General features: G+C 59.9%; 55 protein-coding genes and 1 pseudogene (2 of these 56 cut by a window edge). 24 read left to right on the top strand and 32 right to left on the bottom strand.

Translation table 11 applies throughout. From position 1 onward, the window contains the following. Window positions 1-253, top strand: a pseudogene (locus tag B3729_RS05270) (GNAT family N-acetyltransferase) (its annotated part extends 41 nt beyond the left edge of the window); the annotation flags it as partial. A 51-nt stretch (window positions 254-304) separates the two neighbouring features. Further along, window positions 305-928 carry a glutathione S-transferase family protein gene (locus B3729_RS05265; RefSeq protein ID WP_286787304.1) on the top strand — a complete coding sequence of 208 codons (624 nt, stop codon included), beginning with the start codon at window positions 305-307 and terminating at the stop codon, window positions 926-928. An 8-nt stretch (window positions 929-936) separates the two neighbouring features. Here the strand turns inward: B3729_RS05265 and B3729_RS05260 are convergent, their stop codons facing one another. From B3729_RS05260 to B3729_RS05250, 3 genes are all read right to left on the bottom strand, one after another. Next, on the bottom strand, window positions 937-1,740 hold the full coding sequence (locus B3729_RS05260) for a GGDEF domain-containing protein (protein WP_286787303.1): 804 nt from the start codon (window positions 1,738-1,740) through the stop codon (window positions 937-939). Further along, complete coding sequence (locus B3729_RS05255) at window positions 1,728-2,594, bottom strand: cache domain-containing protein (RefSeq protein ID WP_286787302.1); 867 nt, start codon at window positions 2,592-2,594, stop codon at window positions 1,728-1,730. Before B3729_RS05255 ends, B3729_RS05260 begins: the two co-directional genes overlap by 13 nt. A gap of 241 nt (window positions 2,595-2,835) precedes the next feature. Then, entirely contained in the window at window positions 2,836-3,318 is a 483-nt protein-coding gene (locus tag B3729_RS05250; RefSeq protein ID WP_286787301.1) for a GNAT family N-acetyltransferase, read from the bottom strand. Between the two features lie 218 nt (window positions 3,319-3,536). Here B3729_RS05250 and B3729_RS05245 point away from each other — a divergent pair, with 218 nt between their 5' ends. Genes B3729_RS05245 through B3729_RS05235 form a run of 3 tightly spaced genes read left to right on the top strand, consistent with a single transcriptional unit; the run spans window position 3,537 to window position 6,895 of the window. Next, window positions 3,537-4,907 carry an aspartate aminotransferase family protein gene (locus B3729_RS05245; RefSeq protein ID WP_010796407.1) on the top strand — a complete coding sequence of 457 codons (1,371 nt, stop codon included), beginning with the start codon at window positions 3,537-3,539 and terminating at the stop codon, window positions 4,905-4,907. Window positions 4,908-4,911: 4 nt separating this feature from the next. Continuing rightward, window positions 4,912-6,024 carry a GNAT family N-acetyltransferase gene (locus B3729_RS05240; protein WP_286787300.1) on the top strand — a complete coding sequence of 371 codons (1,113 nt, stop codon included), beginning with the start codon at window positions 4,912-4,914 and terminating at the stop codon, window positions 6,022-6,024. Further along, window positions 5,996-6,895 carry an arginase family protein gene (locus B3729_RS05235; RefSeq protein WP_286787299.1) on the top strand — a complete coding sequence of 300 codons (900 nt, stop codon included), beginning with the start codon at window positions 5,996-5,998 and terminating at the stop codon, window positions 6,893-6,895. The genes B3729_RS05240 and B3729_RS05235 overlap by 29 nt, the downstream gene beginning before the upstream one ends. On the opposite strand, the gene B3729_RS05230 is transcribed toward B3729_RS05235, so the two are convergent. From B3729_RS05230 to B3729_RS05190, 9 genes are read right to left on the bottom strand one after another with little or no spacing between them, the layout of a single operon-like run. Next, window positions 6,868-8,118, bottom strand: a complete 1,251-nt coding sequence (locus B3729_RS05230) for a DegT/DnrJ/EryC1/StrS family aminotransferase (protein ID WP_286787298.1) — start codon at window positions 8,116-8,118, stop codon at window positions 6,868-6,870. The two genes, B3729_RS05235 and B3729_RS05230, sit on opposite strands and share 28 nt — an antisense overlap. Then, a complete protein-coding gene (locus B3729_RS05225; RefSeq protein WP_010796411.1) occupies window positions 8,099-8,482 on the bottom strand; it encodes a DMT family transporter in 384 nt (127 codons plus the stop codon). Before B3729_RS05225 ends, B3729_RS05230 begins: the two co-directional genes overlap by 20 nt. Next, the gene (locus B3729_RS05220) at window positions 8,479-8,853 is read right to left on the bottom strand and encodes an EamA family transporter (protein ID WP_286787297.1); all 375 of its coding nucleotides are present in this window, start codon (window positions 8,851-8,853) and stop codon (window positions 8,479-8,481) included. Before B3729_RS05220 ends, B3729_RS05225 begins: the two co-directional genes overlap by 4 nt. Next, on the bottom strand, window positions 8,850-9,698 hold the full coding sequence (locus B3729_RS05215; RefSeq protein ID WP_122041165.1) for an alpha/beta hydrolase: 849 nt from the start codon (window positions 9,696-9,698) through the stop codon (window positions 8,850-8,852). The genes B3729_RS05220 and B3729_RS05215 overlap by 4 nt, the downstream gene beginning before the upstream one ends. Next, a complete protein-coding gene (locus B3729_RS05210; RefSeq protein ID WP_286787296.1) occupies window positions 9,695-10,444 on the bottom strand; it encodes an MtnX-like HAD-IB family phosphatase in 750 nt (249 codons plus the stop codon). The genes B3729_RS05215 and B3729_RS05210 overlap by 4 nt, the downstream gene beginning before the upstream one ends. After that, complete coding sequence (locus tag B3729_RS05205; protein ID WP_286787295.1) at window positions 10,437-11,342, bottom strand: efflux RND transporter periplasmic adaptor subunit; 906 nt, start codon at window positions 11,340-11,342, stop codon at window positions 10,437-10,439. The genes B3729_RS05210 and B3729_RS05205 overlap by 8 nt, the downstream gene beginning before the upstream one ends. Continuing rightward, complete coding sequence (locus B3729_RS05200) at window positions 11,342-12,082, bottom strand: ABC transporter ATP-binding protein (protein WP_010796416.1); 741 nt, start codon at window positions 12,080-12,082, stop codon at window positions 11,342-11,344. The genes B3729_RS05205 and B3729_RS05200 overlap by 1 nt, the downstream gene beginning before the upstream one ends. Before the next feature lie 4 nt (window positions 12,083-12,086). Continuing rightward, window positions 12,087-13,223: an ABC transporter permease gene (locus B3729_RS05195; RefSeq protein ID WP_286787294.1), complete on the bottom strand. Its 1,137-nt coding sequence runs from the start codon at window positions 13,221-13,223 to the stop codon at window positions 12,087-12,089. Then, window positions 13,220-14,620, bottom strand: coding sequence for an efflux transporter outer membrane subunit (locus tag B3729_RS05190; protein WP_286787293.1), 1,401 nt, complete (start codon window positions 14,618-14,620; stop codon window positions 13,220-13,222). The genes B3729_RS05195 and B3729_RS05190 overlap by 4 nt, the downstream gene beginning before the upstream one ends. Before the next feature lie 281 nt (window positions 14,621-14,901). Here B3729_RS05190 and B3729_RS05185 point away from each other — a divergent pair, with 281 nt between their 5' ends. The 7 genes from B3729_RS05185 (at window position 14,902) to B3729_RS05155 (ending at window position 23,418) form a co-directional block, all read left to right on the top strand. Continuing rightward, on the top strand, window positions 14,902-15,627 hold the full coding sequence (locus B3729_RS05185) for a response regulator (RefSeq protein ID WP_219651362.1): 726 nt from the start codon (window positions 14,902-14,904) through the stop codon (window positions 15,625-15,627). Beyond that, window positions 15,612-16,769: a sensor histidine kinase gene (locus tag B3729_RS05180; RefSeq protein ID WP_239383238.1), complete on the top strand. Its 1,158-nt coding sequence runs from the start codon at window positions 15,612-15,614 to the stop codon at window positions 16,767-16,769. Before B3729_RS05185 ends, B3729_RS05180 begins: the two co-directional genes overlap by 16 nt. Before the next feature lie 149 nt (window positions 16,770-16,918). Continuing rightward, on the top strand, window positions 16,919-18,412 hold the full coding sequence (locus B3729_RS05175; protein ID WP_286787292.1) for a YdgA family protein: 1,494 nt from the start codon (window positions 16,919-16,921) through the stop codon (window positions 18,410-18,412). 119 nt (window positions 18,413-18,531) lie between these two features. Beyond that, window positions 18,532-20,184 (top strand): isovaleryl-CoA dehydrogenase, encoded by a 1,653-nt coding sequence (locus B3729_RS05170; protein ID WP_286787291.1) that lies wholly within the window; start codon window positions 18,532-18,534, stop codon window positions 20,182-20,184. Window positions 20,185-20,274: 90 nt separating this feature from the next. Then, on the top strand, window positions 20,275-20,586 hold the full coding sequence (locus B3729_RS05165) for a hypothetical protein (RefSeq protein WP_286787290.1): 312 nt from the start codon (window positions 20,275-20,277) through the stop codon (window positions 20,584-20,586). A gap of 38 nt (window positions 20,587-20,624) precedes the next feature. Further along, complete coding sequence (locus tag B3729_RS05160) at window positions 20,625-20,954, top strand: four-helix bundle copper-binding protein (RefSeq protein WP_286787289.1); 330 nt, start codon at window positions 20,625-20,627, stop codon at window positions 20,952-20,954. A 103-nt stretch (window positions 20,955-21,057) separates the two neighbouring features. Continuing rightward, complete coding sequence (locus tag B3729_RS05155) at window positions 21,058-23,418, top strand: FdhF/YdeP family oxidoreductase (protein ID WP_286787288.1); 2,361 nt, start codon at window positions 21,058-21,060, stop codon at window positions 23,416-23,418. Window positions 23,419-23,448: 30 nt separating this feature from the next. Here B3729_RS05155 and B3729_RS05150 read toward each other — a convergent pair whose 3' ends face one another. Then, window positions 23,449-23,649 (bottom strand): DUF2905 domain-containing protein, encoded by a 201-nt coding sequence (locus tag B3729_RS05150; protein ID WP_219651370.1) that lies wholly within the window; start codon window positions 23,647-23,649, stop codon window positions 23,449-23,451. Between the two features lie 22 nt (window positions 23,650-23,671). On the opposite strand from B3729_RS05150, the gene B3729_RS05145 reads away from it, so the two are divergent. Then, the gene (locus B3729_RS05145) at window positions 23,672-26,335 is read left to right on the top strand and encodes a mechanosensitive ion channel family protein (protein WP_286787287.1); all 2,664 of its coding nucleotides are present in this window, start codon (window positions 23,672-23,674) and stop codon (window positions 26,333-26,335) included. Window positions 26,336-26,419: 84 nt separating this feature from the next. Here the strand turns inward: B3729_RS05145 and B3729_RS05140 are convergent, their stop codons facing one another. Further along, a complete protein-coding gene (locus tag B3729_RS05140) occupies window positions 26,420-26,971 on the bottom strand; it encodes a gamma carbonic anhydrase family protein (RefSeq protein ID WP_010796428.1) in 552 nt (183 codons plus the stop codon). A 181-nt stretch (window positions 26,972-27,152) separates the two neighbouring features. Here B3729_RS05140 and prlC point away from each other — a divergent pair, with 181 nt between their 5' ends. The 4 genes from prlC to B3729_RS05120 all read left to right on the top strand — a co-directional run bounded on the left by prlC (window position 27,153) and on the right by B3729_RS05120 (window position 31,902). Further along, on the top strand, window positions 27,153-29,204 hold the full coding sequence (gene prlC, locus B3729_RS05135; RefSeq protein ID WP_286787286.1) for an oligopeptidase A: 2,052 nt from the start codon (window positions 27,153-27,155) through the stop codon (window positions 29,202-29,204). Next, on the top strand, window positions 29,201-29,473 hold the full coding sequence (locus B3729_RS05130) for a YheV family putative zinc ribbon protein (RefSeq protein ID WP_125888077.1): 273 nt from the start codon (window positions 29,201-29,203) through the stop codon (window positions 29,471-29,473). Before prlC ends, B3729_RS05130 begins: the two co-directional genes overlap by 4 nt. Continuing rightward, window positions 29,473-30,246: a DUF1835 domain-containing protein gene (locus B3729_RS05125; RefSeq protein WP_286787285.1), complete on the top strand. Its 774-nt coding sequence runs from the start codon at window positions 29,473-29,475 to the stop codon at window positions 30,244-30,246. Before B3729_RS05130 ends, B3729_RS05125 begins: the two co-directional genes overlap by 1 nt. 105 nt (window positions 30,247-30,351) lie before the next feature. Then, complete coding sequence (locus B3729_RS05120; RefSeq protein ID WP_239383231.1) at window positions 30,352-31,902, top strand: phospholipase D-like domain-containing protein; 1,551 nt, start codon at window positions 30,352-30,354, stop codon at window positions 31,900-31,902. On the opposite strand, the gene B3729_RS05115 is transcribed toward B3729_RS05120, so the two are convergent. Continuing rightward, entirely contained in the window at window positions 31,903-32,766 is an 864-nt protein-coding gene (locus tag B3729_RS05115; protein ID WP_286787284.1) for a LysR family transcriptional regulator, read from the bottom strand. Window positions 32,767-32,870: 104 nt separating this feature from the next. Here B3729_RS05115 and B3729_RS05110 point away from each other — a divergent pair, with 104 nt between their 5' ends. Then, window positions 32,871-33,296, top strand: a complete 426-nt coding sequence (locus tag B3729_RS05110) for a VOC family protein (RefSeq protein ID WP_150348329.1) — start codon at window positions 32,871-32,873, stop codon at window positions 33,294-33,296. A gap of 5 nt (window positions 33,297-33,301) precedes the next feature. Here B3729_RS05110 and B3729_RS05105 read toward each other — a convergent pair whose 3' ends face one another. From B3729_RS05105 to B3729_RS05080, 6 genes are all read right to left on the bottom strand, one after another. Next, on the bottom strand, window positions 33,302-33,700 hold the full coding sequence (locus tag B3729_RS05105; protein ID WP_312124224.1) for a VOC family protein: 399 nt from the start codon (window positions 33,698-33,700) through the stop codon (window positions 33,302-33,304). Next, entirely contained in the window at window positions 33,700-34,338 is a 639-nt protein-coding gene (locus tag B3729_RS05100) for an SCO family protein (protein WP_239383229.1), read from the bottom strand. The genes B3729_RS05105 and B3729_RS05100 overlap by 1 nt, the downstream gene beginning before the upstream one ends. A gap of 122 nt (window positions 34,339-34,460) precedes the next feature. Next, window positions 34,461-35,567: a Gfo/Idh/MocA family protein gene (locus tag B3729_RS05095; protein ID WP_286787283.1), complete on the bottom strand. Its 1,107-nt coding sequence runs from the start codon at window positions 35,565-35,567 to the stop codon at window positions 34,461-34,463. A gap of 127 nt (window positions 35,568-35,694) precedes the next feature. Continuing rightward, window positions 35,695-37,098: an aminoacyl-tRNA deacylase and HDOD domain-containing protein gene (locus B3729_RS05090; protein WP_286787282.1), complete on the bottom strand. Its 1,404-nt coding sequence runs from the start codon at window positions 37,096-37,098 to the stop codon at window positions 35,695-35,697. A gap of 85 nt (window positions 37,099-37,183) precedes the next feature. Next, window positions 37,184-39,259: an ATP-dependent DNA helicase RecG gene (recG, locus tag B3729_RS05085; RefSeq protein ID WP_074821118.1), complete on the bottom strand. Its 2,076-nt coding sequence runs from the start codon at window positions 39,257-39,259 to the stop codon at window positions 37,184-37,186. After that, the gene (locus tag B3729_RS05080) at window positions 39,256-40,191 is read right to left on the bottom strand and encodes a hydrogen peroxide-inducible genes activator (protein ID WP_074821121.1); all 936 of its coding nucleotides are present in this window, start codon (window positions 40,189-40,191) and stop codon (window positions 39,256-39,258) included. The genes recG and B3729_RS05080 overlap by 4 nt, the downstream gene beginning before the upstream one ends. A gap of 275 nt (window positions 40,192-40,466) precedes the next feature. On the opposite strand from B3729_RS05080, the gene B3729_RS05075 reads away from it, so the two are divergent. Further along, window positions 40,467-41,321 carry an NAD-dependent epimerase/dehydratase family protein gene (locus tag B3729_RS05075; protein ID WP_286787281.1) on the top strand — a complete coding sequence of 285 codons (855 nt, stop codon included), beginning with the start codon at window positions 40,467-40,469 and terminating at the stop codon, window positions 41,319-41,321. Window positions 41,322-41,360: 39 nt separating this feature from the next. On the opposite strand, the gene B3729_RS05070 is transcribed toward B3729_RS05075, so the two are convergent. The 5 genes from B3729_RS05070 to B3729_RS05050 all read right to left on the bottom strand — a co-directional run bounded on the left by B3729_RS05070 (window position 41,361) and on the right by B3729_RS05050 (window position 45,854). After that, window positions 41,361-41,741 carry a RidA family protein gene (locus B3729_RS05070; RefSeq protein ID WP_010796442.1) on the bottom strand — a complete coding sequence of 127 codons (381 nt, stop codon included), beginning with the start codon at window positions 41,739-41,741 and terminating at the stop codon, window positions 41,361-41,363. Window positions 41,742-41,826: 85 nt separating this feature from the next. After that, entirely contained in the window at window positions 41,827-43,941 is a 2,115-nt protein-coding gene (gene spoT / locus B3729_RS05065; protein WP_074821129.1) for a bifunctional GTP diphosphokinase/guanosine-3',5'-bis pyrophosphate 3'-pyrophosphohydrolase, read from the bottom strand. A 50-nt stretch (window positions 43,942-43,991) separates the two neighbouring features. Next, complete coding sequence (gene rpoZ / locus B3729_RS05060; protein WP_010796444.1) at window positions 43,992-44,264, bottom strand: DNA-directed RNA polymerase subunit omega; 273 nt, start codon at window positions 44,262-44,264, stop codon at window positions 43,992-43,994. An 86-nt stretch (window positions 44,265-44,350) separates the two neighbouring features. After that, window positions 44,351-44,980: a guanylate kinase gene (gmk, locus tag B3729_RS05055; RefSeq protein ID WP_010796445.1), complete on the bottom strand. Its 630-nt coding sequence runs from the start codon at window positions 44,978-44,980 to the stop codon at window positions 44,351-44,353. A 10-nt stretch (window positions 44,981-44,990) separates the two neighbouring features. Continuing rightward, entirely contained in the window at window positions 44,991-45,854 is an 864-nt protein-coding gene (locus B3729_RS05050; RefSeq protein ID WP_010796446.1) for a YicC/YloC family endoribonuclease, read from the bottom strand. Window positions 45,855-46,043: 189 nt separating this feature from the next. Here B3729_RS05050 and rph point away from each other — a divergent pair, with 189 nt between their 5' ends. After that, a complete protein-coding gene (rph, locus tag B3729_RS05045; protein WP_010796447.1) occupies window positions 46,044-46,763 on the top strand; it encodes a ribonuclease PH in 720 nt (239 codons plus the stop codon). Window positions 46,764-46,777: 14 nt separating this feature from the next. After that, complete coding sequence (locus tag B3729_RS05040) at window positions 46,778-47,140, top strand: DUF4870 domain-containing protein (protein WP_010796448.1); 363 nt, start codon at window positions 46,778-46,780, stop codon at window positions 47,138-47,140. A gap of 57 nt (window positions 47,141-47,197) precedes the next feature. Here the strand turns inward: B3729_RS05040 and B3729_RS05035 are convergent, their stop codons facing one another. After that, window positions 47,198-47,977, bottom strand: coding sequence for an exodeoxyribonuclease III (locus tag B3729_RS05035; RefSeq protein ID WP_037029885.1), 780 nt, complete (start codon window positions 47,975-47,977; stop codon window positions 47,198-47,200). Between the two features lie 82 nt (window positions 47,978-48,059). On the opposite strand from B3729_RS05035, the gene pyrE reads away from it, so the two are divergent. Both pyrE and B3729_RS05025 read left to right on the top strand, forming a co-directional pair. Continuing rightward, entirely contained in the window at window positions 48,060-48,701 is a 642-nt protein-coding gene (pyrE, locus tag B3729_RS05030) for an orotate phosphoribosyltransferase (RefSeq protein ID WP_122041140.1), read from the top strand. A gap of 24 nt (window positions 48,702-48,725) precedes the next feature. After that, window positions 48,726-49,325, top strand: coding sequence for a DUF4124 domain-containing protein (locus B3729_RS05025; RefSeq protein ID WP_376738965.1), 600 nt, complete (start codon window positions 48,726-48,728; stop codon window positions 49,323-49,325). A gap of 41 nt (window positions 49,326-49,366) precedes the next feature. On the opposite strand, the gene argB is transcribed toward B3729_RS05025, so the two are convergent. The 4 genes from argB to coaBC form a co-directional block, all read right to left on the bottom strand. Further along, window positions 49,367-50,269, bottom strand: a complete 903-nt coding sequence (gene argB / locus B3729_RS05020; RefSeq protein ID WP_010796452.1) for an acetylglutamate kinase — start codon at window positions 50,267-50,269, stop codon at window positions 49,367-49,369. A 65-nt stretch (window positions 50,270-50,334) separates the two neighbouring features. Beyond that, window positions 50,335-51,729 (bottom strand): phosphomannomutase/phosphoglucomutase, encoded by a 1,395-nt coding sequence (algC, locus tag B3729_RS24730; RefSeq protein WP_196122108.1) that lies wholly within the window; start codon window positions 51,727-51,729, stop codon window positions 50,335-50,337. Window positions 51,730-52,922: 1,193 nt separating this feature from the next. Continuing rightward, the gene (dut, locus tag B3729_RS05010; protein ID WP_010796454.1) at window positions 52,923-53,378 is read right to left on the bottom strand and encodes a dUTP diphosphatase; all 456 of its coding nucleotides are present in this window, start codon (window positions 53,376-53,378) and stop codon (window positions 52,923-52,925) included. Further along, a complete protein-coding gene (gene coaBC / locus B3729_RS05005; RefSeq protein WP_010796455.1) occupies window positions 53,371-54,591 on the bottom strand; it encodes a bifunctional phosphopantothenoylcysteine decarboxylase/phosphopantothenate--cysteine ligase CoaBC in 1,221 nt (406 codons plus the stop codon). The genes dut and coaBC overlap by 8 nt, the downstream gene beginning before the upstream one ends. A gap of 176 nt (window positions 54,592-54,767) precedes the next feature. Here coaBC and radC point away from each other — a divergent pair, with 176 nt between their 5' ends. Further along, a complete protein-coding gene (gene radC / locus B3729_RS05000; protein WP_074821159.1) occupies window positions 54,768-55,442 on the top strand; it encodes a RadC family protein in 675 nt (224 codons plus the stop codon). A gap of 50 nt (window positions 55,443-55,492) precedes the next feature. Here the strand turns inward: radC and B3729_RS04995 are convergent, their stop codons facing one another. Further along, window positions 55,493-56,446, bottom strand: the 3' portion of a protein-coding gene (locus tag B3729_RS04995; protein ID WP_286787280.1) for an ABC transporter substrate-binding protein. Its footprint extends 624 nt past the window's final position; 954 of the gene's 1,578 nt are visible here — the last part of the coding sequence; its start codon lies beyond the right edge, outside the window — the gene reads right to left on this strand; its stop codon occupies window positions 55,493-55,495.

Below are 56,446 nucleotides of genomic sequence, written 5' to 3'. Positions count from 1 at the left end.
GACCCATGGTGAGCTGAAGTCCATGCGGACGGCTTCGGCACATTTGAGAAAAGGCGTCGCACGAGCCTTGCTAACCCATGCTATTGACGAGGCCAGGCAGCGTGGCTATACACGCCTGAGCCTGGAGACCGGTTCGCTAGAGGTGTTTGTGCCCGCCCGACAGTTATACGCGTCGATGGGCTTTATTGAGTGCGGGCCATTTGCTGACTACATCAAAGACCCTTACAGCGTGTTTATGACCCGAACCCTGTAAGATTACGACCTTTGCTGCCGTGCGGCCTGACTCCTGTATGAGGTTACAGCCTTGATTCTTTATGACCTGGAACGATCCGGTAACTGCTACAAGATTCGCCTGCTGCTTTCAGTGCTTGAGCTGAATTACCAGAGGGTCAATGTAGACCTTAACGCGGGCGAAAATCGGCAACCGGAGTTCCTGGCGATCAACCCGCGCGGGCAGGTTCCGGTACTGGTTGATGACGAGGTAACGCTGTGGGATTCCACATCGATTCTGGTGTACCTGGCGCGCCAGTATGGCCGAGGCTTATGGCTGCCTACCGATCCGGTCACCATGGCCAAGGTGATGCAATGGCTGGCCTTCGAACAGAACGAAGGTCGCTATGGACTGGGCCGTGCCCGTTCAATCAGCCTTAACAACACCTCGGTCTTTGCGCGTACCGGCAATCTGGCGGATTGTCAGGCCTTGGGTTTAGCTGGGCTAGAGGTACTGGAGAAGCAACTAACTGGCGAAGAATGGCTGGTGCCGGAAGCCGGCGGCCCGACGATTGCTGATATCGCCTGCTACCCGTACACCGCCATGGCGCCGGAAGGTGGCATTGATCTGACGCCGTTTGTAGCGGTTCAAAAATGGTTACGCCGCATGCAGGCATTGAAGGGTTATGTAGAGCTGCCGAAGGCTACCCCTGCCTGAGCTTGACCTTAAGAAAGGTCCTGCTCAGTCGGGGCCTTAAGGGCCGACGCTTTTATGAGCGCTGTGTCCTGGGTGATTTGGGTGGCAGCTGCCTCATGGAAGTGAGCCCGGCCTTTACCGGCGCGCTTGGCGCTATACAGCGCTTGGTCAGCCAAGGTTATAGCCTCTTCGATGTCCATCGCATCCTGTGGCCACAGGGCTACGCCTATGCTGCACCCTACCTTGATTTTTTCGTTGGCCAAGAAGAAGGGGTTATCAAGGGAACGGATGATGCGCAGGGCGATGGCATCGATAACCTCTTTCGTATCGGTGATAGCGAACGGTACAAGCATCAGAAATTCGTCACCGCCTAGCCGTACAACGAGATCATTTTCTCGAAAACATGTGAGCAATCGTTGTGCAACGCCTTGCAGAAGCAGGTCTCCCGTACCATGGCCGAAACGGTCATTGACGGGCTTGAACCCATCAAGGTCCAGGCATAGCAAAGCAAGGCTACCGCCCTGCTGTTGGATATGTTGTTGAACCTGCGGTAGATAGCGTTCAAGCGCAGCTCTATTGGCTAAACCAGTCAATGTGTCCTGGTAGGCAATGCTTTCCATCGCATCCAGTTGGTCTCCCTGATGGCTCAGGCTCTGAACGAGTTGACGGATGGCCTGGCTCAAGCTGTGTACTTCGACAGTTCCCTTCAATTCAGGAATCTCAACGTTTTCACCGGCTGATAAACGCCTGGCGGCCGTTACGATTTGATTGAGCGGTTTGGTAATGAACCCCGCCAGCAGCCAGCCGATGACGGCAAATATCACAGCCAGCACAATGCCCCTGTGAGTATTTCTGTCTGTAGGTCATGAGCAGAGGCATATGCAGCGTCCAGTGGTTGGCGTGCTACAACAGTCCAGCCCAGGCCGGGATAGTCACCGTGCCCATCACTCATTGCGAAGCCGGTAAGGTAAACCTGTCCATCCGGCCAACGTTGAAGCGACCAAGACTGTTGTTCAATAGCGTCCCATTTGAAGTTCAGCTGTTGGCCAATCATCTCCTTCGGGCCTAAGAGGATGGTGTAGTCTTTGCTGACCACCATGAACTCAAGCCCTGGCAAGCGTTGCTGAATGGGCTTGAGCAAAGACTGCCTCACCTCATCAGCCCAGCCCCAGGAGAGATGCGACGCCAATACCCCAATCAATTTTCCATTGTCGTCCTTGATGGGCAGGCTTATATCCACAAATTTCATTGCCTCACCAGTAGGGTTAGGCAAAAGTTTGGCCAGCAGTACAGCTTCGTGCACGTCTCCTATAAAAGGCTCTTGCAGCGCGTTCAAGTAAACCGGACGCTTGGCGATGCTGGCGCCTTCCAGAATACCGTCATTGGATGCCATGACGTTTCCTTGGGCATCTGTGAGCCCAATCCAGGCAATGCTGGGGAACTGCTCCTGCAGGTGATTAAGTAGCCGCTTCGCCTCTTTGTTGTGACTAGGATCGCGCAGTGCCTGGAGCTGGCTCAATACAGTCAGCTCTCGGGCGCGGCCATCCATGTCCCGGTCGAGATGATCGACCATGTCGAGCGCCGATTCGGCCAGTTCGCGTCCGATCTGATCCCTCAAGCGGTTGACCGAGGCGGTTCCGATGAGCGCGCCAAAGATCCAGCTTAGAGAAATAATGAGAAGCGCCACAATTAACGCGAATCAAGTACGTAAACTGGAGAAAATGAGCATTTGTTCAGGACTGCATGTGCAAGAGCAACAAGAAGCGCTGCGGCTTGTTAAGGGGAGGAAGTGTGAGACTTATCGGCCATTGGTGGCAAAGCTGTAGGCCATCAAAAAAGTGCTGGAGGCCTACAATTATCTGGTATGAAGCGAAACGGCCAATAGACGTTAACCGTTTCGTGGGCGGTTCGCTTAGGCAGACTAACTGTTACAACGCGCGGAACATCACGTAGCAGTCCACCAGCCCTTGGGTGCGGTGACGGTAGGCCTTGGGCAGCGTGCCGACGATCTCGAAACCATGCTTTTTCCACAGGGCGACCGCCACCTGATTGGTGGAGACCACCGAATTGAACTGCATGGCCAGAAAGCCTAGCTCGCGGCCCGTTTCCAGTGAGTGGGTACACAAGGCACTGGCAACGCCCTGCCCACGTGCGGCTTCGGCAGTCATGTAGCCGCAGTTGCACACATGGCTGCCTGGCCCGGCGGCATTAGGCTTGATGTAATAAGTACCCAGAATCTGCCCGTCTCGCTCCGCGACAAAGGTGGCCTTGGGTAGCTCGACCCAGAGCTTCCAGGCGGCGTCACGGTCCATGGCCGGATCAAGCGCATAGGTTTCCTGGCTTTGGACGACTGCCTGGATGATCGGCCAAACCTGATCAAAATCGGCGGCGGTAATGGGGCGAATATTCATAAGAGCACTCCTGCGTTCGTTCTGGCTTTGATGATGCCAGCTCACGCCTGAAAACGTTACGTTTGTCGTCTCGCGAAACGTTCTGTTTCATCTCCACACTTTGCACACAATCCCTCGACAGGCCCGCAAGGTTGCCTTTGCACAATGCATGGCAGTTGTCATCGCGCGTCTGCTGTAGACCACGGTGATCCTCACCCAATCGCAGTCTGGAGCAATCCATGAACAACGAAGCCTTGCTGGCTGATGAAGCCAAATACTGTTCTTTTGGCGACACCGTCCACTACGTTAATCCGCCCAAGATTTTTACTGGCTGCGAAGGCAGCTACATGTATGACGCCGAGGGCACACCCTACCTCGACCTGCAGATGTGGTACTCGGCCGTCAACTTCGGCTACAAGAACCCGCGTCTCGACGCCGTGATGCGCAAGCAGCTGGATGTCCTGCCCCAGGTTGCCAGCCAGTATCTACACCCCACCAAGATCGAGTTGGCCAAGACCATCGCTCAGGACGCCGAGCGCAAGTTTGGTTTGCCGGGCCGCGTGCATTTCAACGTTGGCGGCTCTCAGTCCGTTGAAGACTCCCTGAAGATCGTCCGTAACGCTACTGGCGGCAAGAGCCTGATGTTTGCCTTCGAAGGCGGCTACCATGGCCGTACGCTGGGCGCATCGAGCATTACCTCCAGCTACCGCTACCGTCGCCGTTACGGCCACTTTGGCGAGCGCGCCAACTTCGTGCCGTTCCCTTATCCCTTCCGCCGCCCGAAAGGCATGACGGCCGAAGAGTACGGCGAGCACCTGGTGAAGGACTTTGCCCGTAAGTTCGAGAACGAATACCACGCAGTGTGGGATCCCAAGGCGAAGGAGTCGGAATATGCGGCCTTCTACGTCGAGGCCATCCAGGGCACCGGCGGCTATATCGTTCCACCGAAAAACTACTATACCGGCCTGAAAAAGGTCTTGGACGACCACGGCATTCTGATGGTGGTCGACGAGATCCAGATGGGCTTCTACCGTACCGGCAAGCTGTGGTCGATCGAGCATTTTGGCGTGAAGCCGGACATCATCGTCTTCGGCAAGGCGCTCACTAACGGCATGAACCCGCTAGGTGGTGTGTGGGCCCGTGAAGAGCTGATCAACCCCGATGTATTCCCGCCGGGTTCCACTCACTCCACCTTCGCGTCTAACCCGCTGGGTACGGCGCTGGGCCTCGAAACCCTGCGCATGACCTCGGAAGTGGACTACGAAAAGCACGTGATGGATCGCGGTGCGTACTTCCTGGAAGGTCTGAAGGACCTACAGAAGCGTCACAAGGAAATCGGTGATGTCGACGGTCTGGGTCTGGCCCTGCGCGCCGAGATCTGCACCGAGGACGGCTTTACCCCGAACCGCGAGCTGCTGGACAAGATGGTTGATATCGGCCTGGCTGGCGATCTCGAATACCAGGGCAAGAAGACCGGTCTGGTGCTGGACGTGGGCGGCTACTACAAGAACGTCATCACGTTTGCACCGTCGCTGGAAATCTCCTTCGCCGAGATCGATCAGGCGATGGTACTGCTTGACCAGCTGATCACTCGCGCCAAGCAGGCCTGACGCGGTGGGGCTCGAACAAAGGCCCGGCTCTGCCGGGCCGCTGTACGGCAATCAGCTCGAGCCTGGGGCGCTGATCGATCAGTTCAGCGCTCATCCGCCCGACGGGTTTCAGGTGCTGCGCCTGCCCCAGGCCACACCGGGCTTCGAGGCGGAGTTCGATCTGCTGACTACAGTAGACGGATCGCTCAAGCGCAGGATTGAATCACTTCCCCTTTATCGCCATTGGTCCAAATGGCTGCGTATCCGTACGGCCTTCATCGGCACGACGGTTTCCGAATATGCCCTCTTCCCGGCAGCCTGGTCGGCCCGCTCGCTGGTCAAGCGTCTGCGTAAGGCGCTGGGGTGGTGCTATCCGATGATGATCATCAAGGATATTCCCCAACATTCCCCCCTGCTGGATGACTCGGCCAACCTGTATGCGGAGCGGCTGCTTGAGGCCTGCAAGGCAGAGGGTTTCGTTCTGGTGGAAGGTCAGGCGCTGGCCTATGTACCCATCGATTTCGCCTCCGTGGAGGAATACCTGGGCCGTCTTTCGTCGAGCCGCCGCAAGGATATTCGCCGTAAATGGCGCAAGCGCGAGGCGTTGACGATTCGTGAGGTGCCGACAGGCGATGCGCAGTTCCTGTGTGACGAGCTGATCGACGAGTATTATCGGCTATACCTGAATGTGTACGACCAGAGCGAGATTCACTTCGATCGTCTGTCTCGAGGGTTTTTCGAGCAGATGCTGCGAGATGCAGGCAACGGTGGAATGGTATTCGAGTATCGCCATGAAGATCGTCTGATCGGCTATAACGTGTGCTTCGTGCATGACGGCAAGCTGATCGACAAGTACATCGGGCTGCAATATCCCGAAGCCCGGTCGTTCAACCTGTACTTCATCAGTTGGCTCATCAATCTGGACTATGCCCTCAGCCGTGGTCTGACCCATTACGTGGCCGGCTGGACAGACCCGGAAATCAAATCCTACCTGGGTGCTTCCTTTACTTTCACCTGTCACGCCGTCTATGTGCGCAACACCCCGTTGCGTGGCCTGGCGCGACGCTTTTCCCGGTACTTTGAAAGTGACCGCCAATGGAGTGACAGCCGTGAACCAGCCTATCGTTCTGGATCTTGATGGCTCTATCGGTGCAGTAGACAACGCCCTGCGCCTGGACCTGCGTGACTGGCAGGCACGGGTGCGGTTTGGCTGCCGCGTCTCGACTCTCGATGCCTTCGGCCGTGATGTGGTGGCCCGCCTACCCGTTAACCACGGCCCTGTACTGATGGGTAGTGGTGATTTTCATCATTTGAGCTGGCCGCTCATTGCCCGGCAGACATCCCGTACACGGGGCGTTCGGGTCGTAGTGTTCGATAATCACCCGGACAACATGCGTTATCTGTTTGGTATCCATTGCGGTTCCTGGGTGCGTCGTGTCGCCCTGTTGCCGCAGGTCAGCCACGTTCATGTGGTGGGTATCACCTCGCCAGACATCGGCCGTGGACATGCCTGGGAGAATTACCTGACGCCACTGCGCAGCGGTAAGCTGAGCTACTGGAGCCTGGGCGTAGACACGGGGTGGGCGCGTTGGCTGGGTGTGCAGTCGGCCTTTCGCAACTTTGCCGATGCCGACACCCTGGCTGATACCCTGAGTGAGCTCCTGATTCGTGAGCAGCAACCCACGTACTTATCCATCGACAAGGATGTTTTCAGTCCTTCGGTCGTCCGCACCAACTGGGATCAGGGTGTCATGCTTGAGCATCATGTCATGCAGGCGATTGAGGCCTTGAAGGGGCAGCTCTTGGGCAGTGATATCACCGGTGATGTCTCGGTCTATCGGCACCCCAGCGCCTGGAAGCGCTGGCTAAGCGCCGGCGATGGCCAGACGCTGGAAATACCTGATTTGACCTTACAATCCTGGCAGGTGGAGCAGCATGTGCTCAATCAGCGTTTGGTTAGCCGGCTGAACACGGCGCAGGGCTATGAGCGCGTCATGCGCTCGGCGTGACAAGCCTCTTCAATCACCCCATAGACCACATCAAAATCAGCCTCGCTTAACCAGGGGCTATTACTGATAGCCAGGATTCGACCCGCCAGCCGGCGGGCTTCCTGGCATTCAACGGGCGACTTGTAGGTAAGCGTCGTGTTCAGATAGTGGTAATCCGGCAAGGCATGCACGAAGGGAATGCTCAAGCCGTAGCCACTGCCCCAGGCAGCCTCTAGCACCGTATCGCGGGACGTACGGCTGGGCATGAGCACTAATAAAACGGGCCAGCTCCCCTCGCCCTCATGACCTACAAGGGGAACCAGCCCAGAAAGGGTGCGCAGGCGCTTGAGCCTGCGTTCGGCCTGCATGCGCTGTTGTGCGAGGAAATCGGGCAGGCGCTTCAGGGCGCGAACGCCAACGGCCTGCCGCCAGGACCCGACCTGATGCAACGTAATGGGCAGAGAAAAATATTCATCGGCAGCGGCCACCCAATCCCCTTTCTTCAGCGCACGCCGCAGTGGCAGGCCGTAAGCGAGCCGCAGACCCGCAGGCCGATAGAGGGCGGCATAGCCCAACAACTCGACACTGCGCTTGAATTCCAGCCAGGGTTTTGGCTGCGCCAGCGCCTGACTGGCATGACGCAAGGCCTGACGAATCGTCTCCTCGCGGGCGATAAGGGCGCCGCCTTCAAAAATCGTAAGCCCCTTGCCCACTGCCAGGCTGAAAAAGGCAATATCGCTGCGTGTGCCGATGCTATGACCACCGACACGGCTGCCCAAGCCCTGGGCGGCATCCTCGATCACCCAGGCGCCTACCGCCCGGGCGCATTCAAGCGCTGGGTCGATATCGCTGACCCGGCCGCACAGGTGGGTTGGAACGACGGCCAGGGTCTGCTCGTTGCACAAAGTCTCGAGCATTAATGGATCAAGGTCGAGGCTGTCCGGCTTGAGGTCGCAGAGTTGCAACTCAAGCCCGCATTGGACAACCGCCAGCGCCACCAGCGGGCAGGTATAGGCCGGAACGATAACGGTCGTACGCACAGGTGACAGGCTTTTCAGCGCTGTAAGCGCAATGACCATTGCCGCGGTGCCAGAGCTTTCCAACTGAACATGCTCTACGCCCAGAAAACGCGCCAGGGCGGTGCTCAGGTTACGCTCGCCGCCGGGCAGCAGGTCGCGCAACCGCAAGGGCAGGCCCGCTGTGGGCGGTGCGTCGAAGTAGGCTTTACGAGGAAGCGGCTTCACGGTGTTCACTCAGGGCCAGGCAAACGATGCCCAGGATGATCAAACCGGCAGCCAGCAGTTGTGGCCAGCCCAGATGCTCGTTGAACAGCCACACGGACAGCAGCATCACGGAGACGATCTCCAGGTGCGAGGCCGCAAAGGCCGGGCCGACCGGCACGTGCTTGAGCAGGGTCATCCAGCAGAAAAAGGCGCCGATGTAGCCTACGAACGCACCGTAGATCCATGGATGGCCGAATACCCGCCACAGCCACTCGGTGGTCATCGACAGGGGTTCGGCCTGCATGGCGGCGTATTTGAAGCTCAGCTGCGCCAGCGTATCGAACGCCATGAGTAGCAGAAAACCAATCAGGTAGAAACGCTTCATGCCTGTATCCCCACTACGGCAACGCCAATGGAAATGAGGCTGATGCCCAGCACCCGCAATGGCGTGAGCTTTTCAGCGAAGAAAAAGCGCCCCGCCAGCATGATGGCCACAATATTGATCGAGCCCAGCAGTACACCCTGGGACAGCGGCACCAACGACAGAAACGCCAGCCACACGACAAACTCCATCACGTAGCAGCCGATTCCCAGCCACAGCCACGGGCGACGGCTCATCTCTATCCAGTGCGCAATTCCGTCCTTGTCCGCCGACTCGGTCGCTGCAGCCTTGAACGCCAGCTGGCCGACACTGTCGATCACCACATTGGCGATCCACAGCACGATGACGAGCCCCGGAAAGGTTTCGGCCGTCATGCCGTGACCCTGTCCGCCACAGGCGATACTGCCTGCTCGCCCAGCGCGCTCTTGATGAACGCAACCGTTTCGGAGGCCACCTTGCGCCGCTCACGGTCCACTGTGATCATGTGATAGCTGTCTTCCAGCCAGACCGTTGTCACCGGTCCCTTGACCGAGCGCTCTACCAGTCGCGCGTTGTAGTCGAGGCTGGCAATGTCGTCCTGGGTCGCGTGCATCACGAGACAGGGGGAGGTGATGTCGCCAAGCTGTTTGCGTACCTGGGTAGCCAGGGCATACATCTCTGCCACAGCCCACCAGGGGTTGCCCGGCAAGCCTGCTGCGGCGCTGTCGCCGGAATTCATCTGGTCGACGATGTAGGTGCGCAGCATTTCATCCTTGATGCCATAGGGCGGCTGCTCGATGAACATGGTCTTGCGACCGATGCCCAGCGCCTTGCAGATCGGAAGGATGAAGCAGAAACGGGTGTAGAACGGCATACTCCAGCCGTCGTGGCGGAACATGGTAGCCAGCGCGGCTACGCCGGCAATCCGGTCCGGCTGATCGGCTGCCAGCTTGAGTGCCAGTAGCGCGCCCATGGACAGGCCCGCCACGAAGACATGATCGACCTGCTCGCGCAGCTTGTCCGCTGCAGCGCAAACACTGGCATACCAGTCCTGCCAGCGTGTTTCGACCAGATCATCGGCTGTGCCGCAGTGGCCGGCCAGTTGAACACCATAGACTGTGAAGCCAGCCTTGTTCAGCCCACGGCCGAACAGGCGCATCTCGTTGGGAGTTCCGGTCAGGCCGTGGATCAGAAGGACGCCGGTGCGGCCGCCTTCCAGAAGAAATTCATGTTCAGTCATCGAGAGGGTTGCTCTTGAGGAACGAGCTCGTCCAGCCAGGACAGGGCGTCGTTGAAAGTGGAAATCGGTGCGAAGGGATAGCCGCGCTGGCGGCAATGATCGATCAACTTGTACTTGGCCAGCACAAAGTCGGCACGGCCCGAGACGCAGAAGTCCGAAGTGCTGTCGCCAATGAATAACACGCGTTGCTGGCGCTGGTGCTGAAGGGCAAGCCGCTCGCACTTGCAGGTGCCGCTGTCGCGAAGGCAGTGCGGGCTGGCAAAGGGAGAGGCAAGTTCCCAGCTGCGCTCGCCGGTCTGGGTCAGGTAGTTGGCCTGCACGGGCAGCCCGCCCAGGCCGTGGCGGCGCAGGATATAGCGGATCGCATAATCCAGCCCGTCACTGATGACTTGAATCAGCAGCCCCCGCTCGCCAGCGGCCTCGACAAAAGCACGAAAGCCCGGATCGATGGCGATGCCGTCGAGATGCGTGTGGAACTCCTCCTGTGACATGTCCAGCAGTGCCACCTGGCCCTGCATGCAGTCCCGTGAGCCGATCCGACCGGCCTCCCAATCGTCTTCCAGCTCTTGCCAGCCGGGGCGGCCAAAACGTTCGAGCAGGGAGTCGATCACATCGACCTGGCTGATGGTGCCGTCGAAATCGCACTGGATCATCCAGGGCTGCGAAGGGTTCGGCAAAACCTCGCGAACGACAGGCGTATAGGGCCTGAGCGATTCGTCGAGCACGGAGTGTGAAAGATTATTCATGGAAATTCACCCGTACATTCTGGCCGATACGAAGCGTCGGCGGCTGATCGAACGCGAGCAGGCAGTCGACCACTCGCACGTTGGGATGTCCCTGGCTGTCGTCGTCCAGGTGGCTGCTGCCAAAGAGATCGCCCAGGCGCGTGACGTGCGCCTTCAGGGGCGGCTGGCCGGGCTCGGCTTCCAGCACAACGTCTGCTGTCATGCCCGGCTTCACACGATGCACAAAGCTTTCATTGAGTTCGGCGCGGATTTGCAGCGGGCGCTCCGGCAGGATCACCAGCAGCGGCCTGGCATCCTCTGGCGAAACGAGCGAACCCTGGGTGGCGTTGACGCGCACTACCGTCCCGGCCTGCGGTGCGTGTAGAACGCGCTCGGCCAGCCGATCCTTGGCCAGCGCGACATGCTGGCGGGCAATCTCGACCCCTGCCTTGGCAACGGCCTGTGCCGATTCCAGCTGCTGAACCTGTTGCCGGGCCTCGGTTGCCTGTTGCGGGTCCACTGCACCCTGACGGGCGGCCTTCTGCAATTGCTGCGCGCGCTGGCGTGCTGGCGGCAGACGCTGCTCCGCCGCTTTCTGCCGGGCCTGCGCCTGCGCCAGCTCTGCTTCATAGGCCTTGAGTTCGGTACGGGCGCTTCGGTCGTCCAGCGCTGCCAGTTCGGCGCCGCGCTGGACCGTGTCGCCTTCGGCCACGGTAAGGCGTGCAAGTCGGCCGGCCTGCAGGGATTTAAGCTCCAGCAGCCCACCCTGCACCTCTACCTTGCCCCTCGCCATGGCTACATATTTTGCGGCTTCGATCGCAGCCGGTTTCGCCGGTCGCGGAGGTTTCTTGTCCGAGCAGCCTACGACCGACGCTATCATCAAGGCGGCCAGCAGACTGTGGGTAATACGCATGTTCATCAGGCAAACTCCCTGCGGGCGTGGCTGCCCTGTTCGGAGGGACGCCAGTCACGTTGAATCTGTCCGTCCTCCATCTCCAGTACCCGGTCGGCATGACGGATCAGGCGCGGATCGTGGCTGACGCACAGCACGGTCGAACCTTGCTCATGGGCGATGCGTTGCAGCATCCGGGCGACGTTTTGTCCGTTTTCGGCATCCAGGGCACTGGTGGGCTCATCGGCAAACAGCAGTTGGGGGCGCTTGGCCAAGGCGCGGGCAAGTGCCACACGCTGCCGCTCGCCGCCAGACAGCGAAGCCGGGCGCAGGTCGAGCCGGTGAGCCAGCCCCACTTCCTTGAGCACCTGCCGGGCGCGCTCCAGGGCGTCCTGGTTGGAAAAGCCCAGATAGCCCAGCGGCAATGCCACCTGCTCGGTAGCGGTTAGCGCCGGAAACAGATTGAAGCCCTGAAAGACAAAGCCGGTGTGCTTGAGGCGGAAGCGCTCAAGGGCACGCTTGGCCAGTCCACCTAGCTTCTGGCCCAGAGCGCGGGTCTCACCTTCGTCCGGCGCCTGCAACCCACTGAGCAGCGACAGCAAGGTGCTCTTGCCACAGCCCGAAGGCCCTGAAATCAGGGTCAGCTCACCCGGATAGATGGAGACGGACAGCCGTTGCAATACGTGCAGGCGAACCATGCCCATGAGGAAGGATTTGCTGACCTCATCGGCTTCCAGGCTGGGAGCAGGACGCTTCACAGGAGTCATGTCATTACCTCAACAGCAGTGCAGGGTCAGCGCGCAGCAGGCCGCGCATGGCAATGAGCCCGGACACGAGCGCAAGGCCCAGGACCAGGGCGGCGCAAATCAGCGCGATCGGGGTATTCATGGCCACGGGGACGTCATGGCGGGCGGCGACGCTGAGCAGAACCGTGCTGGTAATCCCGGTGACAAGCAGGCCAAGCCCGCCGACCCAACAGGACTGTTCAAGCACCACCTGACTTAGCGACCGAAAGCTGGCGCCCAAGGCGTTGAGCACCGCATATTCGCGGGCAGAGGCGGCTACCATAGCCATCAGCGACTGGCTGGTGATCACCCCGCCGACCAGACAGACAATGCCTGCCATGAACAGTACGGCTACCCCCGCGCCGGTATCGAACATCCAGTAGAGCTGGGAGCGCCAGGCAAACTGCTTGGCTGTCCAGACCTCGAAGGGACCGAAAGATGGGTTGGCGACCAGGCGGGCCTGGGCCGCCTCGACATGGCTGGGCTTGCGCACCTTGGCAACGTAATAGGTCGGTCCGCTGCCAGGATTGTCATCCCCCTGCAGCAGGCGGGCCGTGTCCAGTGAGGCCAGCACGTTGACGCCACCCAGGCCGCGCAGACCGGCAATGGCCGCGACGACATGAACGCGATGGCCATTGATCCATGCGGATTGATCCAGGCTGACGCCCAGCTGATTCAGTTCCGAGCGGTCGACGATGACGGCGTTGGGCTCTTCCAGGCGCTGGCGCAGTCCTGAGGAGAGTAGGCTGGAAAACATCATGCCCTGGCGGCCCGGATTGATCCCCGATACAAAGACCGAGACGCCACCGCTTTTCTCATGGGTGCCATGCCAGTCGCCTTCCACCCAGATATAGGGTTCTACATCGGTAACATCCGGGTCCATGCGCAGGCGCATTTCCACGTCAGGACTGATCGTCCGACCAAAGTTGACGCTCTGGGTGCCTGGATAGCCCGCCCATAAATCGGCGGATGAAGACGAGACATACACCGCCGCGCTGCCAAAGATACCCAGCACCAGTGCAGCCTGCACCGTCAGCAGCACACCGGAAAAGCCAATGGCCAGAATGGCTGGCAGAAAGCGGCGCCATTCGTGGAACAGCGTCTTGCGGGCCAGGGCAATCATGTGTGCTTCTCCCCGGCTCCGGCAGGAAGCGGTGCGCCGCCCAGCGCCTTATAGAGCGCCACGAATGCCAGGCTTCGACGAGCCTGGGCCGTGGTAAGTTGAAGCGAGGCCTGCAACTGGTCACGCTGGGCGTCTAGCTGCTCCCATTGGCTGGTCAGGCCTAGTTGAGTCAGGGTCAGGCCGTGCTGCGCCCGTTTGTCCAGTGCCGCTTCTGCCTGCTGCAGGTGCTCGACCCGCTCCTGCTCCTGGCTAAAGGCTGCCAGGGCCGCTTCGGTCTGGGCAACGCTGTCGAGCAAGACCTGGCGGTAACCCTGCAAGGCGGCCTTCATAGCGTACTTCTGGGCTTTCTCTGCGGCTTTGCGCTGGCCCCAATTGAAGATAGGCAGGTCAATAATCGGACCTACCATGGGAACGCTGTTTGAGCGGACCTTTTCGTGCATTGTCATGTTGTAGGCATACAGATAGGAAGTGCCCAGCGCGACGTGAGGATAGAGATTGGCATGGGCCAGACCCAGCTCACCGGCTGCCTGCAGGACGTCGGCTTCTGCCCTTTGGATATCGGGGCGCGTACGCAAGAGGTCACTGGGCACCTGCTGCACCGAGACCTGCTCGATGCGCGGCAGCGGCTGTACCGTATTCCAAGAGGCATCTGGCGAGGTCTGTCCCAGCAGGGCGGCCAGGGATTGCAGGGCTCGTGCCTGGACCTGGTGGGGTTGCGCCAGGCGTGCCAGGGTCTCGGCTCGTTGGGCCTGGAGTTGCAGGCGCTGATCGGGCGACGCCAGATGGCTGGGAATACGGATATCCAGCAGGGCCAGGGCCTTCTGGTCCAACGCAGCCAGGGCTTCGAGCGTCTGGATCTGTTGCTGGGCGGCGCGCAGTTCGAGGTACTGGCGCACCACTTCCGAAACTACAGTGACCTGGGCGGCCTGCTGCTCGGCTTTGGCCTGCTTTATCCTGGCTTTGGCCTGCTTTTCAGCACCTTCACGCGCGCCAAACAATCCCAGGTCCCAGACCGCGTCCAGGCTGATCTGGAAAAAAGTATCCGTGGCCGAGACTTCTTCGCTGCTGCGGGTTGCCAGTGACAGTTGGGGTAGATAATTGGCGTCAGTCTGGCGTGTCAGCGCGCGGGCCTGCTTCAGACGGCTCGAGGCTTGGGCCAGCGTCAGGTTATCGGATACCGCACGTGCCACCAGCTTATCCAGTACGGGATCGTTGAAGGACTTCCACCAGCCGTGCAGATCAACGGTCGGCGCTGCCGATGCAGGCTGGGCAACCTGTTGCTGCCACTGGCCCGGCAGCGTCTGGGGCAGCGCCGGTGCATCGATCTGCGAGCAGCCCGCCAGCACCGTGAGTGCCAGGCTGCAGGTAGAGCGAAACGTGACCGGAAAGCGAACCATACGACAGCGAACCCTGGACAGCGAGTATCCAATCGAAAGAGGTTTGTGTAGCCCGAGGCTACGGCGTGAGGGAATTGTGCAAAGTCAAACTTGCGTGGCTTTGCAGGTTTTGTGGAGGAACGATGGAGACGCGAACGTCCGGTGCGGATGAATGAACGTACAGGTATGAAGTCCAAGTCGATACGCTTGGTTTGCGCTAGTTTGGTAGTCCGCGGAGCTACCCTCGTAGAGGTGTGAGCAGGTCCGTATACTGCTTCGGATTGAACTCAGAGGCGCTATGTATGAGTAACGACCCCCGGCCATCAGGTCCTCTCGTCCTGTTCGTGGAGGATGAGCCGAGCATCTCGGATATTCTGGTGGCTTATCTGCAACGTGACGGCTTGCGTACCGTGCATACGGCGGACGGGCTCGAAGCCCTCCAGCTGTTCCGTCGCCTGCGTCCGGATATCGTGCTGCTCGATATCCGCCTGCCCGGCATGGATGGTGTAGACATCCTCAAGACCATCCGCAACGAAAGCGAGACGCCGGTCATCATGGTCAGCGCCCTGGCCGACGATCTCGACAAGATGCTCAGCCTCCGCCTGGGGGCCGACGACTATGTGGTCAAGCCGTATAACCCGGCCGAGGTTGTGGCCCGTGTCCGGGCGGTACTGCGCCGCACCAGCGCTGTCCAGGCGCAGACACATACGTCTGCCCCGCTGCGCGTAGGTCGTCTGGAAATCGATCAGCAGGCCTACATGGCCCGGGCATACAGCGAAGGCGGCGAAGCTCAGGTCCTGCCACTGACCCTGACCGAATTTCGTTTGTTGAGCACGCTGGCCAACCAGCCTCGCCGCTGTTTTTCGCGCAGCGAGCTGATCGAGTCCTGCCTGCCGGAAAGCGACGCGCTGGACCGGGTCATCGACTCGCATTTGAGCAAGCTGCGGCGCAAGCTTCAGGATGCTGGCTGTGATGATCTGATCGAAACTGTACGCGGCATTGGGTATCGACTATGGCCCGAGTCCTAGACCGTATATGGGTCCGCTTCGGGCTGAATATTGTTGCCACGGTCTTTGTGACCATCGGCCTGCTCTGGGCCACCATCTTCATCTACACACAGTACGAGTACGACCGCTTCTACAACAACCTGCCCGTCAACGTCCGGCAGGAGATGGATCAGCTCGAGGCGCAGGATCAGGACAACAGTCCTCGGATGATTGAGATCTACAGCCAGTACTGGCGGGGCGATCCCTGGGACGGCGAGCAGCTGGCGCTTGTCCTGGGGCTGGTGTTCTGTCTGCCGTTCGGTCTGATCGCCGGGCTCTGGACGTCGCGACTCGTGACCTTGCCGGTGGGGTCCATTGCCGAGGCGGCCAACCGGATCGCCCTGGGCGATTTCAGCGTGCGGGCGCACAGCAAGAGCCAGCGTGGCGAGCTGGCGGATCTAGTACGCGATTTCAACCACATGACCGATTCCCTGGAATCTTTAGAGCATGAGCGCAAGGCCACTGCGGCTGCTATCTCCCATGAGCTGCGCACACCTATCGCTATCCTGCAGGCTCGGTTACATGCCTTGTGCGATGGCGTTATTCCGGCTGAGCCGCTGGAATTTCAAAAGCTACTCGAACAGGCTGAACACCTGGGGCGGCTGGTGGATGATCTGCATACCCTGTCGGTAGCCGATGCCGGGCGTTTGTCGCTCCATATGGTCACGGTGGATCTGGCTGAAGTGGCGCGGGACACCCTGGGCAAATATGCCAGCCGTCTGGACAGTTATGGGATTGAGGCCGAGCTGGCGGTGGAGGCCCCGGACCTCACGGTCAAGGCCGACGAGGATCGGCTGCGACAGATCCTTAACAACCTGATCGAAAATGCGCTGCGCTATGCACGGGAAGGCGGCTGGCTGGAGCTTCGCCTGAGTACCCATGCCGAACAGGCCGTAATCGTGCTGAGCGATGCCGGTCCCGGCCTGCCTGATGTCATCAAGGCCAATCTGTTCAAACGCTTTCAACGCGCGGATGCCTCGCGCAATCGGGCCAGTGGGGGAACCGGCCTGGGCCTTGCCATCGTCAAGACGCTCACGGTGCTGCAGGGTGGCCGCATCGAGGCCGGTGAGTCGGCGCGTGGCGGCGCACAGTTTCGTATCTATCTGCCGTTGAGCCGTGCCTGATCGCGTATCAACATAGCCGATACCCAAGGCGATTGGCATAATCGCGCCGGCTTGCAGGCCTGAAGCCGCAAGCCGGACCTTTCGACTGGCCGCGCCGCTGGCGCTCGACCGGCTGAAAATGGATTTTCACCCCTTATACGAGTTCTCTCATGAAAAAAGCAGCTGGAATTGCTGTCGGTATTGCCCTGGTCGTTGGAGCGGTCGCTGTGGGCGGTGCCTGGTATACAAGTACCCAACTGGAAGGTGCGCTCAACCAGGCCATTGACCAGACCAATGCACAATGGGCCAAGACGCTACCTGATCAATCGGCGCATATGGAACTGGTCAGCCTGGACAAGGGACTCTTCAAGAGTACCGCCCATTACCGCATCGTTCTGCCGGGTAGCGGCTTGGGATTGGACACGCCGATTGAAGTGCTCATGGTCGACCACCTGGAGCACGGCCCTTTCCCTGCGTCCCGTCTGGCCTCCTTCAAGCTGGCGCCGGTCATGGCCAGCAGCCATTTTGCGCTGGAATCCAGCCCCAGCCTGCAGGCTTGGTTCACGGCTGCCAACAATGCGGTACCCGCGTACGGCACAGCGGTAATTGGTTACGACCAGCAGGTGAATGGCACGCTGACGCTGCAGCCCTTCGAGCTTAATGAGGATGAGCGACACGTAGCCTTCGCTGGGGCAACGCTTGGGTTCAAGACTGACCTTGAGCTGAAACGCTATCAGCTCGACCTGTCGGCGGACAGCCTGGTGCTGACCTCGCCGACCAAAAACGGAGCGATGGTCAGCACGACGTTGAAAGGCATGCGTGTTACCGCCGATCGCAGCCTGGGACAGAGCGGGCTGTATACGGGCCGCTCGGACCTGGGCCTTCAGTCGATGCAGATCCAGGGAGACACCCTTCCACCGGTAGTCATGCGCGATATCACTGCCCAGGACAATCTGCAGGAGCACGGCCTGCGGCTCGCCGATACCATCCACTACACACTGGGTGGCATGACGGTTGACGGTAAGGAGGTAGGAAGTGGCCGTATGTCCCTGAGCTTCAGGGATATCGATGCGGCAGCCTTGCAAGGCATAGCGACCACCTATTCGCAGTATGCCGAGCGTGTCCAAATCGATCCGGAAACCCAGCAGATGCCCGCGATGCTGCCGGAAGAGCGGGCCCGTATGCAGGCCTTTGGCAGTACGTTGCTGGCGGCCAATCCCGTGGTCACGCTGGACGAGTTGTCCTTCAAGACCGCTCACGGCGAGAGCCGCTTCAACATGGCGGTCAACCTGACGCGTCCGGCGGAATACGGCCATCTGTCGCCCGCCGAGGTGTACCAGCAGATGATCAGCCGGCTGGATATGCAGCTTCGCCTTTCCAAGCCGATGATCGCCGACCTGCTCTCGCTCAAGCGCGATCCGTCCCAGGATGCTGCCGACGCTGCCCAGGAGGCCAAGGCGGCAGGTGAGGCAATAGGCGACATGGCGGCGTCGTCGCAGATGGCTCGGGTGGAAGGCGATGACATTGTCGCTACGCTCAACTATGCCGACCACATGGTCGACTTCAACGGCCAGAAAATGACTCCGGAGCAGTTCGCCATGCTGATGCAGAACACCGCGCTGGCGGCTATCACCATGTCAGCGCTGGCGCCGAGCGAACAGTGATTCTGGTGCACGCGGTGGCTGGCTGATGCCGCCGCGTTTCATCGGTCTCGGCAAATAGCACTCCCCGCTCCCGGACAATGGCGCTATAACTAACCCACCTTAGTCAGGGAGCGGTCGCCATGTTGTGGAGTCAGTTCGCCGAAACGCACGAGGTGTTCAATCAGGTCCCGCCGTTGGAAGGAGTCAATCTCTATCGGCTGGATACGCCACTTCAGGAGTGGATACACCGCTACCGCGGTGGTTGGGCGGATGACCGTCTTGGCGTCTATGGGGCGCTGGCGGGAGGACCTCTGATGGCGGCCGGTTTTCTGGCGAACCGGTATCCCCCCGAATTTCACAGCCATGACCGGTACGGTCATCGTATCGACCAAGTCGAGTTTCACCCTGCCTACCACGAGCTGATGCGTACCGCCGTCGAGCACGGTATCCCTTCCCTGCCGTGGACCGATCCGCAGCCTGGCGCGCACGTGGCACGGGCAGGCCTCATGTACCTGCATAATCAGGCTGAAGCCGGTACGAGCTGCCCGCTGACGATGACCTTTGCCAGCGTACCGGCCCTGTTGCACCAGCCGGAGCTGGCTGCGCGCTGGCTTCCCAAGGTCACGGCGCGTGTCTACGATCCGTCCCATGCGCCGATGGAGACCAAGGGCGGTGTGACACTTGGCATGGCCATGACCGAGAAGCAAGGCGGCACTGATGTGCGCGCCAACACCACTCAGGCTCACCCTGTGGGCTCCCCTGGCCCGGGCGAGGCCTATGAACTGGTTGGCCACAAGTGGTTCTGCTCGGCGCCCATGTGTGATGCCTTCCTGACGCTGGCACAGACCGCCCAAGGGCTCTCGTGCTTCCTGCTGCCACGCTTCCGGCCGGACGGCAGCCGCAATCAATTCTACATCCAGCGGCTCAAGGACAAGCTGGGTAACCGCTCTAATGCGTCCAGCGAGGTGGAGTACCGCGGTGCGCTGGCCTGGCTGATCGGCGAGGAAGGCCGTGGTGTGGCGAATATTCTGACCATGGTGGGGATGACCCGCTTCGACTGCATGATTGGCTCCAGCTCGCTCATGCGGCAGGCGCTTACGCAAGCCATGCACCATTGCGCCCATCGGCAGGTCAGTGGCAAACGGCTGATTGAGCAGCCGCTCATGCAAAATGTTCTGGCTGACCTGGCCCTGGAAAGCGAGGCCGCCCTGGCACTTACGCTGCGTCTGGCGCAAGCGCTGGATCAGCCGGACGATACGGGCGAACGGGCCTTCGCGCGGTTGGCCACAGCGGTGGGCAAATACTGGATCTGCAAGCGGGCTCCCGCCTTTATCAACGAGGCGCAGGAGTGCCTGGGCGGAGCGGGCTATATCGAGGACAGCCTCCTGCCACGGTTATATCGCGAGGCGCCGGTGAACTCCATCTGGGAGGGCTCCGGCAATGTGCAGTGTCTGGATGTGCTTCGTACGCTGTCGCGCGATCCGGATGTGGCGGCCGTCCTGTTCCAACATCTGGATGAAGGCCGTGGAGATGTGCGGTTGCAAACCCATGTAGCGCGGTTGAAGGCCGCCTTGGCTGAGCAGGATGATCTGCCGTACCGCGCCCGACAGGTCACGGAGAGCATCGCCCTGGCCCTCCAGGCGCGTCTGTTGCTGGATGCGGGCAACCATGAGGTAAGCGATGCCTTTCTGGCCAGCCGGTTGGGCGAGCGCCACGGTTATGTCTATGGCACGCTGCCTCTGGGCGTGGCGCATGAGGCAATCCTGCGCCGCAGCGCACCCTTGATGGTATAGCGCCAGCTTTCCTGCCCAGGGATGAAACCTTGGGCGGCTCCTGCGGTTCATACCTGTATCGTGTACAAGCAGGTGACGACAGGCATGGGTATGCGCGCCTCCTTTCTGGTGCTGTTGCTGGGCTTCTTCCTTGGAAGTGGCTACGCCCAGGCATGCCGTGCGCCCGGATCTCTGTGCCCCTTCATGCAGGCCGAACAGATTGACGTTCGCCACTCGTCGCCCTCTCCTGCCTCTCAGAATACCCTGATGGTCAAGGCATGCTGCTGCGTTCCGGCACAGGCTGCTGCGGTACGACTAACCTTTGCCCGCGCGCCCCTTCCTTCGGACCCTTACGCGCCGTCCTTCTACCACTCCGTATACCCCTCCCTGCCCGATCCACCTCCCAAGGCCGTGCCCGTTTGAGCCCATCGATTAACCCTTATTTCAAACGGAGAACGATCATGACGACTTCTGCTTACGACACCTGCATCAAAGCCTGCTCCAACTGTGCCCTCGTCTGCGAAATGTGCGCATCGGCGTGCCTACGGGAAGAAGACGTGAAAATGATGGCACGCTGTATCCAGCTTGACCGGGACTGCGCCGACCTGTGCGCCCTGGCAGCGGTGCTGATGCAGCGCGAGAGCCCTTTGGCCAAGGAGTTTTGTGCACTGTGCGCCAAGGCCTGCCGTGCTTGCGGTGAAGAGTGTGCCAAGCATGACATGGACCACTGCCAGGCCTGTGCCAAGGCTTGCCTGAGCTGCGCGGAAGAATGCGAGCGCATGGCGGCCTGATCCATCCGTACCCCGGCGCTCCGGCGCCGGGCCCTTTCGCTTTGGAATGTGGCCAACCGTGAGCTGACAAGGTCAGCGGCCATCTGCCTGCAAGGAGCTACGCGTGAACAAACCTCGTTTCAAGCCTTATAAATCAGCCTCTGGTGGCTGGGGTTCAGCTTTCTCAGTCGCGAATATCCTGATCCGTGAGAAGTCGCCTGTCGGCTCCGGTCTTCTTTTACTCAAGCAAAACAAGCCGATCGAAGGCTTTGCCTGCGTCAGCTGCGCCTGGGCCAAACCCCACCCGGCCCGCCCTTTTGAGTTCTGCGAAAACGGGGCCAAGGCCACCGCCTGGGAAAACACCAGCAACCGCTGCGGACCTGATTTTTTCGCGCAGCATACCGTGACGGAATTACTCAACTGGCGTGACTACGACCTAGAGCAACAGGGCCGACTTACTCACCCGCTGCGCTGGAACGCCGAGACGGACAGATACGAGCCGATTCGCTGGGACGTTGCCTTTCGCGAGATTGGCGATGAGCTGAGGGCCATGGCCGACCCAAACGACGTGGTGTTCTACACCTCGGGCCGGGCGGCGCTGGAAACCTCCTACATGTTCCAGCTGTTTGCCCGTATGTATGGGACAAACAACCTGCCCGACAGCTCCAACATGTGTCACGAGAGCACCTCCATCGCCCTGCCGGAAAGCATTGGTGTGCCGGTGGCCACTGTGACGCTTAACGACATGGAAAAAACCGACGGCCTGTTTTTCTTCGGTCAGAACGTCGGTACCAGCAGTCCGCGCATGCTTCACCAGCTTGAAGAGGCGCGTCAGCGCGGCGCGCCTATCGTTACCTTTAACCCGATCCGTGAGCGCGGGCTGGAGAAATTTACTAACCCGCAGTCCCCGACCGAGATGGCGACCGGCAAGGAAATCACCATCAGCACCCATTACAATCAGGTCGCCATCGGGGGTGATATTGCGGCCATGGCCGGGATGTGCAAAAAGCTGTTCGAGATGGACGACCAGGCGCGTGCCGCCGGGAAACCACGCGTGTTGGATGTGGACTTTATCGAACAGCATACCCATGGCCTGGAGGCTTTCGAAGCGAAGATTCGCAGCTATACCTGGGAAGAGCTGGAGCGTCGTTCCGGCCTTACCCGCAGTGCCATGGAGCTGGCGGCAATGGTCTATGCCCGCTGCGAGCGCGTCATTGGCGTATATGGCATGGGGCTTACCCAGCACCGCCAGGGCGTAATGAACATCCAGATGCTTGTCAATTTGCTGCTGCTGCGCGGCAACATGGGCAAGGAAGGCGCCGGTATCCTGCCCGTTCGTGGTCATTCGAACGTGCAAGGGCAGCGTACAGTTGGAATCACCGAGAAGGCCAGCCACGTCCCGGCGGAAAACCTCAAGAAGCAGTTCGGCTTCGAGGCGCCCCAGGATGACGGCGTGAACACCGTCGAGGCGTGCGAAGGCATTGTCAGCGGTAAGGTAAAGGCCTTTATCGGTTTGGGCGGCAACTTTGTACGGGCCGTTCCGGAAACACTGCTGATGGAGCCGGCTTGGCGCAAGCTCAGGCTTACCGTGCAGATTTCCACCAAGCTCAACCGTAACCATCTGGTGCACGGTGAGAAATCCTATATCCTGCCATGCCTGGGCCGTACGGAAATCGATGTGCAGGCCACCGGTGAGCAGCGCCATACCACCGAGGACAGCACAGGGTGTATCCGGGCCTGGCGCGGCGTTGCCAAGCCGGCGGCGCCTAATCTGTTATCGGAGCCCGCCATCGTGGCGGCACTGGCCAAGGCAACACTGGAGCCCAATCCCCGGCTCGACTGGGATGCCTGGGTCGCCGACTACAGTCTGATCCGTGACGCCATCGCCGAGAGCTATCCCGATATCTTCCATGACTTCAACGTGCGGATGCTGGAGCCCGGCGGTTTCCATCGTCCACTCGGTGCCTCCGAGCGCAAGTGGGCCACCGAGACCGGCAAGGCCAACTTCATCACTCCCGACAAGCTCACACCCGATGATGACATCGAGCCTGATCTCAAAAAGCAGGGCGTGCTGCAACTGATGACGCTGCGCAGTAATGATCAGTTCAACACCACCGTTTATGGCTACAGCGACCGCTTCCGCGGCGTCTATGGGACGCGGGCGGTCATCCTCATGAACCGTCGTGACATGGCCCGCCACGGGCTGGCCGAAGGCGACATGATCCAGGCTATTACTGCGGTGGACGATGGCGTACACCGGGAAGTCGGCCCACTCCGGGTGACCCCGTACGACATCCCCGAGGGCTGTTGCGGTGGCTACTACCCCGAATGCAATCCGCTGATTCCGCTCTGGCATTACGCGGAGCGCAGCAAAGTGCCTGCCGCCAAATCCATTCCGATTCGGCTGCGCAAGGTCATCGCCGTGGTGAAGGATCGCAACGTCCCGTCCGAGCCGGCCTCACCGGCCGGAGTGGGCGCGGTATAAGTGAACTGAGCCCTGGCGGTCCGGCAGGGCTCAGCGATTGATCAGCCACAGCACAACGGATACCACCGCACTGATCAGAATCATGGTGGTGATAGGGAAAAAGAACGAGACGTTCTCCCGTTTGATCACGATATCGCCCGGTAAATGACCCAGCGGTAGCCGTCCGATCCAGGGCCATAACAGGCCGACGGCAACTATCAGCAGTCCTATGACGATCAGGGTACGAGACATATCATCATCCGATTCAAGAGCCATGCCTAAACAGATTTCGCGACTGTGCCTTGCGTTCCTTTTAATCCTTTCTCTAGGCCACGCCCTGGCGGCCGATCAATCCGCCACGGGTGATGAAACCATTTCTCCAGGCGATGCTCGCCGCGCTGTTAGCGTACTGCAGGATGAGCAGCAGCGCGCCGAGGCGGTGCGGGCCCTCAAGGCGATTGCCGACACGGCCCCAGCCAAGGACGCCGATGCAGCGAAGTCCGATGATCAATTGGCGGACGATACTGCTGCCGATACCGCGGCCCCTGCCGAAGCACCTGCTGCCGTGGCGATCGAAGCGAACGGTTTGATTGCCAGAACGCTCCGTCAGGTCAGTCGGTGGGGTGATGGGCTGGAAGATCAGCTTCACCAGATCAAACAGGCCGTCCTGGCGTTCCCGGTGTGGTTACGAACCCATTCCGCCAGTGGCCAGGGCAAGCATATCCTGAGCGAGGCGCTGGTCGATCTGACCATTGTTTTCGGCGTAGGCCTCGCCCTTGAATGGGGGTTGCGCTACCTGTTGGGCAGACCCCGCCGCGCCTTGATCCAGCATGCTGAAGAAGCAGATGAACGCGCCCGACTCGAGCAGGCCGAGCGGGATGAAAGGCAACGATTGGCTCAGGCCCAGGCCAGGGCGCGGGCCGAGCGGGAACAGGCCGAGCAGGCAGCTGTTGCCAACGCTGCCGAAGTGGGCGGTATTCGCCCGGCCAGCGAAGAAGTGGCGCTGGTACAGACGACGCGTGATGGCGTCGAGCAGATCGAGGCCGTACCGGTCGGTGCGACAAATGCCGCCAAGGGTGGCCCTGCCAGTACCGCCTCCGACTCCGCAGCCCAATCCCAACAGCAGGCGACTGTTGATACCGTTAGCCATGATACAGCTGCTTCACCCCGGCATGCCGCCATGCCGGGCGAGCATTGGAGTACCCTGCGTCACCTGCCCTATGCATTGGGCTCGCTAATCTTTGATCTGTTGCCGCTGGCGTTATTCTTTGGTGCAGCGGCACTGATCATGCGGGCGCTGTCGGGTGATGAACAGAGCGTCATGACGGTTGTTCAGGGCTTCGTGGGCGCCTACGTTACAGTGCGCGTCTGCATGGCCGTGGTTCGCCTGCTGATCTCGCCGATAGGCCACGGGATGCGCATCATCCGCGTCAGAACCGATATCGCCCGGACTCTGGAAACCTGGATACGGTTCACCGTTGTGCTGGCGGCGTTCGGTATCGCCCTGGCTGAGGCAGTCGAGGCGCTGGGCGCAGGCCGGGCGGGCCATCTGGCAATCGTCAAACTGTTCTCGCTGCTGGTTCACCTCTGTCTGGTCGTGCTTATCTTCAAGGTCCGCAAGCCGGTCGGTGCGTTGATCGAAGCACCTGCCGAGGCAACCGGGCCGGTGGCCGCCCTGCGTAACTGGCTGGCGCTCGTCTGGGCCTTCTTTGCTGCAGCATTCGTTATCGGGCTGTGGGTGGTGTGGGCGCTGGGTGTCGAGAACGGCTTTCCCAAGCTGATCAACTTTATTGCCCTATCGGGGGCGGTGGTCATTGCAGCGCGGCTGCTGGCGATCCTCGTCCTGGGCGCAGTAGGGCGTGCTTTTCAACCCAAGACCGACGCGCCTTCAGATGAGAGCAATACGCCTGCCTCGTCTGTACGCAGCCGCTTGGCTGATCGTTATTACCCGCTTGCCCGCCGGTTGATCACCGCGACTATCACCGTGTGCACCGTCATTGTCCTGTTTCAGCTCTGGGGCCTTGACGCGCTGAGCTGGTTTGCCAGTGGCACCATAGGGCGCAGTCTGCTTTCTGCCGTATTGACGATCCTGGTGGCGGCTCTTGTGGCGATTGTTGTCTGGGAGTCGGCCAACGCCTCGGTACAGCGGCGTCTGACGCGGTGGACAAACGAGGGGGATCTGGTCCGGGCTGCGCGCCTGCGTACGCTCCTGCCCATGCTACGCAGCTTCCTGCTCATCATTATCGTGCTGGTGGTCGGCCTTACAGCACTCAGCCAGATCGGTATCAACACCACGCCGCTGCTGGCTGGTGCCAGTATTATCGGTGTGGCTGTCGGTTTCGGCTCGCAGAAACTGGTGCAGGACTTCATTACCGGTATCTTCCTGCTGATGGAAAACGCCATGCAGGTGGGGGACTGGGTCACCGTGGCAGGCGTCTCCGGTACGGTAGAGTACCTGTCGATTCGGACGGTACGTATCCGGGCCGGTGACGGTTCGCTGCATATCGTGCCGTTCAGCTCAGTCTCGACGGTCAACAATATCAACCGTGGAATCGGCAACGCGTCCATTCGTATCAATGTGGGCTACAACACCGACATCGATCAGGTCTTCGACGAGTTGAAAGCTATCGGTGCAGAAATGCGACAGGACCCGGCCTTCAAGGATCTGATCATCAATGATCTGGAGGTCTGGGGGGTGGACGCGGTCGACGGCTCTATGGTGACGGTATTGGGTCAGATGCGGTGTATCGACAAGGGCCGCTGGGGTGTGCAGCGCGAAACCAACCGCCGCATCCTCAAGCGCTTCCGCGAGCTGGGTATCACCATTGCCGACCCACGTACCTATCTGGTCATGCCAAGCGAGACTGCTGCCACGGATCGGTCGCCCCTGCCACACGGTAACCATCTGCCCAGCAACCAGCCAAGCCCCGACGCCTGAGGGCTTGGCTGATAGGAAGAAGAGCGCTGTGCTCCGGCAAAGCGCTCTTCCTCTTCCCAACCGTAAATTCATTGCCGCTGCGGCTCAGGCGTCGTGTTGGTCGTAGCCTTCGGCAAGGTGTTGATCCTTCAATTTCACGTAGTTGGCTGCGCTGTATTCAAAGAAGCTACGCTCCTTTTCCGTGAGCGGGCGCGCCTGCTTGACCGGGCTGCCCACATACAAGAACCCGCTTTCCAGTGTCTTGCCGGGCGGCACCAGACTACCGGCACCGATGATCACCTGACTCTCCACCACGGCCCCGTCCATGACGATGCTGCCCATCCCCACCAGGACCTGATTGCCGATGGTGCAGCCGTGCAGGGTGACCTTGTGGCCGACCGTCACATCATCGCCTACGATCAGAGGATAGCCGTCCGGGTTGTATGGGCCGGCGTGGGTGATGTGCAGCACGCTGCCGTCCTGAATGCTGGTACGGGCACCGATGCGCACGCGGTGCATGTCACCGCGAATCACGGTCAGCGGCCAGACGGAGCTATCTGCGCCCAGCTCCACGTCACCAATGACCACAGCGGTGGCATCGACAAAAGCGCGTTCGCCCAGCACGGGCGTTTTATTCTGGTAAGTGCGAATGGTCACGATAGATACCTTTTCTAATCAGGCGAGCCTTGAGTCTGGTTAAGATGGGCTCCATATAGTCTTCTTTGAGAGCCTTTCGTTGACTGGGCAGACTCGGCCAATGCGTCCTTTGAGGCAGCATAGCCGTATCCCGGTCGGCGTGGGGCTCAAGCTACCCGTATATATCCTTGAGGGGAACACCGTGAGCGCCAGCAATCCTCTGTTACAGCCCTACGATCTGCCACCCTATTCCGCGATCAAGCCTGAATTTGTCGAGCCGGCCATTGATCAGATCCTGGCAGACAACCGCGCCGCCATTGCCGAGTTGCTGAAGACCCAAAAGGAAAACCCAACCTGGCAAGGTCTGGTCGTGGCGTTCGACGAGCTGAACGACCGTCTGGGCCAGGCATGGAGCCCGGTTACTCATCTGAATGCCGTATGTAACAACCCTGATCTGCGTACCGCTTACGAGGCCTGCCTGCCCAAGCTTTCTGCTTACTCCACGGAGATCGGGCAGAACAAGGACCTTTTTGAGGCCTACCGGAAACTGTCTGAAAGCGAAGAGGCCAAGGGCTTCGACGCTGCTCAGAAGAAGATTCTCGACAACGCTCTGCGTGATTTCCGCTTATCGGGTATCGATCTGCCGCCTGAACAGCAGAAGCGCTACGGCGAGATCCAGTCGCGCAAATCGGAGCTGTCCAGCAAGTTTTCCAACCAATTGTTGGACGCTACCCAGGCGTGGACCAAGCATGTGACTGACGAATCTGCTTTGGCGGGTCTACCAGATTCCGCCAAGGCCCAGATGGCTGCTGCCGCCCAGGCCAAAGGGCTCGACGGCTGGCTGATCAATCTGGAATTTCCCAGCTACTACGCCGTGATGACCTACGCCGACGACCGTGCCCTGCGTGAGGAAGTCTATGCGGCTTACTGCACCCGTGCCTCCGACCAAGGCCCCAATGCCGGCCAGTTCAACAACGGCCCAGTGATGGAAGAGATTCTTGACCTGCGTCAGGAGCTGGCGCGCCTGCTGGGCTATGCCAACTACGCCGAACTGTCCCTGGCGACCAAGATGGCCGAGTCCAGCGAACAGGTCCTGAGCTTCCTGCGTGATCTGGCTCAGCGCAGCAAGCCCTTCGCCCAGCGTGACCTGGATCAGCTCAAGGCATTTGCTGCAGAGCATGGCGTAGCTGAACTCAAGAGCTGGGATACGGGCTACTTTGCCGAGAAGCTGCGTCAAGCACGTTACTCCCTGTCGCAGGAAGAACTCCGTGCCTACTTCCCCGTCGACAAGGTTCTCTCCGGCCTATTCGCTGTAGTACAAAAGCTCTACGGTATTGAGATCAGCGAAATCAAGGAGGGCTTTGATAAGTGGCATCCCGATGTTCGTCTGTTCGAGATTACCGAGAACGGCAAGCACGTTGGCCGCTTCTTCTTCGACCTTTATGCCCGTGCCAACAAGCGTGGCGGCGCATGGATGGACGGTGCCCGTGACAAGCGCCGCAATGCTCAGGGCGAGCTGATCAACCCGATTGCTTACCTGGTCTGCAACTTCACCCCGGCCAGCGGTGGCAAGCCTGCCCTGCTGACCCATGATGAAGTGACCACCCTGTTCCACGAGTTCGGTCATGGCCTGCATCATCTGTTGACCCGCATTGAGCATGCAGGTGTTTCCGGCATCAACGGTGTGGCATGGGATGCGGTCGAGCTGCCGAGCCAGTTCATGGAAAACTGGTGCTGGGAGCCGGAAGGTCTGGCATTGATCTCCGGCCATTACGAGACCGGCGAGCCACTGCCTCAAGAACTCCTGGACAAAATGCTGGCTGCGAAAAACTTCCAGTCTGGACTGATGATGGTGCGTCAGCTGGAGTTCTCGCTCTTCGACTTCGAGCTGCATGCCACTCACGGCGATGGCCGTAGCGTACTCGACGTGCTGGAATCCATCCGCGATGAAGTTTCGGTTATGCGTCCGCCGGCCTACAACCGCTTCGCCAATAGCTTTGCCCACATCTTTGCTGGCGGTTATGCCGCGGGGTACTACAGCTACAAGTGGGCGGAAGTCCTGTCAGCCGATGCCTTCTCCAAGTTCGAGGAGGAAGGCGTGTTCAATGCTGAAACCGGCCGCGCCTTCCGTGAGGCCGTCCTGGCTCGTGGTGGTTCGCTTGAGCCGATGGTGCTGTTCGTGGACTTCCGCGGCCGTGAGCCCAGCATCGACGCGCTGCTACGCCACTCCGGTCTTACCGAGGAGGCTGCATGAGCGGACCGGTAAAACGCTTCATCGCCGGGGCCGTGTGCCCCGCCTGCCAATCGGTAGACACGATGAAGATGTGGAATGAGGATGGCGTACCGCATCGCGAGTGCGCCTCCTGTGGCTATGGGGATACGCTGGACGAGCGCGGCAATTCGGTTCCCAAGGAATTGCCTACGCGCGTCAATGCGCCCAAGCAGCCAAAGCCTGCCACGGCTCAGGTCAAGGTGGCTCAGTTCTTTCCGAATCCCAAGCTCAAGAAGGACAAGCCTGACTGATGTGGCACGTTGTCTGTGGTGATGTCGCGGCTGAAGGTGTCCGTCAGGTGATTGATACCGAGGCCACTTCATCGCTACGGATAATGCGTGACGATCTGGCCGTAGGGCCGCTGGTGGATGTACATCAGCCGCCCTGTCCGGTTCGGTCGGCATTCTGGGAGGCCGTCTGGCCAGACGATGTTCCCGCTCCCGACTTTTCCCGCCAACTGGCGGACGATGCCACGTGGCTTGAGCATGCAGCACAAGGCAATCGCCCCATTACTGTCTGGCACGGCGACAGTGCTTCCGAACAACTCTTGCTCTGTCGTATCGCTGCCGCTCTGCATGATTCTTCTGTTGCGCTATACAGTGTTCCATGTGGAACACATCGTAGCGATGTACAGACTCGCCGTGCGGTTGGCCAATGCTCACCTGAGTTGTTGAAGCAACTGTATAGCCCTGTCCTCATCCTGCCCGAGCAGCAACAGGATCTGGCTAAAGCCTGGCATGAGGCAGTCGAAGCCAAGGCCGGTATCAGGCGATGGTTAGACGGTAGTTTTTGGTACAGCGACTACGAAACGGTCGACACTATCCTCCTCCAGCATTGCACGCCAGAATGGCAACCGCTCGCACGAGTGATAGCCGAAGTCATGATACGCAGCGAAGGATTTTTCGCGACGGATACCTTTCTAGGCTGGCGTGCCCGCGATTTGGCTCATAGAGGCCTCCTTGTTCTGCAAGGGCCTGAAAAGGGGCATTACTCCCAGCAAATGGTCTGCCTGCCAACGGTCTGAAATGACAGGCACAGGCCGGCCTTATCATGGCCTTCTGCCCTGATCTTCTGAATTTAACCGCAACGCAAGCGTCGAAGGGATACGCATTCGACCTGGAGGGAATCTGTGTACGCCCGTTTATTACTGCTGTCCTTCGTCCTGTTGACGGGTTGCGCTCAGGTCCAAACACCAACTCCCTCCTCCATGCTCGCGCCAGCCGGCACGCACCTCAACAGTGTGCTTCAACGGCAGGCCGTCAAGCATCCCGGACAATCAGGGTTTCGCCTTCTGGAGTCCAGCACCGACGCCTTTACCGCTCGCGCCGAGCTGATCCGCATGGCCCAGCGCAGTTTGGATATTCAGTACTACATTGTTCACGATGGGGTGACCACGCGCATGCTGGTCAATGAGCTGTTGGCCGCTGCTGATCGTGGTGTACGGATTCGCTTCCTGCTTGACGACACCAGCAGCGATGGTAATGACTATGCCCTGGCGGCGCTGGCAGCCCATCCCAACATCGAAGTGCGCGTCTTCAACCCGCTGCATATCGGTCGCAGTACCGGCGTTACGCGTTACATGGGGCGCTTCCTGCACTTGTCGCAGCAGCATCGCCGCATGCATAACAAGCTATTGCTTGCCGATAACAGCGTAGCCATTGTAGGCGGTCGCAACCTAGGGGATGAGTATTTCGATGCCAAGCCCGAAATGAATTTCACGGACCTCGACCTGCTTGGAGCGGGTCCTGTCGCCCATCAGCTCGGCGTAAGCTTCGACCAATACTGGAACAGCGAGATCAGCCAGCCCATTACAGGTTTTCTGCGCCGCCCGCCCACGGCTCACGCGCTGACTCGAATGCGCACGGGGCTCAAGCGCTACCTGGACAGCGAGCGGGTAAAGGATTCGGCGCTCTACAACCGGTTGCGCCGTTACGACACTGCACCGCAAATGGAGGGTTGGCTTCATGAGCTGACCTGGGCCAATGGCAAGGCGCTCTGGGACGCGCCACGTAAAGTGTTGGCAGAGGGCGAGCCGGACCGAAATCTGTTACTGACGACTCAGTTGATGCCCAGCCTTGACGACGTTCACAAGGAGCTTTTCCTGGTCTCTGCCTATTTCGTTCCAACCCAGACAGGAGTGGAATACTTGGGTGAGAAAGCCCACGAGGGGGTAGATATTCGCGTGCTGACCAACTCGCTGGAGGCAACGGACGTTCCCGCTGTTCATGGCGGATACGCGCCGTACCGCGACGAACTGCTCAAGCAGGGCATCAAGCTCTATGAAATGCGCAACCGCCCGGAAAAGGGTCTGCATGCCTCGCCTTATAGCTTTGGTCAGTCGGCTTCCAGCCTGCACAGCAAAGCCATGGTGATTGACCGTGAGCATACCTTTGTCGGGTCCTTCAACTTCGACCCGCGTTCTATCCTGTGGAATACCGAGGTTGGCATCATGGTAGACAGCCCTGCCCTTGCCGGCCGGGTCCGTCAGCTGATTCTCGATGGTATGGCCTTGGGTGTCAGCTATCAGGTGAAGCGGGTCGACCGCGACGGAACAACCAAGCTGATCTGGCTGGAAGAACGCGACGGCAAACTGTATGAGCTGGACCATGAGCCTGGCGGATTGTGGCGCCGATTCAACGCCTGGATCGTGCGTGCAGTAGGCCTTGAGCGTATGCTCTGATCAGCCTTTTGCCGCCTTTACGCATTCCAGAAAGAACGACAGCGCCGCTTGCTTGCGCAGCCCCCGGCGGCAAATGGCGACCAGCTCGCGGTGAAACGTGAGCGGCCCTAGGGAAAGCGTGCGCACGCGCGCCTGAGCCAGCTGCAGACCAGCCTGAGGAATCAACGCCACCCCCAGGCCACACTCGACCATTCTGACGATAGCTTCCAGCTCATCAAGCTCTAGCGCTTCGCGAACGGTAATCCGGTGCTCCTGAAGGAACCGGCTCACCTGTCGGCCACCAAAGGAGCCTCGGTCATAACGAACGAAGGGCTGTGTTGCCAATAAGGCCAGCGGATCGTCGCCTGGCAACGTGGCGGGCGTGATGAGCACGAATGGCTCCTGGGCCAACGGAATTTCATCCAGCTCCTTGGGTAAGGCAAATGGCGGTTTGATCAGTAGCGCCAGATCGATCTCGCCAGCGTCCACACGGCCCAGGAGCTGCAGCGAGACACCAGGAATCAGCTTGAGGTCTACCTGGGGAGCATCTTGGCGAAAGTGCATCAGCGCCTCGGGCAGCACGCCGGTTTGAACCGTGGCGATTGCGCCGATCTTTAGTTCACCCTGCCAGTGGGCGACATCTGTGGGGGCCGCCATCTGCTCGTACAGCGAGAGGATCTGCTCCGCCAGCGGAAGCGCTTGCTGGCCGGAAGCATTGAGCAGCGCCGCGCGGCCGGTCCGGTCAAAGAGCCGTACGCCCAGGTCGCGTTCCAACTGGCGCATTTGTGCACTGACTGCCGACTGCGTCAGGCCAACCTGTCGCCCAGCCGCTGAAAAGGTGCCATGTCGTGCAACTGCAATAAAGGTCTTCAATTCCCGAAGCACTGTCAGCCTCAAAATATTTGCTGCTCGGCAGCAAGAATATTCGTTTTTCCATCGAAACGCTTGTGGCTGACAATAGGGTCTTGCCCAACATGATGAGGTTTCTCATGGCGCTCTCCCCTTTCCACCTGGCTATTCCTGTGTACGACCTGGCGGCCGCCCGGCATTTTTATGGTGACGTTTTTGGTTGCCCTGAAGGTCGCAGCAGCGAGCAATGGGTCGATTTCGACTTTTTTGGCCATCAGTTGGTGATTCACGAACACCCGCGTACCGCGGCGCAGGAACATGCCCATACCAATCCTGTGGATGGCCATGATGTGCCTGTGCCGCACTTTGGTGTCGTATTGGGTTGGGCTGAGTGGGAAGCGTTGGCGGATCGCCTGAAGGCACGTGAAACAGCGTTTGTAATAGAGCCCTACGTGCGCTTCAAGGGACAAGTAGGTGAACAGGCCACCATGTTCCTGCTGGACCCTTGCGGTAACGCGCTGGAGTTCAAGGCGTTCAAGGACATCGATCAACTATTCGCCAAGTGAGGCTATTAGCCGTCGCTATAGGGTTCGCCATAAAAGCGCAGCAGGCAGAAGCCATGGCCAAAAGGATCACGAAGCACGGCCATGTCTCGAAATGCCGAACGCCGGACGTCACCCTCCAATGTAGCCCCGGCGGCTAACACCCTTGCCAGGGCAGCATCAAGATTATCGACTACAACGTCGAGATGTACAGGTGTCCAGTGCTGGCCGTACTGGCGCACCTGTCCTGCGGTTTCGCTACCCGCTGGCTTTTGTAGCAGATAGATCGGAACATCTGCCCCGGCTAGCTCAACGACGTGTTCATCATAGAGCTTACGCTGCACCGTCAGATCCAGCGCCTGCGTATAAAACTGGATGCCGCGCTCCAGGTCGTCGACATCCAGATTGATCAGCAAGCGTATAGTCATTAGCGCTTGGCTTCCATCAGCCGTGGCAATTGCTGGGCCAACAGATCCAGCTGCATGGGCTGGCGTACATAACCGACAGCACGGCCGTTCGGGTCGATCAGAACCAGATTGGCGCCATGGTCCACGGTGTAGCTCTGCTGGGTGGTATCGGCCGGAATGAAGGGAATCCCGACGGTATTGGCCAGCGTCTGGGTGTCGGCCATGTCGCCTGCCAGAGCCTTGAAGCTGGGGTTGAAGAACGCCACGTATTGCTTCAGCCGTTCCGGTGTGTCCCGGGCAGGATCGACGGTTACAAACGTTACGCCCAGCGCATTGCGATCCTTTTCAGGCAGTTTGGTGAACAGTTGCTTGAGCTGCGCCAGGGTCGCCGGACAGACGTCCGGGCAGAAGGTATAGCCGAAGAACATCAATCGCCACTGCCCTTTCAGCGAGTCGAGCGTAATCGCTTCCTTGTCCTGATTCGTAAAGTTGAGTGCAGGAAGTGCCTTGCCTTGAGGCAGCATGACGATGCCCGCGTCCATCAGCTCGGCAGGTGTTGGCGCCGCATCGGTTCGATAGGCGCGGTAGCCGAGAGCTGCCACCGCAATCACGGCAAGAAAGATGGCAAGAATAAGAACGAGACGGCGAGCATTGGTCATGACGGACAACCTTGAGCAACGGAATGTGCATCAGGGTACTGGATGTAGGCCCGCCTCGCACCGTCAGCAGGCCGGATCGACCCGCGAAGCGTTTCAAGACGCTTCGCGGGCCTGTAACATCATCAGGTGGTAGGTTCGGTGGTATTGATGTAGTCCGGCACCTTGGCGAGCGGCAGTGTACGCACCTGCGCCTGAGTAGGACCCTGGCGGGGCGGCAATGGCTCCAGCGTCTGGGTCTGTCCGGTTTCCAGCGCCCGCTCGATGGCAGCCAACACCCGAATGTCCCGCCAGCCTTCATCGCCGTCCATTTCAGGTGCCCGATCATTCAGGATGCAGTCGGAAAAATACTCGGTCTCGCCACCAAACTGGTCGACAACAGGATGTTCATGTTCCTGCGTTTCACCCTCGATGGTCGCACGATAGGTGATAGCTACACCTTCACCAAAACCGAAACAGGGCGACGCCTCGATTTCGCCTTTCGAGCCGACTACCTGGAAGCGCTCGGTATTGGGTGCGCTGTAGCTAACGGTAAACTGCGCCAGGCGCTCCTGAGGGAAGCGCAGGGTGACGGACACTGCGTCATAGGTCGTGATGTCACGCCCGGGTGTATTGACCCCTACAGCATGCACTTCGATCGGCTCGTCACCAAACAGGTTGCGAACGGCATTGAGCGGATATGGCCCCATGTCCGGTACCGGTCCTGCCCAGTAACCATTCAGGGCGCGATGATTCTGCGGGTCTAAAGGCTGGGCGAACATGGAAGTGAAGATACGTGGGTCGCCAATGTCGCCCTTGCGAATGCGCTCGACCATCTCGACCGTCCCCGGCTCGCAGTGCAGCCTGTAAGCGATCATGAGCTTGGCACCCGACTTCTTGGACGCCTCGATAATGGCCTTGCAGTCCTCCTCGCTGGTGGCCATGGGCTTTTCCAGCAGCACGTGGATACCTGCCTCAAGTGCCGGTACGGCAAATTCGCGGTGGCGGAAGTTGGGTGTAGCCAAGTAAATGGCGTCGATCTCACCGGAGGACAGCAGTGCCGGAAAGTCCTCGTAGCGATAGCTCTTGAGGTTGTACCGTTTGGCCAGTTCGTCGGCCTTGACCGGATCGCCTGTCACCAACGCCGTCATGACCGAATTGCTGGTCTGGCCGACACCCGGCATGAACGCACCCTGGGAAATCCAGCCACCCGCGACAACCGCATAACGGATCTTGCCCTCTGCACTTGGCATGTTGCTTGTCCTCCATTCGATGGGTAGGCGAAAAGCCTGACCCTTATTTCTGTCGGCAAGCAAGCGAGGGGTGAAGTTCCTCAGGCTGGACGACTGTTCATGAAGAAAGCCGTCTAGCCTGCAGTTTTTACTGAGGCAGTTGAGACGCCAGTTCGCGCAGGGCCGCCTCGGCACCCATGATGCGGCTCAGGCATTCCTGCGCCTTTTCAGGAGTCAGCCCCAGGCGCTCATACAGCTCAGGCGGAATGGGGCGTGCCGGACCGCTGCCAATGCCTTCGGCGCGCAGCAGTTGCACGGCCATGAAGGTCAGGTTGGCATAGATGGCGTTGGGCCCGTCATAGGCCGGATAGGCTTGGAAGCGAAGCGCGGCTACCAGCTCTTCCGGCATTTCCCAGTTACGCATCAGCCAGGCGCCGATCTGCTCACGGGTGATGCCGATCAGGTGGCGCTCAATCAGGCTGCTGTCCAGATGCGGGTTGGCTTCCACGTGACGGCAGATCAGTGAGAAATGCGGTGGGAATACGTGAGCCAGCACCAGATAGCCAAAGTTATGCAACAGCCCGCACAGGTAGGCAATGCCCATCTCAGGACGAACCTTGCGTGGCATGGCGCGTGCCAGCCCTTCGATGACGGCGGCGGTAAAGATGGACTGTTTCCAGTACGGCGTTGCGCTTTGCGGCTTGTCCTTGGGCAACGTGATCGTCTTGCCGAGTGTCAGGCCCAACGCCAGGTTAATGACCAGGTCGAAACCCAGAACCCGGACGATTGCATCTTCCACGGAGCGAATCTTGCCGGGCGCCGCGTAATACGGAGAAGATGCCCAACTCATGACCTGGGCGGCTAACGCCGGGTCGGTTTCCACCACGCCGGCCAGATCATCGACCGTTGCTTCGGGATTGACGCGCAGCTTGATGATTTTCTCAGCTGTCTTGGACAGCGGCGGGATTTCCAGCGTCTCATCGAGGCGCTGCTTGATACGGCGCGCCGTGAAATGCGTGACGGCGCGGGTGATTTCCGCATCGTCCGCTTCCGGGCGCGTCTGATTGGGTTGAATGTCCAGCAGCGGCTCGCCGAAACGGCCCGGGTTGGCCTCGGCCAGCAAGCGACGGAAATCATCCACGGAGACTTCCAGCAAGACATCTTCCTCGCCAGACTCCAACAGCAGGTTGGGCTCCTTGAGCAGGCGTTCGTCATACAGGCAGGGCGAACTACTCAACGTAGGCAAGCCCGGCAGCACCTTGAGTTCGTGCTTGTGCAGCGCCTGGGACAGCCGTTCAGGCTTCATGACGGTCAGCGTGCGGCCGGTTAATTCCGACAGACGGTTAAGGTCGAGCAGCTGGTTCTGCGGAAACAGAACCATCAGAACTCCAGTCGAGTCATCCAGCAGGACGGCCTGTACGCGTTGGGCATTGGAAGAGAGGCCCATCGTGGAATTCACTTCACGATAGGACACCCCCAGCTTATCCAGCATCTCCTTGATGGGCGCTGGTGCATGAGGGGTTGGCTCGGAGGTGTGGGCTACGTCAGTCATGGTATTTCCGCTAGGCCAGATGTAGCCAGTATAACTACCTCGCGCCGCACTGGAATGCCTCTGACCAAAGGTCGCAAACTTTTATTTAGACCTGACCGTATTGCTGACCATGGCGTAGCCAACGTTCCAACAGTGGACTGACATGGGCGGGCCATTTTGCCAGCAGTTCCTGAGCGGCATCCCGTACCGCCGGGAGCAGATCGGCATCGCGCATCAGATCAGCGACCTTGAATTGCAGGAGACCGGTTTGCCGGGTACCCAGCATTTCACCCGGGCCACGCAATTCCAGATCCCGTTCGGCGATCACGAAGCCGTCGTTCGTCTCCCGCATGATCGCCAGCCGCTCACGGCCAATATGCGACAGCGGAGGATGAAACAGCAGCACACAATGGCTGACCGCACTGCCCCGCCCTACCCGGCCGCGCAACTGGTGCAACTGGGCAAGGCCCAGCCGCTCGGGGTTCTCGATGATCATGAGGCTCGCGTTGGGTACGTCCACGCCAACCTCGATCACGGTGGTAGCTACCAGCAGCTGCAACTCGCCCGCCTTGAACTGCGCCATGATCTCGGCTTTCTCGGCGGGCTTCATCCGGCCATGGATCAAGCCGACCCGCAGCTCGCCCAGGGCCAGCGACAATTCCTCGAAGGTGGTTTCCGCGGCCTGACAGGTCAGTTCCTCGGATTCTTCGATCAGCGTGCACACCCAATAGGCCTGTCGGCCTTCCAGGCAGGCGGCGCGCACACGCTCCACGACTTCTTCGCGACGGGTATCGGTAATGGTGACGGTATTGACCGGCGTACGGCCTGGGGGCAATTCGTCCAGCACCGAGGTATCCAGATCCGCATAGGCGCTCATGGCTAGTGTGCGCGGAATGGGCGTCGCGGTCATGATAAGCTGATGAGGGCTCAGGCGCCCTTCTACACCTTTCTGCCTCAAGGCCAGCCGCTGCTGAACACCGAAGCGGTGCTGCTCATCGATGATGACCAGGGCCAGCCGGGCAAAGTGGACTTCACTTTGAAACAGAGCATGCGTGCCGACAACCATGGGCGTTCCGGCCGCAATGCGCTCCAGTGACGCGGCGCGCGCCTTGCCCTTGAGCTTGCCAGCCAGCCAGGCAACCTCCAGCCCCAGAGGCTCGAACCAGCGTTGAAAATTCAGGTAATGCTGCTCGGCCAGGATTTCTGTCGGCGCCATCAGGGCGACCTGATACCCAGCCTCAATGGCCTGCAGTGCAGCCATGGCCGCGACCACGGTCTTGCCTGCCCCTACGTCACCCTGTACCAGACGCAGCATGGGCTCATGCTGGGCCAGATCATGGGCAATTTCTGCACCGACCCGCTGCTGGGCGCCGGTAGGCTTGAAGCCCAGGTTGGCCAGGTATTGTTTGGGTAGTTTTTTAGCAGGTGGCAATGGCGGTGCCTGCTGCGCGCGCATGGTTTCACGCAGGCGTTGAAGGGAGAGCTGATGGGTCAACAGCTCCTCGAAAACCAGCCGGCGCTGTGCCCAATGATGACCTATTGCCAATTCCTCGACATCGGCGTCCGGCGGCGGGCGGTGGAGATAGCGCAAGGCCTCGGCCAGAGGGCCAAGCTTGTACTGTTTTGCCATTTCCGGCGGCAACCAGTCTGGCAGGCTATGCGGCCCCAGTCGCTCCAGTGCCTGTTCGGTCAACTGTCGCAGGCGCAGCTGGGTCAGCCCTTCGGTGGTCGGATAGATCGGCGTCAGTGTCTGTTCGACAGGCGCTGGCGCGTCATCCTTCAGGGCCCGGTATTCCGGATGATAGATTTCAAGCCCCGATGCACCGGGCCGTACTTCACCGTAGCAGCGCAGGTGCGTGCCACGCTTCATGCCATCCTTCTGGGCCTGGCTGAAATGAAAGAAGCGCAGGCTCAATGTGCCACTGCCGTCCTGCAGGCGAACCAGCAGGCTGCGTCGGCGACCCATGATGACATCAGCGGTGGCTACGACGCCTTCTACAACAGCGTCCTGCCCAGGGCGTAAGGCCCCGATCGGGACGACCCGGGTACGGTCCTGGTAGCGCAAAGGCAGATGGAACAGGACGTCCTGCAGGTTCTCGAGCCCTACCCTGGCCAACTTCTCTGCCATGGCCGCGCCGATGCCTTTCAGCGCGGTGACCGGGATCGCAGACAGTTCGGTCATGCCGGTTGTACGACTCCTGCCGCTTCAGGTCGGGCCACGGAGCACAGGCGTACCGAGTCAGCCAGCACCTCGATGGCGCGCGGACGCGGGAAGCTGGCTCGCCAGGCAATGGCGACCGTACGATAAGGCACCGGCGCGGTGAACGGGCGAACCTCGATCACGCCCGGTGCATAATGGTGACTTTCCACTGCCGAGAACGGCAGGACAGACACGCCTAGCCCGGAGGCCACCATGTGGCGGATGGTTTCCAGCGACGAGGACTCGACCTGGGTATGCTTGGCTTCATCCCCATGCTTGCGCACCGTCGGACAGGCTTCAAGCACCTGATCGCGGAAGCAGTGCCCTTCACCCAGCAGCAACAGGCTCTTGTCGCTGAGCTGGGAGTTGTCGATCGACTTGAGCTCCGTCCAGGGATGGCGTGCCGGCATCATGACGTAGAAGGGCTCGTCATAGAGGGGCTTGGTCAGAACGTCCGGCTCGCTGAACGGCAACGCGATGATGATGGCGTCGAGTTCACCGGTGCGCAGCTTGTCCCGCAGGACGTGCGTGAAATTCTCTTCGATATACAGCGGCATTTCCGGCGCCACGCGGTTAAGCTGGGGAACCAGGTGGGGAAACAGATAAGGGCCAATCGTATAGATGGCGCCGATCTTCAGCGGAGCGCTGAGCTGGTTCTTGCCCGCCTGGGCCAGCTCGCGAATACCCTGGGCCTGTTCCAGCACCTTTTGGGCCTGGGCCACAATGCTTTCACCCGTGGGTGTCAGGCGAACCGCACTCTTGCTGCGTTCAAAGATCAGGATGCCCAATTCGTCCTCAAGCTTTTTCACTCCGACCGACAGAGTCGGCTGGCTGACATGGCAACGTTCGGCGGCACGGCCGAAATGCTGCTCTTGGGCAAGAGTCACGATATAGCGCAGTTCAGTGAGGGTCATGATTGAATCAATCCTTAGAGCCTTTCCATACACAGCGGCGCACGAGGCTCGGCGAGGTGTCAGGCAAGGCGCCATTCCGAAATGACGGCGACGCTTGAAGGTCGTCCGTTCCGAGTCGTTCGCCAGACGGGTCAGCTAATGACCAATTAACAAATACTATCACCTGCAAGCATAACGGCTGCTCTTTTTTGAACCAAGCTGTGTTGCAAGGCTTGAGGCTTAAAACGTGACTCGGCAAGCTACTCCATTCGATCGCTATTGATGCAGGTATTCCTATGTCCGTCTCCCCTCGTGTTCTGATTGCCGGCTGTGGCGACATTGGCAGCCGCCTGGGTATACGCCTGCAGGCAGCTGGCTGGACGGTGCATGGGCTGCGCCGCTCGGTGGAGCAACTGCCCAAGGCTATTCTACCGGTCGCAGGCGACCTGACCGCCGCGGAGGCGCCAGCGCAATGGCCGACCGGGCCGTTGGATTACGTTGTATACGCCGCTGCGGCGACGCAGCACGATGAGGTCGGTTACCGTACTGCCTATGTCGAGGGCCTTCAGCATGTGCTGGCGTGGCTTGAACAGCACCAGCAAACGCCGCGTCGGCTGGTCTTTATTTCCAGCTCTGGCGTATACGGGCAGAAAAACGGCGAGTGGGTGGACGAGACCTCAGCGACCGAGCCCGAAGGTTATTCCGGAAAGATCCTGCTGGAGGCCGAGCAGGTGGCACAGGCAAGCGGCCTGCCTGCTACAGCTGTACGCTTGAGCGGTATTTACGGCCCTGGTCGCGAATGGCTGCTCAATCAGGTTCGCCAGGGGTATCGCGCCGCCAGTGAGCCACCGCTGTATGGCAATCGTATTCACGTTGACGATGCTGCCGCGCTGCTCGCTCATCTGTTGAGTGCAGATCAACAGGGCGTTGCGCTGGAGTCTGTTTACCTGGGGGTGGATGACGAGCCCGCTCCGCTCCACGATGTCGTCATGTGGCTGCGTGAGCAACTGGGCGTTACCCATTGGGCGGAGGAATCTGCCGTACGCCGGGCCGGTAGCAAGCGCTGCCGCAATACGCGCGCCCGAGCCTTGGGGTGGACGCCGCAATACCCCAGCTTTCGCGAAGGCTATTCCGCTATCCTGAATGTCTAGGACAAGCAGGCGCAGCCGTGGGGCTGCGCCCTGTCGTGTTTATTCCAGAACCAGGATACCGTCCATTTCCACCTGGGCACCCTTGGGCAGCGCTGCTACGCCAATGGCGGCACGCGCCGGATAGGGCTGCTGGAAGTAACGACCCATGATCTCGTTCACCTTGGCAAAGTGACTGAGGTCGGTCAGGAAGATGTTCAGCTTGGCGATATCGGCCAGCGAACCGCCCGCGGCTTCCGCAACGGCTTTCAGGTTCTCGAATACCTGTACGGTCTGCGCCTCGAAGCCTTCTACCAGCTCCATGGTCTTGGGATCCAGCGGGATCTGCCCGGACAGGTAAACCGTATTCCCAACCTTGATCGCCTGGGAGTAGGTGCCGATGGCGGCCGGTGCATTCTCGGTATGGATCACGGTCTTGCTCATGGAGTCGCTCCTTTATCCAGATGACAAAAAGCCTGTCGATAGAACCGACAGGCTAGCAGGCATCAGGGATAGGTGGAAAGGCTCGTTAACTGCGAACGCGCGTGATGCTGGCGACGCCGGAAAGCGTACGCAGTTTTCGAATGACCCGAGCCAGGTGCACACGGTCATGCACGCTGACCACCAGCTGAACCACGCTGATGCGGCCGTCGCGCTCGTTCATGCTGATCTTTTCAACGTTGGCATCCACTGCCGTTACGCTGGTCGCCAGCATGGCGATCAGGCCGCGCTGATGCTCCAGTTGAACGCGTAGCTCTACATTGAATTCGCCAACCACATCCTTTGCCCAGGTGAGCGGGATGCATTTCTCGGGATTCTGGCGAATCTCGGCGATGTTCTTGCAGGTGTCCAGATGGACGACCATGCCCTTGCCCGCCGACAGGTGCCCAACGATCGGGTCGCCTGGAATCGGCGTACAGCACTTGGCATAGCTGAGGACAAGCCCTTCGGTACCCCGAATTGCGAGCGGGCCTTCGGTCTGCGCCTTGTCTTCCTGGCTTTCGGCATCGGCCGATACCAGGCGACGGGCGACCACGTAGGCCATCTGGTTGCCCAGACCGATCTCTTCCAGCAGGTCTTCGAGTACCACTACCTTGTATTCCGCCAGAACCGGCAGGATACGCGGCAGGGAAATCTTGGAGAGCTGGGTATTGAAGTTGGCCAGCGCCTTGTTGAGCAGACGCTCGCCCAGGCTGATCGATTCGGATCGGCGCTGCTGCTTGAGTGCATGGCGGATATTTGTCCGTGCCTTGCCGGTCACGACAAAATTCAGCCAGGCCGGATTGGGCCGTGTGCCGGGTGCAGTAATGATCTCTACCGTCTCACCACTGTTGAGCGGCTGCGACAGCGGTGCCAGACGGCGGTTGATGCGGCAGGCAATGCAGCTGTTGCCCACATCGGTGTGTACCGCATAGGCAAAGTCGACCGGCGTGGAGCCCTTGGGCAGCTCCATGATCCGACCTTTTGGCGTGAAGACATAAACCTCGTCCGGGAACAGGTCAATCTTCACGTTCTCAATGAATTCAAGGGAGTTGCCGGCGCGTTGCTGGAGTTCAAGGATGCCCTTTACCCATTGGCGAGCACGGGCGTGTGAGCCCTTTGGCTCCTCTTCACCTGACTTGTAGAGCCAGTGCGCTGCAATGCCGTTGTTAGCCATATCTTCCATTTCGCGGGTGCGAATCTGGATTTCAATCGGTACGCCATGCATGCCGAACAGGGTCGTATGTAGGGATTGGTAACCGTTGGCCTTGGGAATGGCGATGTAATCCTTGAAGCGGCCCGGAATCGGCTTGTACAGGCTGTGCACCGCACCCAGGACGCGGTAGCAGGTGTCGACCTTGTCGACGATGAGGCGGAAGGCATAGACGTCCATGATTTCATTGAACGACTTACGCTTGCCCCGCATCTTCTGGTAGATGCTGTAGAGGTGCTTTTCGCGACCGATCACCTCGCCCGGCAGCCCTTCACGCTGAAGACAGCTGGTCAGCGACTCCTGGATCTTGCTGACGATCTCGCGGCGATTGCCCCGGGCGGCCTTGACTGCACGCCGGATACGCTCGGCGCGCATGGGATGCATGGCCCGAAAACCCAGATCCTCGAATTCGGCATACATGTTATGCATGCCCAGTCGGTTGGCGATCGGCGCGTAGATTTCCAGGGTTTCCTTGGCGATGCGGCGGCTCTTGTCCGGCGGCATGGCATCAAGGGTACGCATGTTGTGCAGCCGGTCGGCCAGCTTGACCAGAATGACGCGAATGTCACGCGCCATGGCCATGGCCATTTTCTGGAAGTTTTCCGCCTGGGCTTCGGCCTTGGTCTCGAATTGCATCTGGGTCAGTTTGCTGACCCCGTCCACCAGTTCGGCCACGGTTTCGCCGAACTGCGCCATGAGCGCCTCTTTGGCAATGCCGGTATCCTCGATGACGTCGTGCAGCATGGCGGCCATCAGGCTCTGATGGTCCATGTGCATATCGGCCAGGATATTGGCGACCGCAAGCGGGTGGGTCACGTAGGGCTCACCGCTGCGGCGGCGCTGCCCATCGTGAGCTTGCTCGGCGTAGTAATAGGCGCGGCGGACCAGGTTGACCTGATCAGGGCCCAAATAGGACGCGAGCCGTTCGGAGAACGTGTCTATGGCTGGCATGGATGGCTTATCTCCTGCCGGCCCACGTAACGGCTCGTCGGTCCGGCATCTTACAGCGCCTCGCTATCGGCCTCGTTGTTTTCTTCGAAAGCAGCGAACAGCGGCTCTTCTTCAACGATATCTTCCTGACGAACCACTTCGTCATCGACAAGGCCTTCAGCGATTTCACGCAGGGCCACTACGGTCGGCTTGTCATTATCCCACGGTACTTTGGGCTCTTTGCCGCCGGTTGCGAGCTGACGCGAGCGCTTGGTGGCGAGCATGACCAGTTCGAAACGGTTATCGACGTTATCCAGGCAGTCTTCAACGGTGACGCGGGCCATGGTGTTCCTCGGTGGTAATGTGATCCCGAAGCGGGAGGACTGTGTAGTCTAAAAAATCGGCAGTGCTAAGGGAAGTGCCGTTTGGCTCATGACCGCTGGATCAGGAGCTTTTCGAGCAATTCGTTGTGTCGGCGTTGCTGGCGGTCCAGACGCAGTTGCCTGGCTCGGAAGACGGACTTCAGATCTTCCAGTGCCGAGGCGAAGTCATCATTGATGATCAAATAGTCATATTCGACATAGTGGCTCATCTCGCTGACCGCTTCGTGCATGCGTCGCTCGATCACCTCATGGCTATCCTGCCCGCGGTTGTTCAGTCGCTGGCGCAGGGCTTCCTGGCTGGGCGGCAGGATAAAGATGGACTGAGCATGAGGCATCTTGCGACGTACCTGTTGGGCACCCTGCCAATCGATCTCGAGGATCAGGTCGTGACCTTCGGCGAGGGTCTGCTCCAGCTGGCGCTGGGACGTGCCGTAATAATTGCCGAACACTTCGGCGTGCTCCAGGAAATCGCCATGCTCCAGCAGGCCCTGGAAGGTCGAGACATCCACGAAGTGATAGTTGACCCCATCAACCTCGCCCGGGCGCATGGCGCGTGTGGTGTGGGAGACGGATACACGGACTTCAGGCAGGGCATCGAGCAGGGCCTTGACCAGGCTGGTCTTGCCTGCACCCGAAGGCGCCGAAACGATGTAAAGGGTGCCAGGGAGGGCTGTCATAGTGAATGGCCTATTCGATGTTCTGCACTTGTTCGCGCATTTGTTCTATCAATACTTTGAGATTGACCGCCGCCTGGGTGGAGCGCGGGTCAAAGGCCTTTGAGCCTAGGGTGTTGGCTTCGCGGTTGAGTTCCTGCATGAGGAAGTCCAGGCGACGGCCGGCGGCGCCTCCGGCCTTGAGCACACGGCTCACCTCGCCTACGTGCGTCGTCAGACGGTCCAGCTCTTCTGCCACGTCGCTTTTCTGGGCCAGCATGACCAGCTCCTGTTCGAGCCGCTGTGGATCGGCCTCAAGGCTTAGCTCGGCAAAGCGGTCGAGAATCTTCTGGCGCTGGGCGGCGAGCATCTCGGGAATCAGCTCACGAAGCGCGGCCACTTCGACCAGAATGGCTTGCAGGCGCTCCTCGATCAGGCGGGCCAGCTCCGCTCCCTCACGATTGCGGCCGGCCTTGAGTTCATCCAGTGCGGCTGCAAACAGGGCTTTTGCCTCGGCATTCAGGGCCTGTGGATCGGCGCTCTGGGAGATCAGCACACCCGGCCAGCTCAGGACGGTCATCGGATCGATCAGGGCGGGCTGTTGGATCATCGACGCCAGGCGTTCGGCTGCTGCAATCAGCTGACCGGCGCGCTGTTCATCAATCTGTAGGCTGGGTGCGGCATTCTCTTCGCTGAAACGCAGGGTGCATTCCACCTTGCCACGTGACAGGCCCTGGCGCAGCGCCTCGCGGACACTGCCTTCAAGGTCGCGAAACGCTTCAGGCAAACGCAGGTGCGGCTCCAGATAGCGATGATTGACCGAGCGCAACTCCCAGCTCAGCGTACCGTACACACCCGCGCGTTCAACGCGGGCGAAGGCCGTCATGCTATGCACCATGGAATGTCCTCGCTTAAGCAGTGCGGGAGTACCCGGCAACGATCACGGAAGCGTTTTCGCTGCAGAGCGGTCCGCAAAAAAGAGGTAAGTCTACCCCAGCCTGACGGTGGGCCCAACGTAGTGATGTCGCATGATCCTCTATGGGGCCTATAATGACGACCAGTTTTCTCCTGCAACAGGTATCCCTACATGAATCGTCCGAGTGGTCGCGCTGCCGACCAGTTACGCGAGATCCGCATCACCCGTCACTACACCAAGCATGCCGAAGGTTCGGTTCTGGTGGAGTTCGGTGACACCAAAGTGATCTGCACGGTCAGCGTCGAGGCCGGAGTGCCACGCTTCCTGAAGGGCAAGGGTCAAGGTTGGCTGACGGCCGAATACGGCATGCTGCCACGTGCGACCGGCGAACGTACCCAGCGTGAAGCCTCCCGTGGCAAGCAGGGTGGCCGTACCCTGGAAATCCAGCGCCTGATCGGTCGCTCGCTGCGTGCAGCGGTAGATCTGACCAAGCTGGGCGAGAACACCCTGTACATCGACTGCGACGTGATCCAGGCCGATGGCGGTACCCGTACGGCCTCTGTGACCGGAGCCTGTGTGGCGCTGGTCGATGCGCTGGCGGCGCTCAAGAAGCGTAGCGGGCTCAAGGGCAACCCGCTCAAGCAGATGGTTGCAGCCGTCTCTGTGGGTATCTATCAGGGCGCACCGGTACTGGATCTGGACTATCTTGAAGATTCCACTGCCGAGACCGATCTGAATGTGATCATGACCGATGCTGGCGGCTTCATCGAAGTCCAGGGCACGGCGGAAGGTGCACCCTTCCAGCCTGAAGAGTTCAACGCCATGCTGGCGCTGGCTCAGAAAGGCATCAAGGATCTGTTCGAGATACAAAAGGCCGCCTTGGCCGAATGACCTGACGAGGGCGTATGAACGAACTACAGCAAGTCCCCAGTGCAGATGCACGCCGTTGGGCCATGCTCTGCCATTATTCGGCGTTTCTGTGGTTCGTGGCGCCCATGATCGGCAATGTCATCGGACCGCTCGTCGTGTGGCAGTTCAAGCGGGAGGCTGATCCATTCATTGATGATCAGGGCAAGGAAGCACTCAACTTCCAGCTCACCATCACGGTGGCCACCCTGCTCTGCTGGCTGCTCGCCTGGGTACTGATCGGGTTTCCCCTGATGGTTCTCGTAGGCGTGTGGGCCTTTGTGCTGACCGTTATCGCGGGCCTCAAGGCCAACAAGGGCCGCCCTTATCGGTATCCCTTCTGCTGGCGACCGGTGGACTGAGCGTCAGACAATAAAAAACCGGCCCTGGGCCGGTTTTTTATTTATTACCAACAACTCTCAGATGCTGAGCGCCCAATCGTAATCGATCATCAGCGGAGCATGCTGTGAGAAGCGCGGCTGCCGAGGCAGACGTGCCGAACGCACGAAACGGCGCAGGCCCGGTGTCAGGATCTGATAGTCGAAGCGCCAGCCAAGGTTCAGGTGCTCGGCCTGCTCACTGTCCGGCCACCAGCTGAACTGGTCGCCATCACGGCTGATCTCGCGCAGGGCATCCACATAGCCCATATTGCCGATCACTTCGTCCATCCAGGCCCGCTCAGGTGCCAGGAAGCCCGGCATCTGCTGGCATTCGCGCCAGTTCTTCACATCGATCTTCTGATGTGCGACGTAGAGCGAACCGCAATAGATGTACTCGCGGCGCTTGCGGCGCTGCTTGTTCAGGTAATTGGTGAAGTCGTCCATGAACTTGAACTTGTGGTTCAGTTCATCATCACCGCCCATGCCAGAAGGCAAAAGCAGTGTGGCAATACTCACCTTGTCAAAATCAGCTTGCAGGTAGCGTCCGTAACGATCTGCAGTCTCAAAACCCAGGCCGCTGATGACCGCTTTGGGCTGGAGCTTGCTATACAGCGCAACACCGCCCTGGCTGGGTACCTCGGCGTCGCAGGCATAGAGGAAGTAGCCATCCAGTTGGTAGGCAGGATCTTCCAGATCGAAGGCGGAGGCGCGGGTGTCCTGCAAGCAGATCACGTCGGCATTCTGGCCTTGAAGCCAATTGAGCAACCCTCGCTCAACGGCAGCCTGAATACCATTCACGTTCATACTAATGATCCGCATAAATGGCCCCCAAAAAATCGTGGATGTATGATACCCGAGCTCAAACGCTTTAGCTAAATTCATGCCGCCCGGGATTTTCGTAATGCAGGCGTATCAACGCAATTTCATTCGTTTTGCTATCGAGCGCGGAGTTCTGCGCTTCGGTGAATTCACATTGAAGTCCGGACGTGTTAGTCCGTATTTCTTCAATGCCGGTTTGTTCAACAGCGGAAACGCCTTGGCTCAGCTAGGACGTTTCTACGCCGCTGCGGTCACAGACTCAGGCCTTAATTTCGACGTATTGTTCGGTCCGGCCTATAAAGGGATTCCGCTGGCTGCCGCTACAGCCGTTGCGCTGGCCGAAGAACATGGTCGTGACCTGCCTTGGTGCTTCAACCGAAAAGAGGCCAAGGATCACGGTGAAGGCGGCATGTTGGTGGGGGCTCCGCTGGCGGGTCGCGTCCTGATTATCGACGATGTCATCACGGCCGGTACTGCAATCCGCGAGGTCATGCAGATCATCCAGGCACAAGGTGCCACGCCTGCTGGCGTATTGATTGCATTGAATCGCCAGGAGCGTGGTAAAGGCGAGCTGTCGGCCATTCAAGAGGTCGAGCGGGACTTTGGAATGCCAGTCGTCAGTATCGTGGCCCTGGATCAGGTACTGGAGTATCTGGCCGGTGACACTGAGCTGAAGCAGCATCTGCCGGCTGTTGAAGCCTACCGCGCGAATTACGGTATCTGAACTGACGCATGAGGCGAGATGGCGGTGGCGAGAAGAAAAAAGGCGGTGCTTGGGAGCGCCCTGATTTTACTGACAAGTAGTGTTCTGGCTGCTGAGTCCACCCCCATCCAGCTGTATCGCTATGTGGATCGCAACGGTGTGACCGTGATCGATCGGCAGGGCGTGCCGGCCGAATATGCAGGCAAGGGATACGATATTCTTAACGAGCAGGGGCGCGTCATGAAGGTCGTGCCCCCTGCCCCGCCTGCTGAAGAAATTCTCCGACGGGCGGCAGCCAAGCAGCAGGCCCAGGCGGACGCAAATCTGCTCAGGCTGTACAGCAGTGTGGCGGATGTCGACCGTGCCAAGGTGCGTAAACTGAACGAGCTGGACGGCTTGGCGGCCGTCAAGCGCGGGAATCTTCAGGCGCTCAACCAGCAGCGCGACACGCTCATGAGCCAGGCGGCCAGTTATCAGCGTGGTGGTCAGGCTGTGCCGGACGATCTGCTTCAGCGGATCGAGGCGCTCAAGGGGGAAGAGCATCGCCTGCAGAGCGAGCTGGACCGGTATATCAAGGATCGCCAGACGGCAGAGGCCAACTTCAATGCGGATCGCGCCCGGATCGTACAGCTTCTGGGTGAGTAAGCGATTCCACTGAAAACGGGGCCTGAGCCCCGTTTTTAGGCTTACAGCTGCTGATTGGTAATCAATGTGCCCACACCGATATCGGTGAAGATCTCCAGCAGTACAGCATTAGGGACGCGGCCATCAATAATGTGGGCGCTTTGTACTCCGCCCTGTACCGCTTCCAAGGCACAGCGAATCTTGGGCAGCATGCCCCCGTAAATGGTGCCGTCGGCAATCAGGCCGTTTACCTGCTCAGTGGTCAATCCGGTCAGAACCTGCCCTTCTTTGTCCATCAAACCGGCGATATTTGTGAGAAGCATCAACTTTTCAGCCTTGAGGGCTTCGGCTACCTTCCCTGCCACCAGGTCCGCGTTGATGTTGTAGGACTCCCCGTTTGCGCCCACGCCGATGGGTGCAATGACGGGAATGAAATCACCCGATACCAGCATATTCAGAAGTTCGGTGTTTACACCGCTGACCTCTCCGACCTGACCGATATCGATGATTTCCGGCTTGGTCATCTCCGGTGTCTGACGGCTGACAGTGAGCTTGGTCGCTCGAATCAGGTTGGCGTCCTTGCCGGTCAGGCCAATGGCACGACCGCCATGACGGTTGATCAGGTTGACGATGTCCTTGTTCACCTGACCGCCCAGTACCATTTCCACGACGTCCATGGTCTGACTGTCGGTGACGCGCATGCCGTCGATGAAATTACTTTCGATGCTCAGGCGCTTGAGCAGATCACCGATCTGGGGGCCGCCACCATGAACCACGACCGGGTTGATCCCCACGGCCTTCATCAACACGATGTCACGGGCGAAGCCGGCCTTGAGCTCATCGCTTTCCATGGCGTTGCCGCCGTACTTGATTACCAGCGTCTTGCCGACGAAACGGCGAATATAGGGCAGCGCTTCGGAAAGCACTTGGGCGACATGCGAGGCATCATCGCGGCTCAGGGTCATGGCGTACTCCTCAGGTCGATAAAAATAAAGGGCGCCTGGGCGCCCTTTATTCTGCGGTTCGAATGTTAGAACGGCAGGTTCAGGTCAGGCTGAACGGCAAGCAGCTGCTTGCGGAAGACATCCTTGATACGGTCCAGCTCTTCTTGGGTTTCAGCCTCGAAGCGCAGCACCAGTACCGGCGTGGTGTTGGACGCACGGACCAGACCCCAGCCTTCTTGATAGTCGACACGCACGCCGTCCAATGTGGTGATCTGTGCATCACCCCATTTGGCATCGCGCTGCAGGGCATCGATGATGCCGAACTTGCCTTCTTCGGTCACCTGGATATTGATCTCGGGTGTGGAAATATCCACCGGGAAGGTATCAAATACTTGCTGGGCGGTGCCCTTCTCCTGGCTCAGGATCTCGAGCAGACGCACGGCGCTGTAGATGCCATCGTCAAAGCCATACCAGCGCTCTTTGAAGAACACATGACCGCTCATCTCGCCCGCCAGCAGAGCACCGGTTTCCTTCATCTTCTTCTTGATGAGGGAGTGACCGGTCTTCCACATGATCGGACGACCGCCGTAGCCGGCGATGAGGTTGTTCAGGCGGCGGGTGCACTTGACGTCAAAGATGATATCGGCGCCCGGGTTGCGGGATACCACATCCTTGGCGAACAGCATTAGCAGCTGGTCTGGATAAATGATGTTGCCTTCGTTGGTCACGACGCCTACGCGGTCGCCGTCGCCGTCAAAGGCCAGGCCGAGGTCGGCGCCGGTTTCCTTGACCTTGGCGATCAGGTCTTCCAGGTTCTCGGGCTTGCCCGGATCCGGATGGTGGTTCGGGAAGTTGCCGTCAACGTCGCAGAACAGCGGAATAACCGTGCAGCCCAGGGCTTCGATCAGCTGGGGTGCAACCACACCGGCCACACCGTTGCCGCAGTCGACCACGACTTTCAGCTTCTTGGCCAGGACGATGTCGTTCTTGATCTGGTCGAAATAGCGATCCAGTACGTTGATCTTTTCAACGGTACCCTGACCGGTTGCAACGTCGCCGGTCTCGATGCGCTCGCGTAGGCGCTGAATGCTTTCGTTGGCCAGGGTCTCGCCAGCGATCACGATCTTGAAACCGTTGTAATCCGGCGGATTGTGGCTACCTGTGAGCATCACACCGGACTTGCCAGCCAGAACGTTGGCTGCGTAGTACAGAACGGGTGTTGGCACCATGCCGATGTCGCTGACGGTTGCGCCGGTATCAGCGATCCCCTTGATCAGCTGCTCGACCAGTTCCGGGCCGGACAAGCGGCCATCACGGCCTACGGCCACGTTGGGCTCGTTACGGGCCAGACTTTCGGAGCCGATGGCGCGACCGATCCAGTACGCGGTTTCCGGCGTCAGGGAGTCGCCCACTACGCCACGGATGTCGTAGGCGCGGAAAATGCTGGTATTGAGTTTCGGGGCTTGAACGGTGTTGCTCATTAGGGGTTTCTCCAATCCCAGGAGATCCTGGTCTTCGTCGAGGATATCGATATCAAGTATGTCGTCACTGCTTGGAAACATCGGGTCTGTATACGACGCGCTGCCTTGCTTGGCCAATGCCGTTACGGTCGCCTCTACAGGCGCCGTGACCGAAGCGGCTGCTTCGGTGGATTTCGGCGGTGGCCCGACCAGTGCCTGTGTCAGGGGTTCGAGTTGTGAGAACCGCAAAACAGGCCGTTGGGCCACAAGACCGCTAACAAGTTCCTGATGAAAACGGGAGAGACTGCACACATCGTCAACGAGACGCCGTTGCAGGTGCCTGCGCAGCAGCAAAAGCCCGGCCCCGGCCCCAGCCAGCGACAGGATGAGCGCCGCTGGCAACGTCCATAACGGCCAGCCAGCACTGAACGAGGTGGCCGGTATTACTTCCAGCGTCCAGAGAGGGTTATTGGTCTTGAAGGTATGCGTATCGGCAGTGACCGGTATGCCGCCCTCTGCCAACCGTTGAGGCGCAGCCTGGTTGAAGCGCTGGGTCAGCTGCCAGTGGCCCGCCTCGATGGGCATGCCTTTCAGGCCGCTTAGCAGGACGCGCAGGTCCTGTACCAGCAGGACGGTGCCAACGACCCGGCTGTCGCTTGCAGTAACGGGGGCTGCGGTATAAACCAGCCATTTCTGGCCGACCCGGTAGGCTTCTGATCCGGCAGGCTGCCCTGAGCTGACACGACGTGCCAGATCCAGAGCGGCGAAGTTCAAGGGCCCCGGCCTTGTCTCGTTGGGCTGGCTGCTGTTCTGACGAACCAGATGGGCATCGATCAGGCCGCCGTGCTGAAGAATCTGCTCAGCTGATGAGCGCAAGTCCTCGTTGGACTGGGTCAGTGCCTGGACCACCATGGGCTCGGCAGCAGTCATGCGGGCGCGATTTTCCAGCTGGCTCAGCGCCTGGCTCACAGCAGCGGCCTGCCCTTGTCCCCAGGCCTGGGTCAATTGTGTCTGGGAGTCCCGCTGCAGCGGCTCGATGGCGAGACCCCACAGCAGGCCCAGTCCCAGGAAGGAGCCCGCCAGGGCAGGTAGAAGACCGGGTAGCAGAGAGACGTTCTTGTTCTTTTCTTGAGCGGGGCCTTTGGGCGTGGCCTTGCGCTTGGTGTTTTTCAATGCAGCACCTCGTTTCTGTCCCTGGGAGGCAGGCTCGGCGGTCAGCGGGTACCGGAGTGTCCGAAACCGCCTGCGCCTCGCTCGGTTTGCTCGAACTCGTCCACCAGTTTGAAATGCGCCTGAACGACCGGTACCAGCATGAGCTGGGCGATGCGTTCACCCACAGTAATGGTGAAAGTGGTTTGACCACGGTTCCAGCATGAGACCATCAGTTCGCCCTGATAGTCCGAGTCGATCAGACCAACCAGATTGCCCAGCACGATGCCGTGCTTATGGCCCAGGCCCGAGCGCGGCAGAACAAGCGCCGCCAGGCCCGGATCGGCAATGTAGATGGACAGGCCGGTTGGAATCAGAACCGTCTGGCCCGGCTCCAGGGTTATGTCGTCCTTGAGCATGGCACGTAAGTCGAGCCCGGCAGAGCCGGACGTTGCGTAGGCTGGCAACGGAAAATCAGTACCGAGGCGGGGATCGAGAATCTTGGCTTGAAGGCTATGCATGAGTCTGTGTTTGTCTGAGTCGGTTGGCGATAAAGTCGATCAGCTGGCGGGCGATCTTGCCCTTGCTGGTCTGGGCGAAGCGGGTTTCGTGCAGGTCGCGGTCAATGACGCTGACGGCATTGTCTTCGCTGTTGAAGCCAATGGCCGGGTTGGCTACGTCGTTGGCGACGATGAGGTCGAGATTCTTGTCCACCAGCTTGCGCGAGGCGTAGTCGAGCAGGTGCTCCGTCTCGGCGGCAAAACCTACGCTGAACGGCCGATCCGGGCGGCGCGCCAGGGTGGCCAGGATATCTGGGTTGCGCACCATCTGAAGCAGCATGCCCTCGCCGCTGGCGGGATCTTTCTTGAGCTTGTGTGGCGCGACGACTTCTGGGCGAAAGTCAGCCACGGCGGCTGCGGCGATCAACACATCACATGGCATGGCCGCCTCACAGGCGGCCAGCATGTCGCGGGCACTGACGACATCCACACGGCTGACGCGATCGGGCGTCGGCAGGTGGACGGGGCCCGTTACCAGGGTGACGCGAGCCCCTGCTTCCACGGCTGCCTCGGCCAGGGCAAAGCCCATTTTCCCAGAGCTGTGATTGGTGATGTAGCGCACCGGGTCGATGTTTTCCTGCGTGGGGCCTGCAGTGATCAGCATGTGCTGACCCGTCAGGCTCTGCCGGGCGAAACAGTCAGCGGCAAGTTGCGCCAGATCATCCGGTTCGAGCATGCGACCCATGCCCACATCTCCGCAGGCCTGGCTGCCCGAGGCGGGGCCGAAGAGCTTGAAGCCACGGCTTTTCAGCAGTTCGGTGTTGGCCAGGGTCGCCGGGTCACGCCACATGGCCTGGTTCATGGCCGGGGCCAGCGCCACAGGCGCATCGGTTGCCAGCACGACTGTGGTCAACAGGTCATTGGCGATGCCCTGGCTCAGGCGGGCCATCAGATCGGCTGTAGCCGGCGCGATCAGGACGAGGTCCGCCCAGCGGGCCAGCTCGATATGCCCCATCGCCGCTTCGGCTGCCGGATCGAGCAGATCAAGATGCACCGGGTGGCCCGATAGGGCCTGAAGGGTCAGGGGAGTGATGAATTCACGGCCGCCCTGAGTCATGACGACCCGGACTTCCGCGCCACAGGTGCGCAAGCGACGCACCAGCTCGGCACTCTTGTATGCGGCGATTCCGCCGCCGACGCCAAGCACGATGCGTTTACGATAAAGCCGTTGCATGAGCCTGCCTTATGTTGAGCCTGACTGGCCCGGAGGCCGGTTACAGGAGCTTTTTATGACGGATATCGCGTCTGCACGAACGGCGGTAGATAAGCCGTTCGCCAGGCAAAAAGTGCGGCTAAGATAGCACAGCGCCCGCCATGGAGTAGCGGGCCGATATCGACAAGGAGCGTTCGATGAGTATTCGTGACTGGCCTGCCAACGAGCGGCCCCGTGAGAAGTTGCTGGAACAGGGCGCGGCTGCCCTGACCGATGCCGAGCTGCTGGCTATCTTTCTGCGTACCGGTGTGACCGGAAAGAGCGCGGTAGACCTGGCGCGCCACCTGTTGCAGGAATTCGGCAGCCTGCGGGCGCTTCTGGAGGCTGATCTGGCCTCGTTCAGCGCGCATCTAGGGCTTGGGCCGGCCAAGTTCACCCAGCTGCAGGCCGTTCTGGAAATGGGCCGCCGCCACTTGGCAGAGCGTCTGCGGCGTGATTCCGCGCTAGAAAGTCCGCAAGCCGTCAAGGACTACCTGAAGGCCCGCCTGCGTCATGAGCCCCATGAGATCTTCGGCTGCCTGTTCCTGGACGCCAAACACCGTGTTCTGGCGTTCGAAGCGCTGTTTCACGGCACCATCGATGGCGCTAGCGTCTACCCACGGCAGGTCGTCAAGCGCGCCCTGGCCCATAACGCGGCAGCCCTGATCCTCACCCATAATCACCCTTCCGGCATCGCAGAGCCCAGCCAGTCGGATCGCATTCTCACCCAGCGGCTCAAGGAAGCGCTTTCGCTGATCGATGTGCGGGTGCTCGATCACTTCATCGTGGGCGAAGGCGAGCCATTGTCCATGGCTGAATATGGTTGGCTGTAAGAGCAGTCAGGCGACAGGCTATTGCATGACGCAAGCCTGCCGCCCTCGCCTCATCGACTGACGCTGGCCTTGGAGAAGTCCTGGCGACCGAAGGGGTTGGCCTGATAACCCTCAACACCCTGACGGGTCAGAACCGAGACGGTGGGATGAGCCAGCGGTAGCCATAGGGCCTGATCGTGAATGATCTGCTGAGCCGTGTGATAACGCTTGGTGCGTTCCGCCTGATTGGATACTGCCTTGCCCTCGCGTATGGCCGTGTCGAGCGTCTGATCGCAATAACGGGCGAAGTTAAGGCCGGATTTGACCGAAGCACAGGAGAACTGCGGTGTCAGGTAGTTATCCGGATCGCCGTTATCGCCTGCCCAACCCATGAACAGGAGGTCGTGCTCGCCATTCTTGGCGCGGCGGATCAGCTCACCCCATTCAATCACGCGGATGTCTGCTTTGACGCCAATCTTGGCCAGGTCCGCCTGCAGCATCTGGGCGCCCAGGCTGGGATTGGGGTTCAACAGGCTGCCGCTGGGGCGTGTCCAGATGGTGGTACTGAAACCCTCTTTCTGCCCTGCGTCGGCCAGCAGCGCCTTGGCTTTTTCCGGATCGTAGGCATACGGCGTGATGTCCTTGGCATAGCCCCAGGTAGTGGGTGGGTAGATGCCGTCAGCCGGAGTGGCGCTGTTTTCAAATACAGCCTTCACATAGTTCTTCTTGTCGAACGCCAGGTTGATGGCCTGCCGGACCTTGGGATTATCAAGGGGAGCATGCTGGGTATTGATCCCTACGAAGGCGGTCATGAATGCCGGCGTCTGAACAACCTTCAGGGTCGAATCTTTCTGAGCATCGGTGACATCCTGCGGTTTGGGCGAGAGTGCAACCTGACACTCGCCACGCTTGAGACGCTGCATGCGCACAGCGGCATCGGGCGTGATGGCATAGATCAGGTTATCGACCTTGGGCTTGCCGCCAAAATAATTGGCATTGGCCTCATAACGGATGGCTGCATCTTT

The sequence above is a fragment of the Pseudomonas sp. UBA3149 genome (assembly GCF_002364655.1).
In the GTDB taxonomy this organism is placed as follows: Bacteria; Pseudomonadota; Gammaproteobacteria; order Pseudomonadales; family Pseudomonadaceae; genus Chryseomonas; species Chryseomonas luteola.
Note: the sequence above shows the minus strand (reverse complement) of the source record. Positions and strands in the feature narration are given on the sequence as shown.

Bases quoted from the DNA above. Each gene is read 5' to 3' on its own strand.
- B3729_RS05250 (WP_286787301.1), bottom strand. From the start codon at position 3,318: ATGAATATTCGCCCCATTACCGCCGCCGATTTTGATCAGGTTTGGCCG.
- B3729_RS05245 (WP_010796407.1), top strand. From the start codon at position 3,537: ATGAACAACGAAGCCTTGCTGGCTGATGAAGCCAAATACTGTTCTTTT.
- B3729_RS05225 (WP_010796411.1), bottom strand. From the start codon at position 8,482: ATGAAGCGTTTCTACCTGATTGGTTTTCTGCTACTCATGGCGTTCGAT.
- B3729_RS05220 (WP_286787297.1), bottom strand. From the start codon at position 8,853: ATGACGGCCGAAACCTTTCCGGGGCTCGTCATCGTGCTGTGGATCGCC.
- B3729_RS05215 (WP_122041165.1), bottom strand. From the start codon at position 9,698: ATGACTGAACATGAATTTCTTCTGGAAGGCGGCCGCACCGGCGTCCTT.
- B3729_RS05210 (WP_286787296.1), bottom strand. From the start codon at position 10,444: ATGAATAATCTTTCACACTCCGTGCTCGACGAATCGCTCAGGCCCTAT.
- B3729_RS05205 (WP_286787295.1), bottom strand. From the start codon at position 11,342: ATGAACATGCGTATTACCCACAGTCTGCTGGCCGCCTTGATGATAGCG.
- B3729_RS05200 (WP_010796416.1), bottom strand. From the start codon at position 12,082: ATGACTCCTGTGAAGCGTCCTGCTCCCAGCCTGGAAGCCGATGAGGTC.
- B3729_RS05195 (WP_286787294.1), bottom strand. From the start codon at position 13,223: ATGATTGCCCTGGCCCGCAAGACGCTGTTCCACGAATGGCGCCGCTTT.
- B3729_RS05190 (WP_286787293.1), bottom strand. From the start codon at position 14,620: ATGGTTCGCTTTCCGGTCACGTTTCGCTCTACCTGCAGCCTGGCACTC.
- B3729_RS05185 (WP_219651362.1), top strand. From the start codon at position 14,902: ATGAGTAACGACCCCCGGCCATCAGGTCCTCTCGTCCTGTTCGTGGAG.
- B3729_RS05180 (WP_239383238.1), top strand. From the start codon at position 15,612: ATGGCCCGAGTCCTAGACCGTATATGGGTCCGCTTCGGGCTGAATATT.
- B3729_RS05175 (WP_286787292.1), top strand. From the start codon at position 16,919: ATGAAAAAAGCAGCTGGAATTGCTGTCGGTATTGCCCTGGTCGTTGGA.
- B3729_RS05170 (WP_286787291.1), top strand. From the start codon at position 18,532: ATGTTGTGGAGTCAGTTCGCCGAAACGCACGAGGTGTTCAATCAGGTC.
- B3729_RS05165 (WP_286787290.1), top strand. From the start codon at position 20,275: ATGCGCGCCTCCTTTCTGGTGCTGTTGCTGGGCTTCTTCCTTGGAAGT.
- B3729_RS05160 (WP_286787289.1), top strand. From the start codon at position 20,625: ATGACGACTTCTGCTTACGACACCTGCATCAAAGCCTGCTCCAACTGT.
- B3729_RS05150 (WP_219651370.1), bottom strand. From the start codon at position 23,649: ATGTCTCGTACCCTGATCGTCATAGGACTGCTGATAGTTGCCGTCGGC.
- B3729_RS05145 (WP_286787287.1), top strand. From the start codon at position 23,672: ATGCCTAAACAGATTTCGCGACTGTGCCTTGCGTTCCTTTTAATCCTT.
- B3729_RS05130 (WP_125888077.1), top strand. From the start codon at position 29,201: ATGAGCGGACCGGTAAAACGCTTCATCGCCGGGGCCGTGTGCCCCGCC.
- B3729_RS05125 (WP_286787285.1), top strand. From the start codon at position 29,473: ATGTGGCACGTTGTCTGTGGTGATGTCGCGGCTGAAGGTGTCCGTCAG.
- B3729_RS05110 (WP_150348329.1), top strand. From the start codon at position 32,871: ATGGCGCTCTCCCCTTTCCACCTGGCTATTCCTGTGTACGACCTGGCG.
- B3729_RS05105 (WP_312124224.1), bottom strand. From the start codon at position 33,700: ATGACTATACGCTTGCTGATCAATCTGGATGTCGACGACCTGGAGCGC.
- B3729_RS05100 (WP_239383229.1), bottom strand. From the start codon at position 34,338: ATGACCAATGCTCGCCGTCTCGTTCTTATTCTTGCCATCTTTCTTGCC.
- B3729_RS05095 (WP_286787283.1), bottom strand. From the start codon at position 35,567: ATGCCAAGTGCAGAGGGCAAGATCCGTTATGCGGTTGTCGCGGGTGGC.
- B3729_RS05090 (WP_286787282.1), bottom strand. From the start codon at position 37,098: ATGACTGACGTAGCCCACACCTCCGAGCCAACCCCTCATGCACCAGCG.
- recG (WP_074821118.1), bottom strand. From the start codon at position 39,259: ATGACCGAACTGTCTGCGATCCCGGTCACCGCGCTGAAAGGCATCGGC.
- B3729_RS05080 (WP_074821121.1), bottom strand. From the start codon at position 40,191: ATGACCCTCACTGAACTGCGCTATATCGTGACTCTTGCCCAAGAGCAG.
- B3729_RS05075 (WP_286787281.1), top strand. From the start codon at position 40,467: ATGTCCGTCTCCCCTCGTGTTCTGATTGCCGGCTGTGGCGACATTGGC.
- B3729_RS05070 (WP_010796442.1), bottom strand. From the start codon at position 41,741: ATGAGCAAGACCGTGATCCATACCGAGAATGCACCGGCCGCCATCGGC.
- spoT (WP_074821129.1), bottom strand. From the start codon at position 43,941: ATGCCAGCCATAGACACGTTCTCCGAACGGCTCGCGTCCTATTTGGGC.
- rpoZ (WP_010796444.1), bottom strand. From the start codon at position 44,264: ATGGCCCGCGTCACCGTTGAAGACTGCCTGGATAACGTCGATAACCGT.
- gmk (WP_010796445.1), bottom strand. From the start codon at position 44,980: ATGACAGCCCTCCCTGGCACCCTTTACATCGTTTCGGCGCCTTCGGGT.
- B3729_RS05050 (WP_010796446.1), bottom strand. From the start codon at position 45,854: ATGGTGCATAGCATGACGGCCTTCGCCCGCGTTGAACGCGCGGGTGTG.
- rph (WP_010796447.1), top strand. From the start codon at position 46,044: ATGAATCGTCCGAGTGGTCGCGCTGCCGACCAGTTACGCGAGATCCGC.
- B3729_RS05040 (WP_010796448.1), top strand. From the start codon at position 46,778: ATGAACGAACTACAGCAAGTCCCCAGTGCAGATGCACGCCGTTGGGCC.
- B3729_RS05035 (WP_037029885.1), bottom strand. From the start codon at position 47,977: ATGCGGATCATTAGTATGAACGTGAATGGTATTCAGGCTGCCGTTGAG.
- pyrE (WP_122041140.1), top strand. From the start codon at position 48,060: ATGCAGGCGTATCAACGCAATTTCATTCGTTTTGCTATCGAGCGCGGA.
- argB (WP_010796452.1), bottom strand. From the start codon at position 50,269: ATGACCCTGAGCCGCGATGATGCCTCGCATGTCGCCCAAGTGCTTTCC.
- algC (WP_196122108.1), bottom strand. From the start codon at position 51,729: ATGAGCAACACCGTTCAAGCCCCGAAACTCAATACCAGCATTTTCCGC.
- dut (WP_010796454.1), bottom strand. From the start codon at position 53,378: ATGCATAGCCTTCAAGCCAAGATTCTCGATCCCCGCCTCGGTACTGAT.
- coaBC (WP_010796455.1), bottom strand. From the start codon at position 54,591: ATGCAACGGCTTTATCGTAAACGCATCGTGCTTGGCGTCGGCGGCGGA.
- radC (WP_074821159.1), top strand. From the start codon at position 54,768: ATGAGTATTCGTGACTGGCCTGCCAACGAGCGGCCCCGTGAGAAGTTG.